At 67.4% G+C, this 47,644-nt stretch carries 40 protein-coding genes; 30 read left to right on the forward strand and 10 right to left on the reverse strand.

The window, feature by feature from the left end; all coding sequences use genetic code 11:
• The 4 genes from AC5JDC_RS16310 to AC5JDC_RS16325 all read left to right on the forward strand — a co-directional run.
• On the forward strand, nucleotides 1–1,113 hold a 1,113-nt coding region (locus tag AC5JDC_RS16310; protein ID WP_495842734.1), incomplete at its 5' end, for a hydantoinase/oxoprolinase family protein.
• 11 nt (nucleotides 1,114–1,124) lie between these two features.
• Nucleotides 1,125–2,801 (forward strand): hydantoinase B/oxoprolinase family protein, encoded by a 1,677-nt coding sequence (locus AC5JDC_RS16315; protein WP_495842736.1) that lies wholly within the window; start codon nucleotides 1,125–1,127, stop codon nucleotides 2,799–2,801.
• 277 nt (nucleotides 2,802–3,078) lie between these two features.
• The gene (locus AC5JDC_RS16320) at nucleotides 3,079–3,888 is read left to right on the forward strand and encodes an aspartate/glutamate racemase family protein (protein WP_495842739.1); all 810 of its coding nucleotides are present in this window, start codon (nucleotides 3,079–3,081) and stop codon (nucleotides 3,886–3,888) included.
• Nucleotides 3,889–3,924: 36 nt separating this feature from the next.
• Nucleotides 3,925–5,025 carry a M24 family metallopeptidase gene (locus tag AC5JDC_RS16325; RefSeq protein WP_495842742.1) on the forward strand — a complete coding sequence of 367 codons (1,101 nt, stop codon included), beginning with the start codon at nucleotides 3,925–3,927 and terminating at the stop codon, nucleotides 5,023–5,025.
• Nucleotides 5,026–5,105: 80 nt separating this feature from the next.
• On the opposite strand, the gene AC5JDC_RS16330 is transcribed toward AC5JDC_RS16325, so the two are convergent.
• The 4 genes from AC5JDC_RS16330 to AC5JDC_RS16345 form a co-directional block, all read right to left on the reverse strand.
• Nucleotides 5,106–5,768 (reverse strand): hypothetical protein, encoded by a 663-nt coding sequence (locus AC5JDC_RS16330; RefSeq protein WP_495842744.1) that lies wholly within the window; start codon nucleotides 5,766–5,768, stop codon nucleotides 5,106–5,108.
• A gap of 26 nt (nucleotides 5,769–5,794) precedes the next feature.
• A complete protein-coding gene (locus AC5JDC_RS16335) occupies nucleotides 5,795–6,535 on the reverse strand; it encodes a hypothetical protein (RefSeq protein WP_495842746.1) in 741 nt (246 codons plus the stop codon).
• A gap of 108 nt (nucleotides 6,536–6,643) precedes the next feature.
• Entirely contained in the window at nucleotides 6,644–8,368 is a 1,725-nt protein-coding gene (locus tag AC5JDC_RS16340; RefSeq protein WP_495842748.1) for a glycerol-3-phosphate dehydrogenase/oxidase, read from the reverse strand.
• 1 nt (nucleotide 8,369) lies between these two features.
• Entirely contained in the window at nucleotides 8,370–9,407 is a 1,038-nt protein-coding gene (locus AC5JDC_RS16345; protein WP_495842750.1) for an alcohol dehydrogenase catalytic domain-containing protein, read from the reverse strand.
• 270 nt (nucleotides 9,408–9,677) lie between these two features.
• Between AC5JDC_RS16345 and AC5JDC_RS16350 the strand changes: the two genes are divergently transcribed.
• The 5 genes from AC5JDC_RS16350 (at nucleotide 9,678) to AC5JDC_RS16370 (ending at nucleotide 15,354) form a co-directional block, all read left to right on the forward strand.
• Nucleotides 9,678–10,646 carry a carbohydrate kinase family protein gene (locus AC5JDC_RS16350; RefSeq protein ID WP_495842752.1) on the forward strand — a complete coding sequence of 323 codons (969 nt, stop codon included), beginning with the start codon at nucleotides 9,678–9,680 and terminating at the stop codon, nucleotides 10,644–10,646.
• A 126-nt stretch (nucleotides 10,647–10,772) separates the two neighbouring features.
• Nucleotides 10,773–11,720 (forward strand): substrate-binding domain-containing protein, encoded by a 948-nt coding sequence (locus AC5JDC_RS16355; protein WP_495842753.1) that lies wholly within the window; start codon nucleotides 10,773–10,775, stop codon nucleotides 11,718–11,720.
• A 63-nt stretch (nucleotides 11,721–11,783) separates the two neighbouring features.
• Complete coding sequence (locus tag AC5JDC_RS16360) at nucleotides 11,784–13,274, forward strand: sugar ABC transporter ATP-binding protein (RefSeq protein ID WP_495842756.1); 1,491 nt, start codon at nucleotides 11,784–11,786, stop codon at nucleotides 13,272–13,274.
• A 15-nt stretch (nucleotides 13,275–13,289) separates the two neighbouring features.
• Nucleotides 13,290–14,282, forward strand: coding sequence for an ABC transporter permease (locus AC5JDC_RS16365; protein ID WP_495842759.1), 993 nt, complete (start codon nucleotides 13,290–13,292; stop codon nucleotides 14,280–14,282).
• A gap of 70 nt (nucleotides 14,283–14,352) precedes the next feature.
• On the forward strand, nucleotides 14,353–15,354 hold the full coding sequence (locus AC5JDC_RS16370; RefSeq protein ID WP_495842761.1) for a sugar-binding transcriptional regulator: 1,002 nt from the start codon (nucleotides 14,353–14,355) through the stop codon (nucleotides 15,352–15,354).
• 24 nt (nucleotides 15,355–15,378) lie between these two features.
• Here AC5JDC_RS16370 and AC5JDC_RS16375 read toward each other — a convergent pair whose 3' ends face one another.
• The gene (locus AC5JDC_RS16375) at nucleotides 15,379–16,404 is read right to left on the reverse strand and encodes a sugar-binding transcriptional regulator (RefSeq protein ID WP_495842763.1); all 1,026 of its coding nucleotides are present in this window, start codon (nucleotides 16,402–16,404) and stop codon (nucleotides 15,379–15,381) included.
• A gap of 181 nt (nucleotides 16,405–16,585) precedes the next feature.
• Here AC5JDC_RS16375 and AC5JDC_RS16380 point away from each other — a divergent pair, with 181 nt between their 5' ends.
• The 4 genes from AC5JDC_RS16380 (at nucleotide 16,586) to AC5JDC_RS16395 (ending at nucleotide 21,421) form a co-directional block, all read left to right on the forward strand.
• A complete protein-coding gene (locus AC5JDC_RS16380) occupies nucleotides 16,586–17,917 on the forward strand; it encodes an NAD(P)H-dependent oxidoreductase (RefSeq protein WP_495842765.1) in 1,332 nt (443 codons plus the stop codon).
• Between the two features lie 63 nt (nucleotides 17,918–17,980).
• Nucleotides 17,981–19,009, forward strand: a complete 1,029-nt coding sequence (locus tag AC5JDC_RS16385) for a thiamine pyrophosphate-dependent dehydrogenase E1 component subunit alpha (RefSeq protein ID WP_495842767.1) — start codon at nucleotides 17,981–17,983, stop codon at nucleotides 19,007–19,009.
• 24 nt (nucleotides 19,010–19,033) lie between these two features.
• Nucleotides 19,034–20,032: an alpha-ketoacid dehydrogenase subunit beta gene (locus AC5JDC_RS16390; protein WP_495842769.1), complete on the forward strand. Its 999-nt coding sequence runs from the start codon at nucleotides 19,034–19,036 to the stop codon at nucleotides 20,030–20,032.
• A gap of 3 nt (nucleotides 20,033–20,035) precedes the next feature.
• Nucleotides 20,036–21,421, forward strand: a complete 1,386-nt coding sequence (locus AC5JDC_RS16395) for an acetoin dehydrogenase dihydrolipoyllysine-residue acetyltransferase subunit (protein WP_495842771.1) — start codon at nucleotides 20,036–20,038, stop codon at nucleotides 21,419–21,421.
• 86 nt (nucleotides 21,422–21,507) lie between these two features.
• Here the strand turns inward: AC5JDC_RS16395 and AC5JDC_RS16400 are convergent, their stop codons facing one another.
• Nucleotides 21,508–22,173 (reverse strand): HAD family hydrolase, encoded by a 666-nt coding sequence (locus AC5JDC_RS16400; protein WP_495842773.1) that lies wholly within the window; start codon nucleotides 22,171–22,173, stop codon nucleotides 21,508–21,510.
• A gap of 225 nt (nucleotides 22,174–22,398) precedes the next feature.
• On the opposite strand from AC5JDC_RS16400, the gene AC5JDC_RS16405 reads away from it, so the two are divergent.
• From AC5JDC_RS16405 to ptsP, 5 genes are all read left to right on the forward strand, one after another.
• Nucleotides 22,399–22,749 carry a transcriptional regulator GutM gene (locus tag AC5JDC_RS16405; RefSeq protein ID WP_425351340.1) on the forward strand — a complete coding sequence of 117 codons (351 nt, stop codon included), beginning with the start codon at nucleotides 22,399–22,401 and terminating at the stop codon, nucleotides 22,747–22,749.
• A gap of 42 nt (nucleotides 22,750–22,791) precedes the next feature.
• Nucleotides 22,792–23,526, forward strand: a complete 735-nt coding sequence (gene srlA / locus AC5JDC_RS16410) for a PTS glucitol/sorbitol transporter subunit IIC (RefSeq protein WP_106772719.1) — start codon at nucleotides 22,792–22,794, stop codon at nucleotides 23,524–23,526.
• A 25-nt stretch (nucleotides 23,527–23,551) separates the two neighbouring features.
• The gene (gene srlE / locus AC5JDC_RS16415; RefSeq protein ID WP_106772687.1) at nucleotides 23,552–24,553 is read left to right on the forward strand and encodes a PTS glucitol/sorbitol transporter subunit IIB; all 1,002 of its coding nucleotides are present in this window, start codon (nucleotides 23,552–23,554) and stop codon (nucleotides 24,551–24,553) included.
• Nucleotides 24,554–24,639: 86 nt separating this feature from the next.
• The gene (locus tag AC5JDC_RS16420; RefSeq protein WP_106772688.1) at nucleotides 24,640–25,020 is read left to right on the forward strand and encodes a PTS glucitol/sorbitol transporter subunit IIA; all 381 of its coding nucleotides are present in this window, start codon (nucleotides 24,640–24,642) and stop codon (nucleotides 25,018–25,020) included.
• A 26-nt stretch (nucleotides 25,021–25,046) separates the two neighbouring features.
• The gene (ptsP, locus tag AC5JDC_RS16425; RefSeq protein ID WP_495842777.1) at nucleotides 25,047–27,038 is read left to right on the forward strand and encodes a phosphoenolpyruvate--protein phosphotransferase; all 1,992 of its coding nucleotides are present in this window, start codon (nucleotides 25,047–25,049) and stop codon (nucleotides 27,036–27,038) included.
• A 46-nt stretch (nucleotides 27,039–27,084) separates the two neighbouring features.
• Here ptsP and AC5JDC_RS16430 read toward each other — a convergent pair whose 3' ends face one another.
• Together AC5JDC_RS16430 and AC5JDC_RS16435 are read right to left on the reverse strand one after the other, a co-directional pair.
• On the reverse strand, nucleotides 27,085–27,921 hold the full coding sequence (locus AC5JDC_RS16430) for a FadR/GntR family transcriptional regulator (RefSeq protein WP_495842779.1): 837 nt from the start codon (nucleotides 27,919–27,921) through the stop codon (nucleotides 27,085–27,087).
• 386 nt (nucleotides 27,922–28,307) lie between these two features.
• Entirely contained in the window at nucleotides 28,308–29,702 is a 1,395-nt protein-coding gene (locus AC5JDC_RS16435; RefSeq protein WP_495842781.1) for an amidase, read from the reverse strand.
• Nucleotides 29,703–29,984: 282 nt separating this feature from the next.
• On the opposite strand from AC5JDC_RS16435, the gene AC5JDC_RS16440 reads away from it, so the two are divergent.
• The 7 genes from AC5JDC_RS16440 to AC5JDC_RS16470 all read left to right on the forward strand — a co-directional run bounded on the left by AC5JDC_RS16440 (nucleotide 29,985) and on the right by AC5JDC_RS16470 (nucleotide 38,600).
• Nucleotides 29,985–31,478 carry an ABC transporter substrate-binding protein gene (locus AC5JDC_RS16440; protein ID WP_495842783.1) on the forward strand — a complete coding sequence of 498 codons (1,494 nt, stop codon included), beginning with the start codon at nucleotides 29,985–29,987 and terminating at the stop codon, nucleotides 31,476–31,478.
• A 115-nt stretch (nucleotides 31,479–31,593) separates the two neighbouring features.
• Entirely contained in the window at nucleotides 31,594–32,538 is a 945-nt protein-coding gene (locus tag AC5JDC_RS16445; protein ID WP_495842785.1) for an ABC transporter permease, read from the forward strand.
• Nucleotides 32,535–33,386 (forward strand): ABC transporter permease, encoded by an 852-nt coding sequence (locus AC5JDC_RS16450; RefSeq protein WP_495842787.1) that lies wholly within the window; start codon nucleotides 32,535–32,537, stop codon nucleotides 33,384–33,386. Before AC5JDC_RS16445 ends, AC5JDC_RS16450 begins: the two co-directional genes overlap by 4 nt.
• Nucleotides 33,383–35,035, forward strand: coding sequence for a dipeptide ABC transporter ATP-binding protein (locus tag AC5JDC_RS16455; protein ID WP_495842789.1), 1,653 nt, complete (start codon nucleotides 33,383–33,385; stop codon nucleotides 35,033–35,035). The genes AC5JDC_RS16450 and AC5JDC_RS16455 overlap by 4 nt, the downstream gene beginning before the upstream one ends.
• Nucleotides 35,032–36,273: a serine hydrolase domain-containing protein gene (locus AC5JDC_RS16460; protein ID WP_495842791.1), complete on the forward strand. Its 1,242-nt coding sequence runs from the start codon at nucleotides 35,032–35,034 to the stop codon at nucleotides 36,271–36,273. Before AC5JDC_RS16455 ends, AC5JDC_RS16460 begins: the two co-directional genes overlap by 4 nt.
• A 35-nt stretch (nucleotides 36,274–36,308) precedes the next feature.
• Nucleotides 36,309–37,799 carry an aldehyde dehydrogenase family protein gene (locus tag AC5JDC_RS16465; protein WP_495842793.1) on the forward strand — a complete coding sequence of 497 codons (1,491 nt, stop codon included), beginning with the start codon at nucleotides 36,309–36,311 and terminating at the stop codon, nucleotides 37,797–37,799.
• 54 nt (nucleotides 37,800–37,853) lie between these two features.
• Nucleotides 37,854–38,600: a glucose 1-dehydrogenase gene (locus AC5JDC_RS16470; RefSeq protein WP_495842795.1), complete on the forward strand. Its 747-nt coding sequence runs from the start codon at nucleotides 37,854–37,856 to the stop codon at nucleotides 38,598–38,600.
• A 186-nt stretch (nucleotides 38,601–38,786) separates the two neighbouring features.
• On the opposite strand, the gene AC5JDC_RS16475 is transcribed toward AC5JDC_RS16470, so the two are convergent.
• Nucleotides 38,787–39,587, reverse strand: a complete 801-nt coding sequence (locus AC5JDC_RS16475) for a hypothetical protein (RefSeq protein ID WP_495842797.1) — start codon at nucleotides 39,585–39,587, stop codon at nucleotides 38,787–38,789.
• A 110-nt stretch (nucleotides 39,588–39,697) separates the two neighbouring features.
• Nucleotides 39,698–41,425, reverse strand: coding sequence for a glycerol-3-phosphate dehydrogenase/oxidase (locus AC5JDC_RS16480; RefSeq protein ID WP_495842799.1), 1,728 nt, complete (start codon nucleotides 41,423–41,425; stop codon nucleotides 39,698–39,700).
• Nucleotides 41,426–41,698: 273 nt separating this feature from the next.
• Between AC5JDC_RS16480 and AC5JDC_RS16485 the strand changes: the two genes are divergently transcribed.
• From AC5JDC_RS16485 to AC5JDC_RS16505, 5 genes are all read left to right on the forward strand, one after another.
• Nucleotides 41,699–43,246: an FGGY-family carbohydrate kinase gene (locus AC5JDC_RS16485; protein WP_495842801.1), complete on the forward strand. Its 1,548-nt coding sequence runs from the start codon at nucleotides 41,699–41,701 to the stop codon at nucleotides 43,244–43,246.
• A gap of 41 nt (nucleotides 43,247–43,287) precedes the next feature.
• Nucleotides 43,288–44,361: an ABC transporter ATP-binding protein gene (locus AC5JDC_RS16490; RefSeq protein WP_495842803.1), complete on the forward strand. Its 1,074-nt coding sequence runs from the start codon at nucleotides 43,288–43,290 to the stop codon at nucleotides 44,359–44,361.
• Nucleotides 44,362–44,371: 10 nt separating this feature from the next.
• A complete protein-coding gene (locus tag AC5JDC_RS16495; protein WP_495842805.1) occupies nucleotides 44,372–45,442 on the forward strand; it encodes an ABC transporter ATP-binding protein in 1,071 nt (356 codons plus the stop codon).
• A 2-nt stretch (nucleotides 45,443–45,444) separates the two neighbouring features.
• Nucleotides 45,445–46,311, forward strand: coding sequence for a carbohydrate ABC transporter permease (locus tag AC5JDC_RS16500; RefSeq protein ID WP_495842807.1), 867 nt, complete (start codon nucleotides 45,445–45,447; stop codon nucleotides 46,309–46,311).
• 103 nt (nucleotides 46,312–46,414) lie between these two features.
• Entirely contained in the window at nucleotides 46,415–47,233 is an 819-nt protein-coding gene (locus AC5JDC_RS16505; protein WP_495842809.1) for a carbohydrate ABC transporter permease, read from the forward strand.
• The last annotated feature ends 411 nt before the right edge of the window (nucleotides 47,234–47,644 follow it).

Below are 47,644 nucleotides of genomic sequence, written 5' to 3' on the forward strand. Positions count from 1 at the left end.
GGCTATCCGATCATGGTGCCGGTGGTCGACCTGGTCGAGATCGGCAATGGCGGCGGCTCGATCGCCTGGGTCGACGATTTCGGCAAGCTGCATGTCGGTCCGCAATCGGCCGGCGCCATGCCGGGGCCGGCCGCCTATGGCCGCGGCGGCGTCCACGCGACCACGACCGACGCAAACCTCTGGCTCGGCCGCATCAACCGGGACTATTTCTGCGGCGGCGAGGTGGTGGCCGACATGGCCGCGACGAAAGCCGCGATCGAGAAGGTCGGCGAAAGACTCGGCGTCTCAGCCGACGAAGCGGCGCGCGGCATCGTCCGCATTGCCAACAACAACATGGTCAACGCGCTGAAGCTGGTGTCGCTCAACCGCGGCCACGATCCGCGCGAGTTCACGCTGGTCGTATTCGGCGGCGGCGGCGCCATGCATGGCGTGGCGCTCGGCATGGAGCTTGGCGTGCAAAAGGTCGTGGTGCCGGCCGGCGCGGCCGTCTTCTCCGCCTGGGGCATGATGATGTCGGATCTGCGCCGCGACTATTTCGTCACGCGGCTGGCCGATCTGAAGAAGGGTGCGGCCGAGGGCATCGAAAAGCTGTTCGCCGAGAGCGAGGCGCAGGCACGTAGCCAGTTCGCGGCGGAGGGCGTCGACGCGACCAAGGTGCGCTTCCTGCGTTACGGAAAATTCCGCTACCAGAACCAGGAGCACACGACCGAGGTGCTGATCGCTTCCGGCGAGGTCACCGACGGGCGCCTCGCCGAGATCGAAGCCGCGTTCCACGAGACCTACGAGCGCGAATATACCTACCGGCTCGAGGCGCCGGTCGAGATGGTCGGCATCCATCTCGTCGCCTCGGCGGAGGTCGGCAAGCTGACGATGCGCAAGCGCGAGACCACCGGCGCGCCGGCCGAGGCCGCGCTGAAGGGGCATCGCGACGTGGACTATGCGCTGGAGGGTGTCCACAAGGCGGCGATCTATGACGGGACCAAGCTTGAACCCGGCATGAGCTTTGCCGGCCCGGCGATCGTCGAGGATCCCGGCACGACGGTGGTGGTGCATCCCGGCAATCGCGTCGAGATCGACGGCTACGGCAACATCCACATCCATCTGGCGGCCTGAGGGAGACGACGATGCCGACTACGGCAAAAAACGATCCGATCACGCTGGAGATCATCCAGAACTCGCTGCAGGCCACCGCCGACGAGATGTTCGCCGTGATGAGGAAGACGGCGATGAGCTCGATCATCTACGAGGTGCTCGACATGGGCACCGGCATCACCGACGCGCAGGGCGCACTGGCCTCGTCCGGCGCCGGCATTCCCGGCTTCATCGGCGTGCTCGACAAATCGGTGAAGGTGCTGCTGCAGAAATTCGACAAGCCGGGCGACATCGGACCCGGCGACGTCTTCATCACCAACGACCCCTATTACGGCGGCGTCACCCATCTCAACGACCTCGTCGTCTGCATGCCGGTCTTCGCCGACGGCCGCATCATCGCCTGGACGGCGAACATCGCCCACAATTCGGACGTCGGCGGCAAGTCGCCCGGCTCGCTCTCCGCCGACGCCACGGAGATATTCCAGGAGGGCCTGCGCCTGCCGGCGATCAAGATGATCTCCAAGGGCGAGCCGATCCCCGGCATTTTCGACATCATCACCGTCAACTCGCGCATGCCGGATTTTCTGGAGGGCGACCTGTGGGCGGCGATCGCCTCGGTGCGCATCGGCGCCAAGCGCCTAGCGGAGCTAGCCGACAAATACTCGGTCGCCACCTTCGAGGCGGCGATGAAAAGTTTTATGGACCATGGCGAGAAGATCGCGCTGGCAGAACTCGCCAAATTGCCCAAGGGCACATTCGAGCTGACCGAGGAGCAGGACGATGGCCGCTTCTTCAACGTCAAGGTGACGATCTCGGACACCGAGTTCGTCATCGACCTCAGGGACAATCCCGAACAGGATGCCGGACCCTCGAATGCCGGCCGCGACGACACGCTGGTCAGCATGCAGGTCATCTTCAAGGCGCTGACCGACCCGACCTCGCCGGCCAACGAGGGCTCGTTCCGGCCGCTCAAGGTGCTGACGAAGGAGGGGACCACCTTCCACGCCAGGGAGCCGGCGGCCGTCGGCTTCTATTACGAGATCGGCATTCGCGGCTATGACCTGGTCTGGCGCTGCCTGGCGCCGCATATGCCGGACAAGCTGCCGGCCGGGCATTTCTCCTCGATCGCCGGAACCTTCATCGGCGGCATCCATCCCGACACCGGCCGGCAGTACACCATCATCGAGCCGCAGATCGGCGGCTGGGGCGCCTCGCCCGGGCGCGACGGCAATAGCGCCATCTTCTCCGGCGTGCATGGCGAAACCTACAACTGCCCGGCCGAGATCTCCGAGGCCCGGAACGGTCTGTTCGTCGACCGCATGGAGCTCAATACGGATCCCGGCGGCGAGGGCCAATGGCGTGGCGGCCAGGGCATCCGCATGGACTACCGCATCCGCCGCGACAATTCCTTCCTGACGCTGGGCTACACGCGCTCGCGCATCCTGCCCTGGTCACTCGACGGCGGCAACGAGGGCTCGGCCAACTACGCGCTGGTGCTGCGCACCGACGGCTCGAGCGAACGCTACGCCTTCGGCTCCGGCATCCGCGTCGACACCGACGACGTCATCCGCATCGTCACCGGCGCGGGCGGCGGCATCGGCGATCCGAAGCAGCGCGACCGCGCTCTGGTCGAGGAGGATATCCGCAACGGCCTCGTCACGCCCGAGCGAGCGCGGGAGGTGTACGGGATCGAGTTAGCGAAGGCATAGCGGCAGTCGTTCTTCTCCCGCGAACGGAAGGGCAATCGCATATGAATGCACCCCCACCCCTAACCCCTCCCCACAAGGGGGAGGGGGACTGGCTGGCATCTCCGCCAGGCGCCAATCGTCAACGGTTCGCCCGGGCATGGCGGCAGCAAAGTCCCCCTCCCCCTTGTAGGGAGGGGTTAGGGGTGGGGGTGCGAGGCCACCCAATTCCTTGCCGGTTGCCATATGCGATAGCCCTGCCATGAACGGGGAGAAGGGAACGCCGAACGAGGAGAACAGCATGCCCGGACATAAACCGCTCAAGATCATGTTCCTGAGCCCGGTCGGCTATGCCGACAGCGATCCGATCTTCGCCGCCATGGCCGCGGAGCACAAGCTTCCGGGAACGGAGGTGCATGTCACCTCGCTGCCGGCGAGCGAGGGCGGCTTCACCCATATCGAATACCGCTCCTACGAGGCGATGGTGACGCGCGGCATCATCCGCGCCACGCGGGCCGCCGCACGCGAAGGTTTTGACGCGCTGGCGATCGGCTGTTTTTACGACACGGCGCTGCACGACGCGCGCGAAGTCTCGGAAGGCATGGTCGTCACCGCGCCCTGCGTCGCCTCCTGCGAGATCGCCGCCAGCCTGTCCAACCGCTTCGGCATCATCGTCGGGCGCAGGAAGTGGGTGCACCAGATGCAGTCGACGGTGCGCGAGCATGGCCATGAGCACCGGCTTTCGGGCTTCTACCACGTCGAGCTCGGCGTGAACGATTTCCAGAAGGATCATGCCGAGACCGAGCGGCGGCTGATCGGGGCCGGCCGCAAGGCGGTCGAGGAGGATTTCGCCGAAGCGCTGATCCTCGGCTGCACCATGGAGGTCGGCTTCTACCGCGACCTCGAAAAAAGGCTCGGCGTGCCGGTCATCGACCCGTCGATCGCAGCGCTGAAGCGCGCCGAATATGCCGCGATCCTCAAGCGTCAATGCGGCTGGGTACCGTCGCGCAAATGGTCGAGCGAGGCGCCGCCCGAGGACGAGCTCGCCCGCATCGGCCAGTTCGACACCGGCGAGCCGTTCGGCAACAGGATCGTCGTCGAGGCGGCATGAGAGGGGGTGGAGGTTGGATAACATGAGAGGAAGACAATGAAGGTCGACACCCGAAAGAGGCTGGAAGCTCTCCGCGACAAGATGAAGAAAGCCGAGGTCGACCTCGTCGCGCTGGGGCCGGGATCGCACATGCAGTGGGTGACGGGCTTCCACCCGCATGCCGACGAGCGGCCGTGTCTGCTGCTGGTCGGCCCGGAGAAAGAAACCTTCCTGATGCCGGGGCTCAATGCCGAAGGCTCGCGCGAGGAGACGGATATCGAATTCCACACCTGGGCCGACGAAACCGGCCCGGACGCCGCGCTTGCCGACGCGCTCGCGGCGATCAAGGCGACGGAAGCGAAGCACGTCGCGCTCGACGAGACGATGCGCGCCGATTTCGCGCTGCTGCTGCTCGGCGCGCTGCCCGGCGCGAAATACAGCTTCACCGATGCCACCGTCGGCGCGCTGCGGATGCGCAAGGATGCCGCCGAGTTCAGGAAGCTGAAGATGAATGCCGGCATCGCCGACCGCGCCATGCAGAAGGCGTTCGCCTCGATCAGGCCCGGCATGACCGAACTGGAGCTTGCCGCAGCGATCAAGGATCACTTCTCGTCCGAGGGTGCGACGCCGCAGTTCTGGATTGTCGGCGCTGGCAGCAACGGCGCCTTCCCGCATCATCAGACCGGGTCCCGCAAGCTGGCGGAAGGCGACGCCATCGTCATCGACATCGGCGGCCGCAAGGACGGTTTTCCCAGCGACATCACCCGCATGGCGGTCGTCGGCAACCCGCCGGAAGGTTATGGGCAGATCCACGGCATCGTCGAAAAAGCCGTGCAGGCGGCGCTGAAGGCGGCGAAGCCGGGCGTGCTCGCCAGGGAAGTCGACGCCGCGGCGCGGCGCGTCATTGCCGATGCCGGCTATGGCGAATATTTCGTCCACCGTACCGGCCACGGCATGGGCATTGACGGCCACGAACCGCCCTACATCACCGCTACCTCGGAGACGGTGCTGGAGGAGGGCATGGTGTTTTCCATCGAGCCCGGCATCTACATCCCCGGCCGCTTCGGCATCAGGCTGGAGGAGATCGTCATCCTGCGCGAGGACGGACCGGAGATTCTTTCCGCCCTGCCGCGCGACCTGCATGTGGCGAGGACCTGAGCGGCGGGACTGTGCCGTCGCCATCATTCGGCAGTCGTCGTCCCGCCGACGGGATGGCCCGATCGCCGGCAGACCGGCGTCTACGAACCCGGGGTGTGGCGGAGGGGGTCTGCACCGTCTTCCACGTTGCCGGGTTTCTCCTGAGCCGCCATGCTCTCGATTCCGGTTTGCGCCCGCGACATCGGGAACATCCAGTTCGGCGTGATGCCGAGGAATTGATCCAGGAAGGCGATGGAGATGTCCGGATCCTCGGAGGCGTTCTCGCGATACGACCACCAGGTCCGCAGGTCGTAGGCCGCCTGGTCGAGCGGCCGGGGCTCGCCGAACTCCTGCTCATGCACCGCGACGATCGAGCAGATGCAGAAGTTGGTGTAGATGAAACCCTCCGGCCATGCATGGGCGATCCGCGCTGTCGGATCGGCGTCATCCGCCGTCGTGCCGTCGTCCGTTGCGAGAACCTCCACCGGCCGGGTGCGCAGCAGCTCGCGCAAGGCCAGTCCGCCCATAAAGACGATGCGGTCGGCCTTGTCGAGGGTGTGGTCGTGCTCGATCGCGCCGATGGCCGCCACCCAGTCGAAGAAGGTCTTGTGCAGACGGCGGTCGTCGACACGGGCGGCGATGTTCAGATGCGCCGCCACGAACGCGCTGTTCTGCTTGAAGGCGCGGTCGAACCATCGCAACTGGCGCAGCCGCTTGCGCAACTGCGGCGTCTCGATCAGCTTTTCCTTCAGTGCCAGTTCCACGCCGGGCGCTCCACTATCGCGGCATTTCAGGGAAGGTGCGGGGCGATCTCTGCAAGAAGCCCGGCAAGGGCCGTCAGGTCGTCCGACCCTCGCATGGCCTCGGCGAAATCGTCATAGCGGATGTCCACCGCGATCGCCGCGGCCTCATAGATGCCCTCGTCGGCGGTCAGGTCGTCGTTGATGCTGACGACCAGCATGGAGAGCGCCAGGATCGCGGCGACGACCAGATTCGCGTCCTGCTGCGTGCTGCCCTCCGAACCCGACAGCGCTGCGGGGGAGGCGACGGGCTGAGCCCCCGCAATCGCCACGGCAACCTGCGCGGCGTGGCGGCTTGGCGCGGAAGCGTCTGCTTCCCTATCGTCATCCCCGATCGCCGCCGCCGCCAGCTCGTAAGCCTTGGCGAAGGCGAGCTCGCTGACGCTCGGATTGTGTACGCCTCTTGCGATCAGAAGCGCCTTGGCGGCGGCATAATGGGTTCGCGCGACGAGCTCGGCGTTTTCGGCGGTCGGCTTGGCAAGCAGGGCCAGAGGCAGCGCGATGACATGGCCCGCATGGGCCCGCGGGTCGGCTGAGGCGATGCTCAAGGCAAGGCTCTCCAGGCGGCTGAGTGCCTTGTCGGAGAGTTCGGCAAGCGCCCGCGCGGTTTGCGGCAGACCTTCCCCGTCGCGTCCCAGCCTGTCCAGCGAACCCTTGACCTCGCGCGCCAGGAAGCGCGCGTTGCGCATGTTCTCCTTGATCACCGTCCGCAGCGAGGCATGGTTGGACATCGTCGGCTTCCTCGATCGCATTGTGCTCTGGCGGCACACGCTACCCGAATTTAGGGGGTACGGACGCTTCCGCCAATAGCCTTGTCTCGGGCCGGGTGCGATACACTGCTAGCCTGTCGGTCGCATGACATCGGCCTCCTCGAAGCCGACGCCATGCCGCCGGGCCTCCCGGATTACCGCGGCGATCTGCGCGTCGCGCGTCGCATCGTCCCAGCCCAGCGCAGCGGCGGCGATGCCGCCCACGGCTTCGATGGCCGCGCGCGACAATCTGCCGGAAAGCGCGATGTCGGTGCGGCGGAAAAGAAGATCGGCCAACCTTGCGACCGCCTCGGTGCGGCAGAGAAAGGCGATCTCGCCGGTGGAGTAGTCCGGCAATGCCGGCAGCGGTTCATCTGTCCCCTCGAGAGCGGCCGCCAGAACCTTCGCATAAGTGCCGTACCGCTCGAACAGCGTTGCGGCGCGCGCGTGGTCGCTGCGCCCGGCGAGGTCGGCGATGAAGGTCTGCCGCGCCGAGGCGCTTTGCGGAAAATCCCTGCCGCCGCCGATCGGCATCTCGCGGGTATGCCGCCGGCGTGCGCGCCCCAGCCTGCCGAGGATGCGGTCGGCCGCCTGTTCGGAAAAGCCGCGGAACGTCGTCCACTTGCCGCCGATCAGCGACAGGATCGGCGTATCGCTGCCGGGCAGACGGTCCTCGGCGATGTGGTGGTCACGGCTGACCGCACCGGGATCGAGGCCGTCGGCGCGCGGCAGCGGCCGCACGCCCCAATAGGTGAAGACGACATCGGATCGGCCAAGCGGTATGTCCGGAAAGATCTCCGACACGACGCCGAGGAGATAACGGATTTCGATCTCGTCGCAGCCTGCTTCGTCCGGGTCGGCGACCGGGATGTCGGTGGAGCCGATCAGCACGTTGCCCATCAGCGGATAGAGCAGGTTCACGCGCCCGTCGCGGGTGCCGAAGTAGATCATCCGGCCTTTCAGCGCATCGAGAAGGCGCTGGTTGCGGACGATCACATGCGCGCCCTTGTTGCCGCCCATGTGGCTGCTGTCCACGCCGAGCGCTGCGTTGACCTTGTCGATCCAGGCGCCGCCCGCATTGACGACGATGTCGGCGCGCACGGCATGGGTGCGGCCGGTCGCTTCCTCCGCAAGCAGGAGCGTGTTGCCTTCGCCGCGTCCCGTGGCCGGCATGTAGTTGCGGGCGACGCTGCGCTCGTTTAGCGCGAGACCGTCGCGCACCAGTTCGAGGCCCAGCCGCTCGGCGTGGGTGACGCGGCCTTCATAGTAGATGCCGATCGAACCGATGCCCTTGTCGAGGTCCGGCATCTCACGCCTGAGCGCGTCGCCACGCAGGAAGCCGTGGGAGGGCATGGTCTGAAAATGGCGGCCATAGAGATCGTAGAGCGTCAGCCCGATCTTGGTGATGATCTGGCCGCGATCGTTGAGCTTGGAGGGCCGGCGGAAAAAGCGCAGCGCCGAAGCCCAGATGCCGCCGAACACCGACCGGACGGGCAGCACCGTCTCCAGCGGTTTTACATAATGGGGCGCGTTGCGCAGCAGCAGGTTGCGCTCCAGCGCGGATTCCCTGACCAGGCGGAACTCGCCGGTCTCCAGATACTTGATGCCGCCGTGGATGAGCCGCGAAGGTGCCGCGCTGGCACCCGAGCAGAAATCGCCGCGGTCGACCAGCAGGCAGTCCACTCCCTGGGCGGAGAGGTCGCGGAACAGGCCGCAGCCGTTGATCCCGGCGCCGAGGATGACCACCGGATAGTGGGAGCGGATCGGCCGCGCGAACGGGCCTGCCGCCGGATCGGCCATGCCGGAAGTCGCCATCTCAAGCGTCCAGGATCGCCACCTTGATCGCCGAACCCTGCTCGGCGGTCGCCAGCGCCGCCGAAATCTCGGCAAGCCCGAAGCGGTGCGTCAGCATGGAATCGACCTCGAAGCGGCCACTGGCGATCAGCTTCAGCGCCTGCTCGAACTGCAGCCGCGTCAGGCCGAAGGCGCCTGTGACCATCACCTCGTTGTAGTGGATCGCGTTGACGTCGAGCTGCGCCTTCTCGCCGGCCGAAAAGCCCGCGAACAGGCTCACGCGGCCGCGGTGGCGGGCAAGCGCCAGCGCGTCGTCGGCAAGCGCCGGGACGCCGATCGCGACGATCACCACATCGGCGCCGAGCCCATCCGTCTGATCGCGCACGATGGCCGGCAGATCCTCGGCGGTCGGGTCGACGGCGAGGTCGGCCCCGGCTGCAAGCGCGGCCTCGCGCCGCAACGGATTGGGCTCGCTGACGATCACCTTGTGGGCGCCGGAATGGCGCGCCAGCTTGACGTGCAGGATGCCGATCGGCCCCGATCCCAGCACGACGACCGTATCGCCGCGATTGACGCCGACACGCTCCTGGCCGTTGATGACGCAGGCGAGCGGCTCGGCCAGCGCCGCCTTGTCATAGGTCAGGCCCTCGGGAAGGGCGAACACATTGCCGCGGGCCAGACCCGCCGCTGGGATGCGGATATATTCGGCGAAGGCGCCGTCGATCTCGTAGCCGATGGCCTGCAGGTTCTGGCAGAGGTTTTCGTAGCCGCGGACGCAGTGCTGGCAATGGCCGCAGGCGATTGCCGGGCAGACGCAGACCGCCTGGCCGGGGGTCCATCCGCCGGCTTCACCCCCGGCCACCACTTCGCCGGCGAACTCATGCCCGAGGATGGAGGGATAACGCACGCCCATGGTCTTGCGGCCGCGGAATATGCGGATGTCGGTGCCGCAGACCGTCGCCGCCTTCACCCGGACGAGGAGGTCCCCCGGTGCAAGCTCCGGGTCGGGCACGGTGTCGAACGACAGCACGTTAGGTGCCGTGAGAACGCCAGCCTTCATGGCGAGTCCCTCCTGTTTTTCCCCCAACTTTGAACATTTGTGATTTTGTATGTCAATACGTGCGAACTGGTGATCGCAGGTTTAGGGGCGACGGGCTCCGGAAGGCCGCAGGCCCGTCGAACTATTAGTCTCCTGCATTCACATGACGGGCCCAACTTATGATCATTCATCGGAACGAATGTGCAGAAAAGTGCTTGACGGCCTGCGGGTCGTATTGCACACTTCATCTGCATAGGGCACAAAAGTGCAAACGCTGTGGGAGGCAGTATGGTGGCCGACTGGCAATATGACTACGCCTCGATGGGCTTCTACACCTTCGACTGTCTGGGCTGGCCGTTCCAGACCGTGCCTCCTGGCGGCGGCACGGTGCTTCTCCAGGAGATCGCGATGGCCGTGTCGGGCGCGGCCGGCGTGGCGGTGATCGCAGCGGCCAAGATGGGCCTGAAGAGCCTCGCCGTCGGCGGTGTCGGCGACGACCTGATGGGCGATTGGGTTCTGGAGCGCATCGCGCATTTCGGCGCCGACATAAGCGCCCTGCAACGCATTCCGGGCTCAAAAACCTCCTCCTCGATCGTGCTGACCCGCCAGGACGGCTCGCGCCCGGCGCTGCACATGAAGGGCGCGACAGGCGACTTCGTCATCAGGCCGGAGGCGTTTGATACCGTCACCGACGCGCGGGTCTTTCACCTCGGCGGTGTCGGGCTGATGGATGCGATGGACGGCGAGGCCAACGCGGCGCTGATGAAGCACGCGCAGGCGCGCGGCTGCGTCACCACGGTCGACATCTTCGCCGGCTCGGCGGCAGATCTCCCCGACGTTGACGCGGTGCTGCCCCACACCGACTATTTCATGCCCTCGATCGACGAGGCGCGGGCGCTGAGCGGCCTCGAGTCGATCGAGGACTGCGTCAAATTCTTCCTCGACCGCGGCACCAGGGCCTGCGTCTTCACGCTCGGCGAAGACGGCGCCCATTACGGCGATGCCGAGGGCGTCTCCTTCCGGGTGCCTGCCTTCGACATCGAGGTCAAGGACACCTGCGGCTGCGGCGATGCCTTCGACGCGGGCTATGCGGTCGCGCTCTGCCGCGGTCTGGATGCGGAGACGGCGGTGCGTTTTGCCCAGGCGACCTCGGCGCTCAATGCGACCGGACTGGGCTCCCAGGCCGGTGTTCAGTCCTTCGACCATACGTGGGAATTCATGGAGAAAACGCCTGTGAAGCGGATTCTCCGGGCGGCCTGACGGCTCGTTCTTACGCCTGTTTTCGCGAATGCCGGCGGCGCCATGCGCCGCCGGGCTGGAGGATGGTGCGCGCGGTGGCGCGCGCAAATCTGGTCGACAACAATCTGTTAGTGTGAGGAGAAAACCATGATCCTGAAATCCTTCGCCGCGCTCTGCGGCCTGGCGACCGCCTGTCTCGCCACCGGCGCGCTCGCGCAGAACCAGGCGGACCTGATCAAGCCGGTCGACAAGGAACTGACCTTCGTGTTCATCCCGAAGGTTATCCACCCCTGGTACGACGTGGTTGCCGAAGGCAGCAAGTTCGCGGCCGAGGAGATCGCCAAGGAAGGCATCAAGATCAACGTGATCTGGGATCAACCGCCGCAGGCCGACGTCGCCGACCAGAACCAGCGCATCGAGGCCAATATCGGCAAGAAGCCCGACGGCCTGGCGGTTGCCTGCCTCGACCAGGCGACCAACGTGCAACTGCTGACCGAGGCGAAGGACGCGGGCCTCAACGTCTACACGTTCAACTCCTTCTGCGACGAGAAATTCCCCTTCGTCGGCCAGAAGAACAGCTATCAGGACGGCTACGACCTCGGCGAATTTTTGGCCAAGCACCTCGACGGCAAGGGCAAGGTCGGCATCCTGGCCGGCAGCCTGACGGCGACCGACCATGTCGAGCGAATCCAGGGCTTCAAGAAGGCGCTGGAAGCGCATCCCGACATGCAGATCGTGTTCGAGCAGCCGGACAACGACGTTCTCGAGGAGGCGGTGACGCTCACCGAGAACGCCTTGCAGGCGCATCCCGACATCGCCGGCTTCTTCGGCTCGAATGCCTCCAATCCGATCGGCGCGGCGCGCGCCGTCAAGAATGCCGGGCTCAACGGCAAGGTGGCGGTCGTCGGCATGGACGATCTGCCGGAAGCGGTGGACTTCGTCTGCGACGGCACGATCACCGCGCTCAAGGCGCAGCGCCAGTGGGACATCGGCTATTGGGCCGTTCGCTATATGCTGGCGATGAACCAGAACCACACCTATCCCTGGGACCACAACACCGGGTCGCGTTTCATCACCAAGACTGACTGCGAGTAATCCGGTCGGACCGCAGAGCGGGACGCGCGCGGAAGCGTGCGTCCCAGGCCGCGGAGCGAGTTCATGAACCACTTTGCCTTCGAAGCCCGCAGCGTCTCGCGTTCCTTCGGCGTCGTCCAGGCGCTGAAGGACGTGTCGATCGGCATTCGCCCCGGCGAGATCCACGCGCTGATCGGCGAGAACGGCGCCGGCAAGTCGACGCTGATGAACATCTTCTGCGGCAAGCTGCAGCCCTCCAAAGGCGAGCTTTTCCGCAACGGCGCGAGGGCCTCCTTCCATTCGCCGATCGATGCTCAGCGGGCAGGGGTGGCGATCGCCCCGCAGGAAGTCAATCTGGTGCCGAACCTCTCGGTCGCCGAGAACATCATGCTCGGCGCGCATCTCACTAGGGGCATCGCCATCGACTGGCGTGCGACGCGCAAGGCGGCGATCGACCATCTTCACACCGTCGACGACACGATCGATCCGCGCGTGCCGGTGTCGACGCTGTCCAAGGCACATCAGCAGCTCGTGCAGATCGCCCGCGCGGCGGCGACCGACGCCAAAATTCTGATCTTCGACGAGCCGACGGCCGCGCTCACCTATCGTGAGACGGAAAAGCTCTACGCCTATCTCAATGCTTTCCGAGCGGCCGGCGGTTCCGCATTCTACATTTCGCACCGGCTCGACGAGATCCTCGATCTCTCCGATCGGATTTCTGTGCTGCGCGACGGCCGCTTCGTCGGCGAGCTCGATCCCAGCCAGGCTTCCAAGGACGACATGGTGCGCATGATGGCCGGCCGGCTCGTCGGTAAGGGCAACGCGGCGCCGCGCCTGATGCCGGACGGCGCCGAAACGGTGCTGAAGGTGTCGGGGCTCACCCGTCGCGGCGAGTTCGAGAATGTCAGCTTCGAACTGAGGAAAGGCGAGATTCTCGGCGTTTCCGGACTTGTCGGCTCAGGCCGCACCGAGGTGGCGAAATGCATCTTCGGGCTGACCCGCAGCGACGCCGGCGACATCGAGCTCTATGGCCGGCCGAGCGGCATCGGCGCCCCGGCCGACGCCATCCACCAGGGCCTCGTCTACCTGCCCGAGGAGCGCAAGCAGGAAGGCATCTTCCCGTTGCTCAGCATCGCCGAGAACATGGCGCTGCCCAATCTCGGCCGCTTCCGCGGCATCGCGCGCATGCGCAGCGGCGAAATGTTCGCCGAGGTGCAGCGTCTGGTCTCCGACCTGAAGATCAAGATCGGTCACCCGAGGGACCGCATCACCTCGCTGTCGGGCGGCAACCAGCAGAAGGTCATCATCGGCCGCTGGCTGATGAAGAACTCCAGGATCCTGATCATGGACGAGCCGACCCGCGGCATCGACGTCGCGGCGAAGTTCGAGATCCAGCGCCAGCTGCGCATGCTGACCGAGAGCACCGGCCTGTCGATCATCTTCATCTCGTCGGAGCTGGAGGAGGTGCTCGACGTGTCGGACCGCATCCTGGTGATGCATGAGGGCAAGGTGAAGGGAATCTTTCCGGCCGGCGAGGCGACGCAGGAATCGCTGCTTCAGGCGGCGATGAGTTGAAGAAGGAAAAGAGCCATGACTGCCGAGAGCCACAGCGCCGCACCGGCCACGACGTTCCGCCCGCGGCCCGGCCTTGTCGCCCGCTTCTGGCGCTGGGAAGCGAGCGGCATTCTCGTCGCGCTGATCGCGCTGGTGGTGGTGCTGTCGCTCTCCACCGACAACTTCCTGTCCTCCTACAACATGTCCGTGGTGGCGCGGCAGGCGGCCTTTGTCGGGCTGGTGGCGCTCGGCCAGACGCTGGTGCTCCTCGTCGGCGGCATCGATCTGTCGGTGGGGGCGGCGGCCGGACTGTCGGCGATCGTCGGGTCATTGCTCCTGACGATGTTCGGGGTCCATCCCTATCTGGTCATTCCGCTGACCATGGCGTTCGGGCTGATGCTCGGCCTCATCAACGGCGCCTTTATCGCCGGCTTGCAGCTCAATCCCTTCATCGTCACGCTGGCGACCTGGGAAATCTTCGCCGGCATGACGCTCGTCATCACCAAGGGCTATCCGATCCGGCCGCTCGGCGAGACGTTCGCGGTCTTCGGCAAGGGCGAGATCCTCGGCGTGCCGGTGCCGGTCGTCATCTTTCTCGCCGCCGGGATCATCCTGATCTGGATGCTCACCCAGACGCGGCTCGGCCGCAACATCTTCGCCGTCGGCGGCAACCGCGACGCGGCGGTGCTGGCCGGCATCCGCGTCAAATATGTCGAGCTCACCGCCTTCGCGCTCGCCGGCATGTTCGCCGCGCTCGCCGGCATCCTGTTCGCCAGCCGCATGGATGCCGGCCAGCCGTCGGTCGGCGAGGGCTGGCTGATGGGGGCGATCACCGCCGCCATCCTCGGCGGCACCAGCCTGCGCGGCGGGCAGGGCTCGATCGTCGGCACCATGCTCGGCGCACTGCTGCTGGCGGTACTCGCCAACGGCACGGTGCTGCTCAACGTGTCCGGCTTCTGGCAGCGCGTCATCGTCGGCTGCGTGGTTCTGATCGCGGTTCTCGTCGATCTCTTCCGGCGGCGCGACTGACGCTGTGGGAAAAAGCGGTTCCTGACAAGTTTAGCTTTATCGGTTCCGTGGAAGCGCTATGAAAAACGGCGTGAAACGGAGCCGATCGACGCCGGTGCAGGACAATCCGGGAAAGTCGTCAAGGCCGGGCGAGGCGGAGCTGGGTGCCGACATCAAGGCGCGCGTCGCCTGGCTCTACTACATGGAAGGCATGACCCAGGACCAGATCGCCCAGGAGGTCGGGCTGCACCGCACCCGCGTCCTGCGCATGCTGTCGGCCTCGCGCCAGGACGGCACCGTGCAGATCCGGGTCACCGCCAATCTGAGCCGCTGCGTTGAACTGGAGCGGCGCCTCGAAGCCACATACGGCATCGAGCGCGCCATCGTCATTCCCGAGCCGCGCGAGGCGGCGCAGGTCTCGCAGACGATCGGGGCGGTGCTCGGCGCCTATATCGCCGACAACCTGACCGACCGCATGACGATCGGCCTCGGCTGGGGCCGCACGCTCAGCTGCGCCCTGCCGGCGATCGTCAACAACGGCCATTCCGATATGACCGTGGTGTCGCTGCTCGGCGGTCTGACCAAGGTCAGCACCGTCAATCCGAGCGAGTTCGCCTGGCGCATGGCTGACCGGCTTTCGGCGAGCTGCTACATGCTGGCAGCACCCGTCTTCGCGCCGGATGCGCGCACGCGCGAGGCGCTGATGACGCATCCCGGCATCCGCGAGATCTTCCACCGCGCCACCCAGCTCGACATGGCGATTCTCAGTGTCGGCGACCTGTCGCCGCAATCGACCTTCGCCGAATACGGCCTGCTGGAGCGCGACGAGCTGGCCTCGCTGCATCGCGCCGGCGCCGTCGGCGACATCCTGTGCCGGTTCATCAATGCCGAAGGCGAGGTGATCGACCATCCCGTCAACGAGCGGGTGGTCGCGGTCGATCCGCGCAACCTCACCGGCGCGCGCAGGCTCGTCCTCGCCTCCGGCGGATGGCACAAATATCAGGTGATCCTGGCGTCGATCCGCCTGTTGCGGCCGCATGTGCTGGTCACGGACGAGGTCGTCGCGGAGCGCCTTGTCGAGACGACGGGCTGATCCCCGTTTCCGGGGACCGCCGGGTCAGTCCGCCTGGGCCAGCAGGGCGCGGGCGCTCGCCTCGTCGGTGATGAATACCGTCGGGCGCACGAGGGCGATGCCGCCGCGCAGCGAGTCGATCTTTTCGGGGCCGCCCGACGCCAGGATGCGCTCCTTGGCCCTGCACACCCGGTCGATGCCGACGGACATGACGAGGTCGTTGAACGGATGGTCGACCATGCGCCCGTCGCGGTCGAAATAATGGAACAGCAGGTCGCCGACGGCGCCGGCCTCGATCAGGGACTTGCGAAGCTCCTCCGACAGGTAGCCGACGCGGAACGTGGTGCCGGCGCCCTGGATCGCGCCGACGCTGAGCACGGCGAGGTCGAGTTCGCTCGCCATGTCCATGACCGTGCCGAGCCCGCACTTCTCGATCAGGGTCCTCTTGGTCTCGACGCTGTCGACTACCGCTGGCGCGGCGAGCAGATAGGCGTCGCCGCCGAATATCTGGGCGAATCGCCAGACGAATTCGGTCGGGTTGAAGCGGCGGACCTGGGCGACGCCGCCGAGCAGCGAGATCACCCTCAGATTGTCCAGCGAGCGTTCGCTCATGAAGGGCAGGGACTGCAGCAGGGTGCGGCCCCAGCCCAGCCCGACCACCGTGTCCGGGCGCACGATCTCCGACAGATAGGCTCCGACCGTGGCGCTGATCGCCGGGACCGGATCCCGCTCCGGCTGCGACAGCGGCGCCACGATCACCCGCTCGATGCCGAAGCGCTGCTCGAGGCCACGCTCCAGCGCCGTCAGCTCGGCGAGCTGGCCGACCACGGAGACGCGCACCTCGTGGCGCGCACGCGCATCCGCGAGCAGCCGCACCACCGTGACCCGGCCGATGCCGAGCGCGTCGGCGATCTCGTTCTGCGTCATCTCCTCGACATAATACATCCATGCGGCGCGCAGCCTGAGCCGCTCCGACTTGCCGGTTGAAATCGGTGTGTCGGACGCCGGCGAGGCCGTCGCACGATCGCCTTGCCGCCTGCCTTTCGCACTCTTGCCGTCGCGCTCGCTCAACCCCGGACTCCCGAACTCTTCCCCTTCCTGTCATCACCGAATCCGTTCGCCCATGCAACGAAAAATGGAGATCGAAATGAACAAATGTCTTGTTAGTAAGCGTAATGTTCTATATGACGAAAGGTAACGACATTGCAGTGCGCGCGGCGCCAGCGCCGTCGCGCAAGGAGGAAGGAAGCGCATGACAATCGCCAATGTGGGCTTTGCGGCCGAGCTGGTCGCGCGTGCCGAAAAGCATGGTCCGGTGACGATCGGCCTTGCCGGTGCCGGCCAGATGGGCACTGACATGGTGGTGCAGATGTCGCTCATTCCCGGCGTCCGGCTGGGCGCGCTCTCGGAAGTCAACATGCAGGCGGCACGCGACGCGCTGGCGCTGGCCGGCCACGCGACGTCGGACATCGTCGAGGCGAGCTCGGCCAATGGCATCGATGCGGCGATCGAGGCGGGCAAGGTGGCGCTCACCGGCGACTTCAAGGCGCTGTGCGCGGCCGGCCGCATCGACGTGGTGATCGACGCCACCGGCAACCCGAATGTCGGCACGCTGATCGCGCTCGAAGCCTTCCGCAACGGCAAGCATGTCGTCATGCTGAACGTCGAGGCCGACATCACCATCGGCCGCCATTTGAAGGCCGAGGCGCGCAAGGCCGGCGTCATCTACACCGGCGCTGCCGGCGACGAGCCGGCCGCCACGCTGGAGATCATGGGTTTCGCCCAGGCGCTCGGCTTCGAGATCGTCGCCGCCGGCAAGGGCAAGAACAACGCGCTGAAGTTCGACGCGACGCCCGACGCCTACGAGGAGGAAGCGCGCCGCCGCAACATGAACGCCCGCATGCTCGTCGAGTTCGTCGACGGCTCGAAGACGATGATCGAGATGGTCGCCGTCGCCAACGCCACCGGCCTGGTGCCGGACGTGCCCGGCATGCATGGTCCGGCCGCGACGCGCGACGAGCTTGCCCAGGTCCTGTGCACCAAGGCGGACGGCGGCATCCTGTCGAAGAGCGGCGTCGTCGACTATTCGATCGGCAAGGGCGTGGCGCCCGGCGTCTTCTGCATCGTCAAGCCGCGCCATCCGCGCGTGCTGGAGCGCATGACCGACCTCAAGGTCGGCCCAGGCCCTTGCTACACGATCTTCCGCCCGTATCACCTGACCAGCCTCGAAGTGCCGCTTTCGGCTATCCGCGCCGTCACACACGGCGTTCCGGACATGGAGCCCGTCGACCACCCCGTTGCCGAATGCGTGGCGCTCGCCAAGCGCGACCTGAACCCCGGCGACACGCTCGGCAAGATCGGCGAATACGACTATCGCGGCTTCGCCATGACCTGGCAGGACGCCTCGAACGAGCGCGCGCTGCCGCTCGGGCTGGCGGAGCGCGCCACGGTGACGAAGCCGGTCAAGGCCGGCGAGCGGCTCACCTATGCGAACTGCACGCCCGACGACAGTCTGGTCATCACCCAGATCCGGCGCCGGCTCGACCAGACCGACGCGGTCTACGCCGGCGGCGCCGCCGCCTGAGGCGGCACCGGCCGGCCGGGCGCCGGCACACACATCGTCGTTTCTGAACTGGAGGTTTGACCCATGGCCAAGGCTCAGGCGCAAGCTGTTGCCGATTCCGTTCGCGGCGACAACCGCCCGTTCGCGCTCAGCCACTTCGAGCCGGCGGTGCTCGAGGATGCGCTGCGCCAGATGTACCTGATCCGCCGCTTCGAGGAGGGTGCGGAAGAAAGCTACATGCGCGGCCTGGTGCACGGCACCATGCACCTGTCGATCGGCCAGGAGGCTTCGGCGGTCGGCATCTGCCTGCCGCTCACCGATGCCGACATGATCACCTCGACCCACCGCGGCCACGGCCATTGCATCGCCAAGGGCGCCGAGGTGAAGCGCATGTTCGCCGAATTCTTCGGCAAGACCACCGGCTACTGCAAGGGGCGCGGCGGCTCGATGCACATCGCCGACGTGTCCAAAGGCAATCTCGGCGCCAACGGCATCGTCGGCGGCGGCATACCCATCGCGGTGGGTGCCGCGCTCTCCATCCGGATGCAGAAGCGCAACGACGTGGTCGTCTCCTTCTTCGGCGACGGCGCCAACAACGAGGGCGCCTTCCACGAGGCGCTCAACATCGCGGCGGTCTGGAAGTTGCCGGTGATCTTCGTGTGCGAGAACAACGGCTACGGCATGTCGACCTCGACGGCGCGCTCGACCGCCGTGCCTAACGTCGCCGACCGCGCCGCCGCCTATGCCATGCCCGGCGTCATCGTCGACGGCAACGACCTGTCGGCGGTGGCGGAAGCTTCGGTCGCGGCTGTCGAGCGGGCCAGGGCCGGCGAAGGCCCTTCGCTGATCGAATGCAAGACCTATCGCCATCGCGGCCACTCCAAGAGCGACCGCAACCGCTACCGCACCAAGGAAGAGATCGAGGCCTGGGTCGCCAGGGATCCGATCGGCCGGTTCGAGAGCCAGCTCGTCGAATACGGCATCATGACCCGGGATGCGGTGGAGGCGCTGCGCGAGAACGTCGAGCGCGAGATTGCCGACGGCATCGAGTTCGCCAAGGCGAGCCCGATGCCGCTGACGCAGGACGTCGCGATGTACGTCTACACCGACTGACCGACGGCAAGGCAAGAAGAGCGCATGACGATGACCGCCCGTGAACTGTCCTATGCCCAGGCCATCCAGGAGGCGATGGCGATCGCCATGGAGGCGGACGAGCGAGTCTTCCTGATGGGCGAGGACATCGGCGTCTATGGCGGAGCCTTCCAGGTCACCGGCGATTTGGTCGAGCGCTTCGGCCCGGAGCGTGTGCGCGACACGCCGATCTCCGAGCTCGGCGGCGCCGGCGTCGCGGTGGGCGCGGCCGTCACCGGCATGCGGCCGATCTTCGAATTCCAGTTTTCCGATTTCGCCACGCTCGCCATGGAGCAGATCGTCAACCAGGCGGCCAAGATGCGCTACATGCTCGGCGGCGAGGTGTCGGTGCCGGTGGTGATGCGCTTTCCCGCCGGCTCGGGCACCGGCGCCGCCGCCCAGCACAGCCAGAGCCTCGAGGCGTGGTTCGGCCATGTGCCCGGCCTGAAAGTCATCCAGCCGGCGACGCCGCATGATGCCAAGGGCATGCTGCTCGCCGCGATCGCCGATCCCGACCCGGTGATGATCTTCGAGCACAAGCTGCTCTACAAGATGAAGGGCCCGGTGCCGGAGGGCCACTACACCGTGCCGATCGGCAAGGCCGAGGTGCGCCGCCAGGGCTCGCAGCTGACCATCGTGGCGACCGCGATCATGGTGCACAAGGCGCTGGAAGCGGCCGAGACGCTGGCAGCCGAGGGCATCGACGCCGAGGTGGTCGACCTCAGGACGATCCGCCCCATGGACAAGGACACCGTCATTGCCAGCGTCAAGAAGACGTCGCGGCTGCTGTGCGTCTACGAGGGCGTCAAGACGCTCGGCGTCGGCGCCGAAGTCAGCGCCATGATCGCCGAGAGCGAGGCCTTCGACTATCTCGACGGCCCGATCGTGCGGCTCGGCGGCGCCGAGACCCCTATCCCCTACAATCCGGAGCTCGAAAAGGCGGTCGTGCCGCAGGTGCCGGACATCGTCACGGCGGCGCGCGAACTGGTGAACGGGAGGCGCTGACCGATGCCGACCGAAGTCATCCTGCCCAAGGTCGACATGGACATGGCGACCGGGCGCATCTCGCGCTGGTTCGTCGAGGAAGGCGCGGCGGTGAAGAAGGGCGACTTGCTCTTCGAGATCGAGACCGACAAGGCGGCCATGGAGATCGACGCGCCCGCCAGCGGCACGCTCGCCAACGTCACCGGCCGGGAAGGCGTCGACATTCCCGTCGGCGAGGCGGTCGCCTGGATCTATGCCGAAGGCGAGACGCCGGCGAAGGCGGACGCGGCGCCGATACCTGCGGTGCCCTCCGTCCCTGGGCCGGCCGCGCCGCCCGCGCCTGCAGCCAATGGAGCCGCGCCGGCAGTGTCAGCTTCTCAGATTGAGCCGGGTTCGGAATCCGTGGCCGGCATACGTGCCACGCCGCTGGCGCGGCGACTGGCACGTCAGCGCAACGTCGATCTCGCCGCCCTCGACGGCACCGGCCCCAAGGGCCGCGTGCAGGCGAAGGATGTGGAGCGGGCGGCGACGGTTGCCGCCGAAGCGAGAGAAAAGGCTCCTGCGGTCGTGCCGGCCGCCGGGCACACTCCAGCTCGTGGTGACGTGGAAGTCCGCGCAAGGGCGGTCGGACAGGCTACAGCCCCCATCACCCGCCAATCGTCGGCCGCATCGACATGGCTGCGCCAGGGCGAGGGGACGCCACTCGTGCTGATCCACGGTTTCGGCTCGGAGACCGCCAGCTGGCGGCCGCTGCTCACGGCGTTCGACCGGCGGATACCGATCCTGTCGATCGATCTGCCCGGCCACGGCGCGGCCGTCGATCTGCCGGCCGGGGGCTTCGACGACCTGGTCGCGCATGTCGAGAGCGAGCTTGCCGCCCAAAACATCGGCGTGGCGCATCTCGCCGGTCATTCGCTGGGCGGCGCGGCCGCCGCCGCGGTGGCGGCCGGCGTCGCGGTCGAGGCGCGTTCGCTGTTGCTGATCGCGCCGGCCGGCCTCGGCCCGGAGATCAACACCGGCTTCACCGAGGGGTTTGCCGCCGCGCATGACGAGACCGCGCTGCGGACATGGATGCGCGAACTGGTCGCCGATCCGGCGGTTCTTTCGGACGGCTTCGTCAAGGCGACGCTGCGCGCGCGCGCCGACGGCCGCCTGCCGGCGGCGCAGACGCGGCTCGGCCCGCTGCTGTTTTCGCAGGCGACGCAGCGCTTTTCGGTGCGCGGGCTGTTCGAGCGCCTTGCCATGCCGGTCAAGGTCATTGCCGGCGGCGCCGACCGGATCATCCCGTCGCGGCAGGTGCAGGGCCTGCCTGGCCATGTCGGCGTGCATCTCTTCGCCGGGCTCGGTCACATGCCGCACCTCGAGGCCCGCGAGGCGGTCGCGAGACTGCTTGCGGAGATCGTCCGGTAGGGCATGATCTCGAAAGGTTGCGGACGTTTCGGGCGAGATCGTCAAACAAGCAAAGACGCAGATGGATCGGCGGCACCGGCTGCCGGTCAGAGCTCGTTGGCGCGCTGCCAGGCGGCGATGGCCGGCCAGCCGTCGAAGACGAGCTCGGCGCCGGCGGCCTTGAGCTGGGCGGCAAGGGCGGGGCCCGAATGACCGCCTCCGGTGAAGCCGAGCACGGTCATGCCCGCCGCCACGGCCGCCTGCACGCCAAAGGGCGAATCCTCGATCACCACGCAATTCTGGGGCGCATAGCCGAGGCGCTCGGCCGCGAACAGGAACAGGTCGGGCGCCGGTTTGCCGCGCTTCACCATCGATGAACTGAAGATCGCGCCGTCGAAATGGTGCAGGAGCTTCGTCAGGGTGAGGCTGTGCAGGATGCGCTCGACCGAGGAGGACGACGCCACGCAGCGCGGCCGGTCCCGCGTTTCGAGGAACTCGGTTATGCCCGGGGTCGGCTGCAGCTCCTCGGTGAAGATCTCCCGGGTCACCTTCCAGATGTCGTCCGCATGGGCGGCCGGAAACACCACCCCGGTCAGCTGCTCGATGCGGGCGAAGATATCGGCCTGCTTCATGCCGATGCATTCGGCGATCACCTCCGGCCCGATCGTCAGCCCGCGCCCTGCATAGGCATGAACATAGGCCTTGGCGGCGAGCGGCTCGCTGTCCACGAGCACGCCGTCGCAGTCGAAGATGAAGAGGCGTTCAGCCGCCATCAGGGTTCCTCCGGAGGTCCAGGTTCATGCGCGCCGCGGGGCGGCCAACACGACGACACTGTTGTGGGTGCGCACTTATACATATTGACATTCTGGAAGACAAATGTTCATTAGCCGCGATATCGGAGGAGACTAGGGAGGTACGCAGAGATGGCAATTTGGCAGTGGGCACTGCTTGCGCTCGGCCTGGTGTGGTTGATGCAGTCTATCGGCGTCTGGTTTCAGATGCGGCACTACGCCGACGTCTTCAAGGGAATTACCGGTCGCTTCCAGGACGGCTATGTCGGCGCGGGCCATGCGCGCGGCCGCTTGCGCAAGGGCACGATCGCGCTGCTCGTGGTGAGCCCGGATCTGGTCGTGCAGCGGCTGCTCCTCATGACCGGCCGGTCGGTTTTCACGAAATTCCGTCGCGAGCGCGAGGTCGAGGGCATGACGCTGGCGGAATTCCGAGCCGGCCGCAACCCGGATGCCGCCGACAGCGAGGAAAAGGCAATCGCACTGGCCATCGAACAGGTCGACAAGATCCGCTCGAAGGCTGCTGCACCAGGCATCAATCAGGAATTCGCCGCCGCATGAGCGGGGGGAAGAGGGGAACGGAGGACTCGAATGCTGGCATCCATGTTAGCCGATTACGGCCATCTGAATTTACCCGATCTGGGCAGCGTCGCCACCGATGCGGCGCTGCACGGCAAGCTGGCGCTGCAGGGCGCGAGCGAAAAGCTCGTCGTTCTGGCACAGGCGGGCGGTGACATCACCGTCGACGAGTTCAAGCAGCGGCTCGATACGGTCGCCCAGGAAGAGCAGCTCGGCTGGCTCGCCAATATCGGCCGCTACTTCATCGGCATCTTCCAGAAGGGCGGCGAGGTCTTCGCCGGCTTCGTCACCGGCATCATCCCGACCCTGGTCGTGCTGATGACGGCGTTCTACGCGCTGACCGAGCTGGTCGGCGAGGAACGCGTCCACGGCATCGCCCGCGGCGCCGGGCGCATCGCGCTCACCCGCTACACGCTGCTGCCGGTGCTTTCTGTGTTCTTCCTGACCAACCCGATGGCCTATACCTTCGGCGCGTTCCTCGAGGAGAAGCACAAGCCCGCCTTCTACGACGCGGCGGTGTCCTACGTGCACCCGCCGCTCGGCCTGTTCCCCCACATCAATCCGGGCGAGTACTTCGTCTGGGGCGGCGTGCTGGTGGCGCTGCAGGAACTCGAGCGCAACGGCACCGTGCCCAACGGCTATCATATCCAGATGGCGATCTGGTACGCGATCGTCGGCCTGGTGGTGATCCTGCTCAAGGGGATGCTGACCGAACGCATCACCATGATCATGGCGCGCCGCCAGGGCGTGGAACTCTGACGTCGGGACCGGAGGAGGATCCACCATGGCAAAGACATACAAGTCCGTAAAAATCTCGCGCGGCAAGTCGGGCTGGGGTGGTCCGCTGGTCATCCAGCCGACCGAGCAGCGCAACAAGATCGTCTCCGTCACCGGCGGCGGCATTGACCCGGTCGCGCAGCGCATCGCCGACCTGACCGGCGCCGAGGCGGTCGACGGCTTCCGCGCGCCGCCCATCGAGAGCGAGATGGCGGTCGTCGTCGTCGACTGCGGCGGCACCGCCCGCTGCGGCGTCTATCCGCGCAAACGCATCCCGACCGTCAACCTGACGCCGGTCGGCCAGGCCGGGCCGCTGGCGCAGTTCATCACCGAGGACATCTACGTGTCGGGCGTGAGCGCGGCGAACATCGAGATGGCCGACGGCTCGGAAACACCGACGCAGGCTGCCGCCCCGGCGGCGGCTGCGGCAGCGACCGCATCGGCCAGGCCGGCGCCGGAGCCGGTGCAGGGTGGCGGTTTCGTCAACCTGATCGCCAGCATCGGCCGCGTCATGGGGCGCGTCGTCGGCATCTTCTTCAATGCCGGCCGCCGCACCATCGACCAGGTGGTCCGCAACGTGCTGCCGTTCATGGCGTTCGTGACCATGCTGATCGGCCTGATCCTCTATACCGGCATCGGCGACGTGCTGGCGCAGCCGATGGGACCGCTCGCCAACAACATCGTCGGCCTGCTGATCATCTCGGCGATCTGCGGCCTGCCGTTCCTGTCGCCGGTGCTCGGGCCCGGCGCCGTCATCGCGCAGGTGATCGGCGTCGCCATCATCGGTCCGCAGATCGCCAACGGCACGATCGCGCCGGCCATGGCGCTGCCGGCGCTGTTTGCCTACAACACGCAGGTCGGCTGCGACTTCGTGCCGGTCGGCCTGGCACTCGGCGAGGCCAAGCCGAAGACCATCGAGATCGGCGTCCCGGCGGTGCTGATTAGCCGCCAGATCATGGGTCCGGTGTCGGTGCTGATCGCCTGGCTGGTCAGCCTGGTCGTGTTCTGATCGTCGGGGCCGGCGGCGGTGTACGTCGCCGGCCCCAGTCTGCAATGCTGTAGTACCGGCGCAAGTGTGCCGGCAGGAGAATGCCGATGACCATGCACCTCAAGACGCGGATCACCGCGGTCGGACCGGAAGTGGCCGACCTTGCCGAAGGCGGGGTGCTGATCCTGTTCGCCGACGGCGCGCCGCCGGAGCTCGCGGAGGTGTCCGTGCTGCACAAGCCCGACGTCGACGCCGGCGAGGCTCCCGCGATCGGTGCTCCGATCGCCATCGGCTCGCTGGAGGCGACCATCACGGCGCTCGGTCCCACGGCCTGGAAGAAGGTCGCCGAGATCGGTCACGTCGTCGTCAACTTCAACGACGCCGTCGAAGCCGAGCGGCCGGGAGAGATCTGCGCCTCCGCCGTCGACGGCGCGGCGTTGAAAGCGGCGCTCACGGTCGGCGCCGTCATCACCATCGGCCGGCCGTAGCCGGGACGAAGGACGAGATTGCTACCATGGAACGCTCGACGATCGTGCGCGTGCACGAAGGCCTGCACGCGCGCCCGGCCACGCGCTTCGTGAAGCTCGCCAAGAGCTTCGACTGCGATGTCGAGATCGTGAGGGGTGCCAAGGCCGCGAGCGCCAAGAGCCCGGTCAAGCTGATGCTGCTCGCCGTCAAGGAGAACGACGAGGTGACGCTGCGCGCCGAAGGCGCCGATGCCGGACGGGCGCTCGACGCGCTGGTCGACTTCCTGGAAAACCCACAGGCCGGGTTGGACGCAGAGGGCGAGCCGACGACCGCCGCTGAGCCCGCGCCGGCCGCACCTGCTGCCGGAGCTGCCTCACCTCAGGCCGAGGCATCGCCATCTCCGGCCGGCGCCGCCGGCTCCGTGAAGGGCATCGCCGCCAGCGAAGGCCTCGCGCTCGCGCGGGCGTTCCACTATTTCCCCAGGACGTTCGCCCCGACGCATCGCCGCGTCGCGGCCGACGCTATCGACCAGGAGATCTCGCGTTTCCGCGCCGCGGTCGCCGCCGTGCAGGAGCAGATGCGTGCCGAGCTGGCGCGCGCCGACCTGTCGCAGACCGACCGGGCCATCGTCACGGCGCTCAGCGAGATCGCCGCCGACGCAGCGATCGTCGACGATGTGGAGGCGGCGATCCGTCAGGGCATGGATGCCACCGATGCGGTGCTGGCGGCGACCGAGGCGACTGCGGCCGCCTTCACGCGCGTGCCCGACGCCTACCTCAACGCGCGCGCCGACGACGTGCGGGCGACGGCACGGCAGCTCTGCCTGGCGCTGGCCGGCGAGCGCGACGTCGGTCTCGACGCGATCAGCGAACCGTCCATCATCGTCGCCGAGGACGTCGGCGCCTGGGATCTGGCGCGCGCGCCGCTGAAGCTGGTCAGGGGCGTCGTGTGCGCCCATGGCGGCGCCACCTCGCATGTCGCCATCATCGCACGCGCCCACGGCATTCCCGCCGTGCTCGGGCTGGGCGGCTCGATCGAGGCCTTGCGCAAGGCCGGCGAAGTTGCCATCGACGGCAACACCGGCGCGGTCCATCCGGATCCAGATGCGACGATCCGCGAACGCTTCGAGGCGGGCATCCACGCCGCCGCGCGCGAGGAGGAAGCACTACGCGCCTTCCGCGACCTGCGGCCACGCCGCGCCGACGGCACGCAGATCGAGGTCGCCGCCAATATCGGCTCCATCGAGGAGATCGATGCCGCGCGCGAAGCCGGGGCCATGGGGGTGGGACTGTTCCGCACCGAACTGCTGTTCATGAAGCATGGCGGCTTGCCCACCGAAGATATGCAGTACGAGGTCTATGCGGAGGCCGCGCGCGCCTTTGCCCCCGACCCGGTCATCATCCGCACGCTCGATATCGGCGGCGACAAGCCCGTCGCCGGCGTCGTCTTCCCGCAGGAAGCCAATCCCTTCCTGGGCTGGCGCGGCGTGCGCATGTGCCTCGACCGACCCGACGTGTTCAAGCCGCAGCTGCGGGCATTGCTGCGCGCGGCGACGTTGGGCAACGTCAAGGTGATGCTGCCGATGGTCTCGACGCTGGACGAGGTGACGCGCAGCCGTGCGCTGATCGACGACTGCAAGGCCGAGCTCGCCGCCGAGGGCAAGCCGTTCGCCGACTTCGCGCTCGGCGTCATGATCGAGACGCCGGCGGCGGTGTTCGTGGCGCGCGATCTCGCCCGCCAGGTCGACTTCTTCTCGATAGGCACCAACGATCTCACCCAGTACGTGATGGCCGCCGACCGCCTGAACCCGCAGATCGCGGCGCTGAACGACGTCGCTAATCCCGCCGTACTGGCGGCGATCGAGATGACGGCCAAGGCTGGCACGGAAGCAGGCATCATGGTTGGCATGTGCGGGGAGGCGGCGGCTCGCACCGACCTCATCCCGAAATTCCTGGCCATGGGACTCACCGAGCTGAGCATGAGCCCGGCGGCGATCCCACGCGCCAAGAAGTGCATCGCCGCCGAGCTCGGCGGGTAGCGTCCAGGTCCGTTTCACGGTCGGCCCGGGCGGATAGGGCAGCCGTCTACGGACGACTGGCGATCAGCGTTTCCAGATATTTCGTCAGTCTCCGGCGGGCCGATTCGATGTGGGCGCGCATCGCCTCGCGGGCGGCCTCGCCGTCCCTCCGCTTAATCAGGTTCAGCACCTCGGCGTGCTCGGCGATCACGGCGGTGCCACGGGCGGACGGCTGAAAATGCACGAGATGGCGCAACAGCAGGCGCTCGTCGTCCGGCTGGTATTCCAGCGCGTGGATTGCCTCGACGAAGCGCGGGTTCGTCGCCGCCACGGCGATCGCCTCGTGGAAGAGGTAGTCGAAATGATGGGTGATGGCGCCGCTGGCATGCGCCTCCTCGAAACGTCTCAGCGCGGCCTCGATGCGCTGCATGTCGGCAGGGCTGCGCCGCAGCGCCGCCAGGCAGGCGGCTTCCGGCTCGATCACCAGGCGGAACTCCAGGTCGTCGAGAAGATGCTGGAGCTGCTGCGGCGAACTCGACCTGGAAAGTTTTTCCGCCAGCAGGTCGTCGACGCCGATCACGTAGTTCCCGGAGCCGCGCAGCGACTGGATTACGCCTTCCTCGCGCAGGCGGACCAGCGCCTGCCGGACGACGGGACGGGACACCGAGAAGGTGGCGGCCAGCTCGGGTTCGGAGGGCAGGCGCGAGCCCCTCCCGAATTTTCCCGAGACGATCGCATGGACCAGGCTGCGGTAGACCCGCTCGTGCAGCCCGCCGGGACGGCCGGTCTCGAACAGGCCTCTCGTCGATTCCGGCGCGCCGGCCTGCTTGGGCTTCCTCCCGCGCCGGGGCGGCGTGGCGGCGGCCGAGCCGGCGGCGTTCTCGGTCAGGTCACGGCTCGGCATGGTTGGGTTTCCGGGCTGCAACGAGGCGAAAAGCCGACCGATCGCCGTGTCTGGCGCCCTCGTGGTTCGACAAGCTCACCATGAGGGCTACTGGAATCGTCGTGCCTATCGCTGTGGGTGATTGGCGCAAACGACAGTCGTGACGAACGGGCCTACCAGTAGCCCTCATGGTGAGCTTGTCGAACCACGAGGGCGCTGGACACCAGCGGGCACCGGCTCTCGGAACAGATGTATGCATATCGTAGCCAAAACGGGGAGGGGGTCTTTGCGGCCGCAATGCCGCGTGAAACAGTCGACGATTTGCGCCGGGCGGAGTTGCAAGCCAGTCCCCCTCCCCCTTGTGGGGAGGGGCTAGGGGTGGGGGTAAATTCATAGGCGATTGCCCACTAGTCTATCGGGCGGCGCAGATGCCAGTCGGTTGCCTGCTGGAAGGCGTGGCCGGCCGCGCACAGCACGTCCTCGGCGGCGTGCTTGCCGACGAGCTGCATCGAGATCGGCACGCCGCTGCGCGCAAAACCGGCCGGCAGCACGATGGTCGGGTTGCCGGCGAGGTCGAAGGGCGCGGTGTAGCGGATCATCTGCAACAGGACGTCTTCGTCGGCGCCGAACGCTTCCAGTTCCGGCAATGTCGGCGTCGGCGTGGTCATGGTCGGGATCAGCATCAGGTCGACATCGGCGAAGGCGGCGGCGAGCCGGCCGGAGAATTCGAGCCGCTTCACCCAGGCGTCGGCGACCTTGACCGGGCTGACCGTGCGGCCGTGCTCGATCAGGCCGGCCATGCCGGAATGGTAGTCGGCGGCGCGCGACGGATAGGTGGCCGCGTGGACCTGCGCGGTCTCCGCGCCGCATATGTCGAACCAGCCGCGCAGCGCGTCATAGGGCGAGGGGAAGCTGACCGGCAGGATGCGCGCGCCGAGCCCTTGCAGGACCTTGCGCGCCGCCTCCACCGCGGCGACGACCTCCGGATGGGTGCGCGTGCCGATAAAACTCTCGTCGACGCCGATGCGCAGGCCGCGCACGCCGCGCGCGGTTGCCGCGAGATAATCCGGCACCGGCGCCTGGATCGCGGTCGGGTCGTTGGCGTCGGGACCGGCGATCGCAGTCAGCATCGCTGCCGCGTCCTCGGCGCTGCGCGCGAACGGCCCGACATGGTCGAGAGAATGCGACAGGGTGAAGACGCCGTGGCGGCTGACGCGCCCCCAGGTCGGCTTGATGCCGGTGATGCTGTTGCAGGCCGAAGGGAAACGGATCGAGCCGCCGGTGTCGGTGGAAAGCGCGCCATAGGCGAGGCCGGCTGCGGTCGCCACGCCCGAGCCGTTGGACGAGGTGCCGGCCCAGTAATCGGCGTTCCACGGATTGATCGGCACGGGGAAGATCGGGTGGTTGTTGGTGTAGGCGCCTTCGGTGAGCGTCAGCTTGCCGAGGATGATCGCGCCGGCGCCGTAGAGCCGCTCGATCACGGTCGCGTCGTAGTCTGGCACGAAGTCCTTGTGGATGCTCATGCCGGCCGAGGTCGGCGCATCCTTGGTGTAGAACAGATCCTTGGCCGCCAGCGGCACGCCGTGCAGCGGGCCGCGCCACTGTCCACGCAGCAGCTCGGCCTCCGCGACCTGGGCGCGGGCGAGCGCCTGCTCGCGCATGACGGTGATGTAGGAATGGAGCGTCCCGTCCAGCTTCTCGATGCGGTCGAGCAGCGCCCGCACCACCTCGACGGGGGAGATCTCGGTGCGCCGCAGCTTCTGCGACAGCTCGCCGATCGACCAGTAGTGCAATTCGCCCATGCTGCCCTCCTTCCGCCTCGCGCCTATTCGCGGGGGAACGCCCGTGCCTTGCCGTCCCTGGCAAAATCCCCGACGCTTCGAGAAAAAGCAATAAAATAATTTGACAACTTATTGCTCGCCCCCATAGGCTTTCGCATGCGCTGGTCACAGGGCCGGTTCGGACAAGGCGCACCAAGAGGCGCCGCCGAATTTCGCGCAGCCCGGATTCGTCCGATCGGGAACACGGAACAAATTGGTTGGTCCGCCGGCACGATCGGCGGCGCTGTCTGGAGAATGGGAGACATGATCACGCAACGGACTGGCCTGCGCCTGGCGTTCGCCGCACTGGCGCTTTTCTCGAGCGTGTCCTTCGCCGCGGCCAAGGATACGCTGACCCTCGGGCTGCCGGTCGAGCCGACTGGGCTGGACCCCACCATTTCGGCGCCCGTCGCCATCCGCGAGGTCACCTGGGGCAACATCTACGAAGGGCTGGTGACGCTCGACAAGGACGGCAAGGTCAAGCCGCTGCTCGCCACCGAATGGACGACCTCGCCCGACGGGCTGACCTACACCTTCAAGCTGCGCCCCGGCGTGACCTTCCACAACGGCACGCCGTTCGATTCCGCGATCGTCAAGTTCTCGCTCGACCGCGCCCGCGCGCCGGATTCGACCAACGCGCAAAAGCAGTTCTTCGAGCCGATCGAGGTGATCGAGACGCCGGACCCGATGACGGCGATCATCAAGCTCAAGCAGCCCTCCGGCCTGTTCGTCTACCACCTCGCCTGGGGCGACGCGGTGATGATCGACCCAAAGACCGTCGATGCCAACAAGACCGACCCCGTCGGCACCGGCCCGTTCAAGTTCAAGAGCTGGCAGCGCGGCAACCAGGTCGAGATGGTGCGCAACGACGGCTATTGGGACAAGGGCGTGCCGAAGCTGTCGGCGGTCACCTTCCGCTTCATCGCCGATGCGCAGGCGCAGGCCGCGGCGCTTCGGGCCGGCGACATCGACGGCTTTCCCAACTTCACCGCGCCCGAGCTGTTCGGCGAATTCCAGAACGACGCGCGCTTCAAGACCGTGGTCGGCGCCACGCCGCGCAAGCTGGTGGCCGCGCTCAACAGCGAGAAGCCGCCGCTCGACAACGTCAAGGTGCGGCAGGCGATGATGAGTGCCATCGACCGCCAGGCGATCATCGACGGCGCCTATTCCGGCTACGGCAAGGCGATAGGCAGCCACTTCGCCCCGACCGACCGCGGCTATGTCGACATGACCGGCGAGATTCCCTACGATCCCGAGAAGGCCAAAAGCCTTTTGACCGAGGCCGGATACGCGGACGGCTTCACGCTGACCATCAAGGCGCCGCAGATGAGCTACACGACGCGGGCGTCGGAAGTCATGCAGGCATTGCTGGCCGAGGTCGGTATCACGCTCAACATCGTGCCGAGCGAATTCCCGGCCAAATGGATCGACGAGGTGTTCATCAAGCGCGACTACGAGATGTCGATCATCGACCATGCCGAGCCGATGGACATCGATATCTATTCGCGCCCCGGCTACTACTTCAACTACAAGAACCCGAAGTTCGACGGGCTGATCGCCGCCGCCGACAAGACCGCCGACGACGGCGAGCGTGACAAGTTCTACGGCGAGGCGCAGAAGATACTCGCCGACGAGGTTCCGGCCCTCTATCTCTTCGACCTGCCGCGCCTCAACGTCTGGAGCGCCAGGCTCGAGGGCCTGTGGGAGAACGAGCCGATCTCGCAGGTCTATGTGCGGGACGCCTATTGGGCCGAATGAGCAATCTCGTCCTGCCGCGCCATGCCGGCGCGGCAGGACCAGCGGACTTTGTGGTGCCGGACATGTGCAACCTGCCTGACCCCGGAGCCCTCGCGGGCGGAGATCGGCCGCGCTGATGCTTCGGATCGCTTTCAGCCGGCTGGGCTCCTTCGTGCTGACGCTGTTCATCGTGTCGCTGCTGATCTTCGCAACCATGGACCTTCTGCCCGGCAACGCCGCCGCCATCCTGCTCGGGACGGCGGCGCGGCCCGACACGATCGCCGCGCTGGAGCAGCAGCTCGGCCTCGATCAGCCGGGCTATGTCCGCTACCTCACCTGGATAGCCGGCGCCTTCACGGGCGATCTCGGCAGCTCGGCGTCCTACGGCGTGCCGGTGGCCGGGCTGATCGCCGAGCGGCTGCAGGTGACCCTGCCGCTGGCGCTGATCGCGCTGGTCATCGCGGTCGCCATCGGCGTCGGGCTCGGCGTCATGGCCGCCGCCCGGCCGCGCCAGGCTCCGGACCGGGCGGCTTCCGTCTTCGCCCAGGTCGGCATCGCCGTGCCGGACTTCTGGTTCGGCATCCTGCTCATCCTGCTGTTCTCGGTCACCCTGCACTGGTTCTCGGCCGGCGGCTTTCCCGGCTGGAGCGATCCGCTCGCGGCGGTCAAGGCGTTGCTCCTGCCGGCGGTCGCGCTCGCCTTGCCGCAGGCTGCGGTGCTGACGCGCGTCACGCGCTCGGCCGTTCTCGACGTCGCCGACGAGGATTTCATCCGCACCGCCAAGGCCAAGGGGCTGACCGAGCGGCGCGTGCTGTGGCGTCATGCCGTGCGCAACGCGCTGGTGCCCATCGTCACCATCATCGGCCTGCAGTTCTCGTTCCTGATCGCCGGCGCCGTGCTCGTCGAGAACGTGTTCAACCTGCCGGGCATCGGCCGGCTCGCCTATCAGTCGCTGGCGCAGCGCGATCTCGTCGTCATCCGCAGCGTCGCCATGTTCTTCGCCGGCCTGGTGATCCTGGTCAATTTCGCCGTCGACCTCGCCTATCTCTGGCTCGACCCGAGACTGAGGGCGGCGCGATGACGAACGCCACCGCCACCGCGCCGCGCTTCGCCCTCGGGCCGCGCTTCGGCCTGCATCTCGGCATCGCCATCACGGCGCTGGTCATCGGCATGGCGGTGCTGTCGCGGTTCTGGACGCCGCAGGTCCCGACCCGCCTGCAGATCGCCAACAAGCTGAAGCCGCCGCTGACCTCCGGCCTGGCCGGTACCGACGCGCTCGGCCGCGACATCTTCTCGATGATCATGGCGGGTGCCTGGAACTCGCTGTCGATCGCCTTCCTCTCTGTCCTGCTCGGCCTGGTGGTCGGCGTCGGCTTCGGGGCTCTGGCGGCGGCGCGGCGCGGTTGGATCGAAGAGGTGATCATGCGCTTCGCCGACGTGGTCTTCGCCTTCCCCGCGCTGATCTCCGCCATCATGATCGCGGCCCTCATCGGCCCCGGCGGCGGCACCGCCGTGCTCGCCATCGGCCTGTTCAACATCCCGGTGTTCATCCGCGTGTCGCGCGGGGCGGCGCTGCGCATCTGGGCGTTAGACTTCTGCCTGGCCGCGCAGGCGGCAGGCAAGGGCAGGTTCCGCATCACCGTCGACCACGTGCTGCCCAACATCGCCGGTGCGGTCGCCGTGCAGGCGACGATCCAGATCGGCCTGGCGATCCTGGTCGAGGCCGGCCTGTCCTTTCTCGGGCTGAGCCTTGCCCCGCCGGCGCCGAGCTGGGGCCGCATGCTGAGCGACGCGCAGACCTATCTCGCCCAGGCACCATGGATGGCGATCGCCCCCGGCGTCACCATCGCCGTTGCCGTGCTCGGCCTGAACCTCGTCGGCGACGGCCTGCGCGACGTCCTTGACCCCCGTTCGCGGGGGCGCGCATGACGCTCGACGTGCGCATCGATGCGATCAATCTGTCGCGCTGGCGCCTGCCGGCGAAGACGCTGGTGGAGGATGTCGCCTTCACCATTCCGGACGGAGGCACGCTCGGTATCGTCGGCGAGTCGGGATCAGGCAAGTCGCTGACCTCGCTCGCCATCATGGGCCTGCTGCCGCGCGGCATGAAGGCGCATGGCGGCATCGTGCTCGACGGCACCGATCTCCTGAAGCTCGGCGAGCGGCAGATGCAGCAGGTGCGCGGCGCCCGCATCGGCATGATCTTCCAGGAGCCAATGACCGCCCTCAATCCGGCCATGCGCATCGGCGACCAGATCGCCGAGGGCATCCTCGCCCACAAAGGGATGTCGCGCGCGGCGGCGCGCGCCGAGGCGCTGCGGCTGCTGGAGCGCGTCCGCATTCCCGAGGCGGCTCGGCGCATCGATGCCTATCCGCACGAATTGTCGGGCGGCCAGCGCCAGCGCGTCGGCATCGCCATCGCGCTGGCGCCGGGGCCGCGCCTGCTGATCGCCGACGAGCCGACGACGGCGCTCGACGTCACCGTGCAGGCGGAAGTGCTGGAGCTGCTGGGCGAACTGATCGCCGAGCTCGGCATGTCGCTGCTGCTGATCAGCCACGATCTCGGCGTCGTTGCCAGCATCGCCGAGCGCACGCTGGTCATGCGTGGCGGCCGGCCCGTGGAGAGCGGCGAGACCGAGCAGGTCCTGCGCCGGCCGTCGCAACCCTACACGCAGCGCGTGATCGGCGCGCTGCCGCGGGCCCAGAAGTTTGCACCGCCGGCCACAGGTGTCCGGCCGGGCGGCTCCACGCTACTGCTCGAAGTCAGGAACCTCGAGCGCGCGTACCACAGCGCGTCCGGGCACGCGCTGAAGGCCGTCGACGGCGTCAGCTTCTCGATCGAGCCGGGCACCATCCATGGCATCGTCGGCGAGAGCGGCTGCGGGAAGTCGACGCTGGCGCGCATCGTCATGGGCCTGGACCGGCCGACCGGCGGGCAGGTGCTGTTCGAGGGCGAGGACATTTTCGCCAAGTCGCGCGCCGAGCTTCTGCGGCTGCGGCGGGGCTTCCAGATGGTCTTCCAGGACCCGCAGGGATCGCTCGATCCCAGGCAGAGCGTGTCGCGCATCGTCGCCGAGCCGCTGTTCCTCGATCCCGCCGCGCCGCGCGGCAAGGCGCGCGAGGAACTGGTCGGCGAGACGCTAGCCAGCGTCGGCCTGTCGCCGCCCGATGCCGCGCGCTATCCGCACGAATTCTCCGGCGGCCAGCGCCAGCGCATCGCCATCGCGCGCGCCATCATCGGCAGGCCCAAGCTGGTGGTGGCGGACGAGCCGGTGTCGGCGCTCGACCTGTCGGTGCAGGCGCAGGTGCTCGCGCTGATCCGCGACCTGCGCGACCGCTACGGCCTGGCCTTCCTGTTCATCAGCCACAGCCTCGCCGTGGTCGAGACCATCTCCGACCGCGTCGGCGTCATGTACCGCGGCAATTTCGTCGAGACCGGCACGGCGGCGGAAGTCTTCAGGAACCCGCGGCATGCCTACACCAGGAAGCTGATCGACGCCGAACCGGGCATCGACCAGCCGCGACGCTACGGCGTCGCCCGCACCGTTGTGGAAGAAACGAAAGCGAGGCTCGCATGAACAATCACGTCAGACTGGGCACGACCGTGGACGGAGAGCCGGTCGAGCCGTTCTTCCGCCGCCATCTCGCCGGCGATTTCCTGCTGTGGTCGCCCAACATCCAGGCCGAGGCGTTTTTGAACTGGGACCGCATCTGGGCGACCCGCACGATCAGAAGAGGCACGCCGAAGCCACTGCCGCAGGCAGCGCGGCCTCTGGATATCACTTTCGAGAGCCACGGGGCGACCCGCACCATCGACGACCTGATGCGCCGGGAGTTCGTCAGCGGCCTGCTCGTCGTCAAGGACGGCGAGATCAAGCTGGAGCGTTACGCCAAGGGCCTGAACCCGGAGCGCTGCTGGCAGTCGTCGTCGATGGTGAAGTCGCTCGCCGCCATACTGGTCGGCGCCGCCGTCCAGGACGGCGCGATCAAAAGCATCGACCAGTCGGTCGTCGACTACCTGCCGGAGCTCGAAGGCTCGGCCTATCGGGACGTGACGATCCGCCACCTGCTCAACATGGCCTCGGGCGTGTCCTGGGTCGAGAACACCGACGACCTCACCACCGATGTCGCCGAGCACTACATCAAGGTCATCGCGGCGCGCACGCCGGACTACATCGTCAACTATCTGAAGACCCGTCCGAAGGCCAATCCGGCCGGCACGCAGTTCTACTACAATACCGGCGACACCTTCCTGCTCAGCCATGTGCTGAGCCGCGCCACCGGCATGACCGTCGCCGACTACTGCTCCGAGCGGCTGTGGAAGCCGTTCGGGTTCGAGCAGGACGGCTTCTTCATCCTCGATTCCGACGACGGGCACGAGGTGGTCGGAAGCTGCTGCGGCGCCTCCCTGCGCGACTATACGCGCTGGGGGCTGTTCATGTTGGCCGACGGCGTGATCGACGGCAAGCGCGTGGTGCCGGACGGCTGGGTGAAGGACTCGACCACGCCGAGTGCTCCGAACTTCGCCTTCGATTTCGGCGGCGAGCGCGGTGTCGCCGGCGGCGCGGACTCCGCCTACAAGGGCTACGGCTACCTGTGGTGGGTGCGCGAGGGCGGCGACTACATGGCGCTCGGCAGCTACGGCCAGTGGATCTATGTCAGCCCGGCCAACAACACCGTCGCCGTCATCCTCGGCGCGGTGCCCAGACATGTCTACATGACCCCGGAAGAGGTCGAACTCCACAGGAACTCCTCGCATTGCGGCTCCGAGATGCGGCTCGACTTCATCAAGGCAGCCATGAAGGCGCTGGCCTGAATGTCGCGGGAGGGTGACCAGGAGGAGGGATTGTCATGAGCGCAGGGTGCAACGCGGCGCAGCGACAGCCGATCGACGGACGCCATCGAAAGATGTTCATCGGCGGCGACTGGGTCGATGCGGTCTCGGGCGAGACGTTCGAGACGCGCAATCCGGCGACCGGCTCGGTGCTCGCCACCGTGCCGCGCGGCGGCAAGCAGGACATCGACGCCGCCGTCCGGGCGGCGCGTGCCGCCTTCGACGGAGAGTGGAGCCGGTTCAAGCCATACGAGCGGCAGGTCCTGCTGCTCAGGATCGCCGACCTGTTCGAGAAGCACTGGGAAGAAATCTGCCGCTCCGACACGCTCGACATGGGGCTGCCGATCAGCCGCACCCGCGCCAACAGGAACCGCGTCGTCGGCATGCTGCGCTTCTACGGCGGCATGGCGACGGCGCTGCATGGCGAGACGATCGACAACTCGCTGCCGGGCGAGGTCGTCTCGTTCACCCACCGCGAGCCGGTCGGCGTGGTCGGCGCCATCATCCCGTGGAACGCGCCGACGGCCGCCTCGATCTGGAAGATCGGCCCGGCGCTCGCCACCGGCTGCACCATCGTGCTCAAGCCGTCGGAGGAGGCGCCGCTGACGCCGCTGCTGATCGCCGACATCATGGCGGAAGCCGGCGTGCCGGCGGGCGTGGTCAACATCGTCACCGGCACCGGCCGCGAGGCCGGCGCGCCGCTCGCCGAGCACATGGGCGTGGACAAGATCGTCTTCACCGGCTCGACCGCGACCGGCCAGAGCATCATCCGCGCCTCGGCCGGCAATCTCAAGCGCGTGTCGCTGGAGCTCGGCGGCAAGTCGCCGGTCATCGTCTGCGCCGACGCCGACCTGGAGAAGGCGGTGCCCGTCGCCGCCATGTCGGTCTTCGCCAATTCGGGACAGATCTGCATCGCCGGCTCGCGGCTGTTCGTCGAGCGATCGATCCATGACGAGTTCATCGCGCGGCTCGCCGCCTACGCCGAGGGCCTTCGGATCGGCGACGGCATCGATCCGGCGACCGAGATCGGCCCGCTCGTCTCGCCGCGGCAGCTGGAGCGCGTGACCGGCTACCTCGCATCCGGCCGGGAGGAAGGGGCCCGCCTGGTCACCGGCGGAACCCGCCTCACCGAAGGCACCTTTGCCGCCGGCAACTTCATCGCCCCCACCGTCTTCGCCGGCGTCAGGGACGACATGCGGATCGCCCGCGAGGAGATTTTCGGGCCGGTCATCTCGGCGCTGCCCTTCGACACGCTGGACGAGGCGGTAGAGCGGGCCAACGACACGCCCTATGGCCTGGCCGCCGGCGTGTTCACCCGCGACGTCGCCAAGGCCCACCGGCTGTCGCGAAGAATCCGGGCAGGCTCGGTATGGGTCAACACCTATCACGCCATCGATCCGGCGGTGCCGTTCGGCGGCTACAAGATGAGCGGCTACGGCCGCGAGGGCGGCGTCGAGCACCTGCACGAATATCTCAACACCAAGGGCGTCTTCATCAGGATCGACTGAGGACGGCATCGCCGGTACGGCGGGATGGCCGCACCAAAATTTGGGAAGGACGGCATGAAACTCAAGGACAAGGTCGCCATCGTCACCGGGGGAGGGTCCGGCTTCGGCGAAGGCATCGTGAGGAAATTCGTGGAGGAAGGCGCCCGCGTAGTCGTCGTCGACCGGGACGGCCCGGCGGCCGAGCGCGTCGCCAAGGCGTTCCCCGAAGCGGCGGTCGCGGCTACCGCCGACATCGCCACGCAAGCCGGCTTTGCCGCGGCGGTCGAGAAGGCGCAGTCGGCCTTCGGGGGGCTGCACATCCTGGTCAACAATGCGGGCGTCGGCCACGAGCCGCAGCCGCTGGAGACGGTCGAGGAGGCGATGTTCGACCGCGTCGCGGCGGTCAACATGAAGTCGATCTATTTCGGCGCGCGCCTGGTCGTGCCCTTGTTCAAACAGCAGAAAGGCGGCGCCATCCTCAACATCGCCTCGACCGGCGGCGTCAGCCCGCGCCCGAACCTGACCTGGTACAACGCCTCTAAGGGGTGGGTGATCACGGCGACACGCGCCATGGCGGTGGAACTGGCGCCGTTCGGCATCCGGGTCAACGCGCTCAACCCGGTGGCCGGGGAAACGCCGCTGCTGAAAACCTTCATGGGCGAGGACACGCCGGAGATACGCGCGAAATTCTTGGCGACGATCCCGCTGGGTCGCTTCTCCACCCCGCAGGACATGGGCAACGCCGCCGCCTTCCTGTGCTCGGAGGAAGCCGGCATGATCACCGGCGTCGCGCTGGAGGTCGACGGCGGCCGCTGCATCTGACGTCGCCTGCGTCGGACGGCGTCTGTGCCTGATCCGGGGTCTGTCGAGGTTCGGGGTTAGAGTGGCCCGATATCAGCTTTCGCCCGACGGCGCATGGTACTTGCCGGCAGCGCGTATCGTCGCCCGGCCGCGAAAAAAATCGCGCTGGCCGTCCATGTTTCGCTCTTTGTTCCGGCAGGCCGGCCGTCATGACGTGTCGGGCGGCTCCAGTGCCCACTGGGCAAGCCCGTGCAGGACGTCGAGAACCTCGTGCACCTCATGAACGGGCTTTTTTCGCCGCCAGCCCGGCGGCCGGCCGGGTTTCAGCGGCGAGAAGCGGCCGAACCGGCGCAGACCGCCGGATTCCCGCTCGCGCGCGAGGGCGGCGTCGCGGCGTGCCCGCCAGCGGGCGAAGCGCCTTGCCTGGCCGGGCAGGTCGTCCAGCGCCAAAACCAGCGCCAGCAGCCGCGAGTCCAGCCGTGACGCGTCGATCGGGTCGTTGGGCGACCAGGCGGGGATGCGGAACGGCTCGCTGTAGCCGGGAACGGAGATGCGCGGCACGCCTTTCGGCGCCCGCCGCAGGCGGCGGCTCCAGGGTTTTAGCGGATCGAGCAGCGGCAGGGTCGCGCGACAGGCGCGGGTTTTCGGCCGCGCCGGCATGCGGACGGGGCCGGCTCCGGGCCGGAATTTCGGCTGCGGTTTCTGCCGGGGCGCCGGCAAGGCGACGACGAGGCCACGTGCGGCCACGACGATGAGGCGCCGCACCGCGGCTTCGGCAGGGCGCAAGAGCCGGAGTATGGCACGGTGGAGGCGGCGTTGAAGGGTAAGTTCTGGGGACAGTTTACTTTTTTCGGCCCGCGACAACCTTGAAGCGGCTGTGCCCTTCTGCCGAAACAAAGTAAACTGTCCCCTGAGTTCCCCGAGATCCAGCCCGGCCATGGCGACGAGCATGGCGACGATGCGCTTCAGCGCTTCCCGGTTCTTGTCGATCGCCGCATTCCAGTCCATCGCCACCCCTTCGGCACAGGCGGCGCAATTATCGCTCCGGTCGAGAAGGAAGGGGATAGATTATAAGAAAATAATCCTGACGGATGGTGACAAGCCGCCTGCGACAGACCCTATCCCGCCGCCGGTTCGGCCGCGCGGGCCGTCTTCACCCTGTAGCGGCTCTCCAGTAGCTCCGCCGTCTCGGCGACCTCAAGGGCGCGGCGGGCATCACTCCACCCGAGCACGTCGCCGGCGATCCGGGCGATGCGATCGAGCGCGTCCGGGGTCACGGCGTTCTCGAACGGCATGAGGGTGCGCCGCAGCACGATATCGGCCAGACGGGTCACCCGCTCGTTGGCGACGATCCAGCGGATCTCGCCGGCGTGATAGAGGCCGCGCGTGTCGATGCGGTCGGCGCCATCGGCGACGACCGCTTCGGCGACCGCGCGGGCCTGGCTGCCGTAGCGGCGGAAGAATTTCGCCACGACGGCCGCATCGAGACCCGTGGCGCGGACGACGTCGGCGATCGCCTGCCGCAATTCCTTGCCTTCCGCCGGCAGGCCGGCGCCGCCGCCGATCGGCTCAGCCAGCGTATCGCGGCGACGCGCGGCGCCGAGGCGCGCAAGCACGGCGTCGGCAATCTGCTCGGCGCAGGCGCGGTAGGTCGTCCACTTGCCGCCGACCAGCGTCATCACCGGGAAGGCGCGCGGCCCCCGCGGCTCGAAGTCCCTGAGCGCGTGGTCGCGGCTGATGGCGCCGGTTGCCCCGTCGCCGCTGTAGGGCAGGGGCCGGATACCGGCATAGGCGAAGACGATCTCCTCGCGCCGCGCCCTGCTGCCGGGCAGGACCTGGTCGAGCACGTCGAAAAGGTAGTCGATCTCCTCTTCCGAGCAGGCGGCGTGGTCGGGATCCCCGGCGCGGATGTCGGTGGTGCCGAGCAGGACGAGCTCGGCATCGAGGGCGTAGACCAGGCAGGCGCGGAAGTCGCGCGTCTCGAAATACAGCATGCCGTCGCCGAGCTGGGCGGCGATGTCCGGCCGCCGCATGACCAGATGCGAGCCGCGGGTGCCGCCGATCAGGCGCCTGTCGATGCCGAGCCGGCGGTTCGCCTCGTCGGCCCAGGCGCCGGCGCAGTTGACCACCAGGCGCGGCCGCAGCCTGATCTCCCCGCCGCCGATCTCGTCGCGCAGGATCACCTCGCCGCCCGTCATGCCGACAAGCGAGACATAGGGCGCGGCTACCGAGCGCGGGCAGTCGCGCTCCGCATCCTTGACCAGCTCGAGCGCCAGGCGCTCCGGATGCAGGAGCCGCGCGTCATAGTATTCCGCCACCGCGCGGACGCGGTCGGACAGCCCCGGCATCTTCCGCCGGCTTTCCGCCCGCGAAAGAATCCGGTGGCGCGGCATGGTCCGGCTGCCCCGCCCGAACCGGTCGAAGAAGACGAGGCCGAGCTTGATCGCCAGCATGCCCTTGGCGCCCGGCGTCTTCTTGAGCTTGAGGAAACGCAAACCGGCCGAGAACAGGCCGCCGAACCAGTTGAAGGCCGGCACCCAGACCGGCAGGGGTTTTACGAGGTGGGGAGCGTTCCTGAGGAGGTGGTTGCGCTCCACCACCGATTCCCGCACCAGCTCGAACTCGCCGGTTTCGAGATAGCGCAACCCGCCATGGATCAGCCGCGACGGCGCAGCGCTGGTGCCGGAGGCGAAATCCCCCTTGTCGACCAGGATCGCGGGCACGTCCTGCAGCGCCAGGTCACGGTAGAGGCCGATGCCGTTGATGCCGCCGCCGACGATGAGGAGCGGCGCCTCGTCCGCCGCGGCGCGCTTCAGGGCCGCAATCGCCTCGTCCCGATTGCGCATCGTCTCCTCCGCTGCGTTTGGCGCCCATTCCGTCCCGCCGCCTATAATGGCAGTTTATTACTTTTGGAAGCGAAAAAGCGGAAGGCGGGAGATTTAAACTTCAAAAGTTCTTTTATATTCAATCAGTTAAAAGTGTAAAAAATTTTCTTACGATTGCGATTGACAATTCGAGAGGGTCAAATAGCCTAGCTGCCGAGGAAAGATGCCGATGGGGCCTGCATGGCCCGCCCCGCCGCGAGGAGACGGCGCCCGTCGGCCCCCGGAGGAGCAAGTATGCGGGAACGCCTGATCGGCATCGATGCCGGCGGCACGATGACGAAAGTCGTGCTGTTCGACGGACGCGGCAACGAGCTCGCCTGCGAGCGCCGGCCGAACGTCATGCTGCTGCCGCAGGAGGGCTGGACCGAGCGCGACGCCGAGGGAATGTGGCGCGCCACCTGCGAATCGCTGCGCGCGCTCATGGAAAAGACCGGCACCGACCCGGCCGACATCGTCGCCGTAACGCCGTCCGGCTATGGCGGCGGCGTCTATCTGGTCGACGCCGACGGCGTGCCGGTGCGCAATGCGCTGGTGTCGACCGACACGCGCTCCATTCCGCTCATCGACGCCTGGAAACGCTCGGGCCGCGCCGCGGCGGTGTCGCGCTGCATCGAGCAGCAGATGTGGCCCGGCCAGACGCTGTCGATCCTCGCCTGGATGCAGCAGAACGAGCCGGAGACGCTGCGGCGCACCGCGCATGTGCTGTCCTGCAAGGATTTCCTGCGCATGCGCCTGTGCGGCGACATCTCCACCGATCCGACCGACGCCGGCTGCGCCGGCATCATCAGTGTCAGCCGCGCGGCGATTTCGCGGGAGGCCTTCGAGGTCGCCGGCCTGCAGGCATGGCTCGACCGCCTGCCGCCGATCGGATCGCCGCTGGAAGTCGTCGGCGGCGTCGGCGCCGAGGCGGCGGCGGCCACCGGCCTGCGGGCGGGGACGCCGGTGGTGCGCGGCGTCTACGACGTGGTCGGCTGCTCGCTCGCTTCGGGGGTGGAGCGTCCCGACCAGCTCGCCGCAGTCGCCGGCACCTTCAGCATCCATTCGACCTTGCATGCCCGGCCGGCGCTCGACCCGCTGCCGACGATCCAGACGCCCTATCCGGTCGGCGGCCAGGTGCTGGCCACCACCGCGACGCCGACCTCGGCGAGCAACCTGGAATGGCTGTGCAAGACCATGCTGTCGGCGGAGGCAGAGCGCGCTTTTCTCGAAGGGCGCAGCGTCTACGAAGTCTGCAACGACCTGGTCGCCGGCGCGCTCGACCGCCAGAACAACATCCTGTTCTTCCCGTTCCTCTATGACGGGCCGCGCGGCGCGCCGGGAGGCTTCCTCGGGCTGAGGGCAGGGGCGCAGCTGGCCGATATCGTGCGTGCCGTCTACGAGGGCGTGGTCTTCGCCCACCGCTACGACATGTCCTACCTGCTGACCGGCCCGGACGCGGCCGATCCGAAGGTCATCCGGCTGGCCGGCGGCCCCTCGCGCAGCGCCGTGTGGGCGCAGATGTTCGCCGACGGCCTCGGCCTGCCGGTCGAGATCGCGTCCGGCAGCGAATTCGGCGCCAAGGGCGGCGCCATCTGCGCGGCGGTGGCGGCCGGCCTCTATGCCGACGTGCCGGACGCGATCCGCAACATGGTCAAGGTCGAGCAGCGCTACGAGCCGGATGCCGAGCGCGCGGCGGTGCTGAGCGCGAAATACGGCACCTATCTCACCGCCATCGACGTCGTGGCCGACCTGTGGTCCGGCGACCGTGCGGAGGCGCCGCCGCTGCGCGCCCGCGCGGTCTGACGTTGCCGGTGGCTGAATGATCGCGGTTTAGGGGGCGGGCGATGCTGGAGTTGCGTGCGGTCGAGAGGGTCGTCGGAGGCGAGGTGCACATCGAGGCGACGTCGCTCGTCCTGGAGCACGGCTCGCTCAACGTGCTGCTCGGGCCGACGCTGTCGGGCAAGACCAGCCTGATGCGGCTGATGGCCGGCCTCGACCGGCCGAGCGCCGGCTCGATCTGGTTCGACGGCAAGGACGTGACCGGCGTCCGCGTGCAGGACCGCAGCGTCGCCATGGTCTACCAGCAGTTCATCAACTATCCGGCGATGACGGTCTACGAGAACATCGCCTCGCCGTTGCGCGTCAGGGGCGAGGACCCTGCTGCGATCGACCGCGAGGTGAAGCGCGCCGCCGAGCTGCTCAGGCTGACGCCCTACCTGCGGCGCACGCCGCTCAATCTCTCCGGCGGGCAGCAGCAGCGCACGGCGCTGGCGCGCGCCATCGTCAAGAACGCCAGCCTGGTGCTGCTCGACGAGCCGCTTGCCAATCTCGACTACAAGCTGCGCGAGGAGTTGCGCGCCGAGCTGCCGAAGCTGTTCGCCGAGGCCGGCACCATCTTCGTCTACGCCACCACCGAGCCGCACGAGGCGCTGCTGCTCGGCGGCAACACGGCGACCCTGTCGCAGGGACGCGTGACGCAGTTCGGACCGACCATCGACGTCTATCGCCGGCCGGCGGATATCGTCACGGCAAAGACCTTCGCGGACCCGCCGCTCAACACGGTGCCGGTGGTCAAGAGCGGCTCGCACTTCCGGATCGGCGACAGGACGGCGCTGCCGGTGCCGGCGCATCTGTCGGGGATGGCCGACGGTCCCTGCACGATCGCCTTCCATCCGCACAATCTGGCCTTGCAGGGCCAGCATCCGGCTTCGGCGAGCCTGTCGGTGCGCACCGCGACCTCCGAGATCACCGGCTCGGAAAGCTTCGTCCATGTCGAGTTCGAGGGCAACCGCTGGGTGATGCTGGCTCCGGGCATCCACGACATCGAAGCCGACACGACGATCGCCGTGCATGTCGACACGCGCCGGATCATCGCCTTCGGCGCGGATGGCCGCTCCATCGCCGGCGCGGCGGCCTGAGGAGGCGACGATGGCACGCATCACCCTGGAGCATATCCGCCATGCCTACGGGCTGCGCCCGTCGCGGCCGAACGACTATGCGCTGAAGGAAGTGCATCACGAATGGAAGGACGGCGGCGCCTATGCGCTGCTCGGGCCGTCGGGCTGCGGCAAGACCACGCTGCTCAACATCATCTCCGGCCTGCAGCATCCGTCCGAAGGGCGCATCCTGTTCAACGGCCGCGACGTCACCGAGCTGTCGACGCAGGAGCGCAACATCGCCCAGGTGTTCCAGTTCCCGGTCATCTACGACACCATGACCGTCTACGACAATCTCGCCTTCCCGCTGCGCAACCGCGGCGTGCCGGAGGCCGAGGTCGACCGGCGCGTGCGCGACATCATCGAGATGACCGGCCTCGGCGACTGGGCGAAGAAGAAGGCGAGGGGGCTGACGGCCGACCAGAAGCAGAAGATATCGCTGGGCCGAGGCCTTGTGCGCAACGACGTCAACGCCATCCTGTTCGACGAGCCGCTCACCGTTATCGACCCGCACATGAAATGGGTGCTGCGCTCGCAGCTGAAGCAACTGCACCGCCAGTTCGGCTACACCATGGTCTATGTCACCCACGACCAGACCGAGGCGCTGACCTTCGCCGACAAGGTCGTGGTCATGTATGAGGGCGAGATCGTGCAGATCGGCACGCCGGCGGAGCTGTTCGAGCGGCCGAAGCACACTTTTGTCGGCTATTTCATCGGCTCGCCCGGCATGAACGTGCTGCCGGCCGATGTCGACGGCAGCACCGTGAAGGTCGGGAACGAGACGATCGCCCTCGATCACAAGCCGCGGGTCGCGCTCGGCGCCAGCATCGAGCTCGGCATCCGCCCGGAGTTCATCGCGCTCGGCCGCCAAGGCATGTCCGTTTCAATCCGCAAGGTCGAAGACATCGGCCGCCAGAAGATCGTGCGCGCCGAGTTCGCGGGAAAACCGATCGCCATCGTCGTCCCGGAGGACGGCGAGATCCCGGCCGAGGCGAAGGTGCGCTTCGATCCGGCCGGCATCAACCTCTATGCCGATTCCTGGCGCGTCGAACTGGGAGCCTGACCGTGGAAAAGACCTGGAACAACAAGGCCTGGTTCATGGTGCTGCCGGTGCTGGTGCTGGTGGCCTTCTCGGCGGTGATCCCGCTGATGACGGTGGTCAACTATTCGGTGCAGGACACGTTCGGCAACAACGAGTTCTTCTGGGCCGGCACCGAATGGTTCGCGCAGGTGCTGGAATCCGGCCGCTTCTGGGATTCGCTGGCGCGCAATCTCGCCTTCTCGGCGGTCATCCTGGCGATCGAGATTCCGCTCGGCATCTTCATCGCGCTCAACATGCCGAAATCGGGCTGGGGCGTGCCGGTCTGCCTGGTGCTGATGGCGCTGCCGCTGCTCATCCCGTGGAACGTCGTTGGCACCATCTGGCAGCTTCTGTGCCGCGCCGATATTGGCCTCATCGGCTATGGTCTCGCCCGATTGGGCATCCCGTTCAACTATGCCGCCGATCCGGTGCATGCGTGGATCACCGTCGTGGTCATGGACGTGTGGCACTGGACCAGTCTTGTCGTGCTGCTCTGTTATGCCGGCCTGGTGTCGATCCCCGACGCCTATTACCAGGCGGCCAAGATCGACGGTGCCTCGCGCTGGGCGATTTTTCGCTACATCCAGCTCCCCAAGATGAACCGCGTGCTTTTGATCGCGGTGCTGCTGCGCTTCATGGACAGTTTCATGATCTACACGGAACCGTTCGTGGTCACCGGCGGCGGTCCCGGGTCCTCGACCACCTTCCTGTCGATCGACCTGGTCAAGATGGCGGTGGGTCAGTTCGACCTCGGCCCGGCGGCCGCGATGTCGATCATCTATTTCCTGATCATCCTCCTGCTGTCCTGGGTCTTCTACACCGTCATGACCAATTACGGGTCGGAGAAATAGCATGGCGTGGGACGACCGCACGATGAGCGCGCGCGGCGAGGCGGTTTCGGCTGCGATGCCTGTCTCCGCCCGGGAAACTGCGAACAGGGAGATTGCCCGGCGGATGCGCCGGCGCGGCGACGAATCGCGCTTCCGCTGGCTCATCCCGGCGCTCTACATCGTCTTCCTGATGCTGCCGATCTACTGGCTCGTGAACATGAGCTTCAAGAGCAATACCGAGATCATGAACTCGGTGTCGCTCATCCCGGCGGACCCGACGCTGCGCAACTACATGGTGATCTTCAGTGATCCGTCATGGTACAACGGCTACATCAACTCGATCATCTACGTGGTGCTGAACACGGCGATCTCGGTGTCGGTGGCGCTGCCGGCGGCCTATGCGTTCTCGCGCTACCGGTTTCTCGGCGACAAGCATCTGTTCTTCTGGCTCTTGACCAACCGCATGGCGCCGCCGGCGGTGTTCGCGCTGCCGTTCTTCCAGCTCTATTCGGCCTTCGGGCTAATCGACACCCATATCGCCGTGGCGCTGGCGCACTGCCTGTTCAACGTGCCGCTGGCGGTGTGGATCCTCGAGGGTTTCATGTCGGGCGTGCCCAAGGAGATCGACGAGACCGCCTATATCGACGGCTATTCCTTCCCGCGCTTCTTCTTCAAGATCTTCATGCCGCTGATCGCCTCGGGCATCGGCGTCGCCGCCTTCTTCTGTTTCATGTTCTCCTGGGTGGAACTGCTGCTCGCCCGCACGCTGACGACCACGGCGGCCAAGCCGATCGCCGCCACCATGACGCGCACGGTGTCGGCCTCGGGTCTGGACTGGGGCGTGCTGGCGGCGGCCGGCGTGCTCACCATCATTCCGGGCGCGCTGGTGATCTGGTTCGTGCGCAACTACATCGCCAAGGGTTTTGCCCTGGGGAGGGTGTGATGAAGGACGGAAGCTTCTCTCTCCCCTTGCGGGGGAGATGGCCCGAAGGGCCAGAGGGGGTAGCCCCGGCAGCGCGCGGCGCCTGGCCGCGCCGGCCCGCCTCCATTTGCCCCGTACCCCCACCCCTGAGCCCTCCCCACAAGGGGGAGGGGGACCTTGCGGCCGCCATGCCGCGCAAAGCCGTCGCCGATCGGCGTCTGGCGCAGGCGCGGCAAGATTCCCCTCCCCCTTGTGGGCAGGGCTCAGGGGTGGGGGTAGCCTCCTATGCGATTGCCTTCGCCACAGGCGGGAGCGCAGGGCGCCGGCGCGCTGCCGGGGCGATCCCGAGGCGGTCGAGTCCGGTCGGACCTACCCCACCCCCGGCCTGCGGCCGGACCCTCCCCGCGAGGGCAGGGCAATCGCATATGCCGA

Source organism: Kumtagia sp. (assembly GCF_059502445.1).

Coding starts and splice junctions, on each gene's coding strand:
- srlA (WP_106772719.1), top strand. CDS start 22,792: ATGTTAGCCGATTACGGCCATCTGAATTTACCCGATCTGGGCAGCGTC.
- ptsP (WP_495842777.1), top strand. CDS start 25,047: ATGGAACGCTCGACGATCGTGCGCGTGCACGAAGGCCTGCACGCGCGC.
- srlE (WP_106772687.1), top strand. CDS start 23,552: ATGGCAAAGACATACAAGTCCGTAAAAATCTCGCGCGGCAAGTCGGGC.
- AC5JDC_RS16395 (WP_495842771.1), top strand. CDS start 20,036: ATGCCGACCGAAGTCATCCTGCCCAAGGTCGACATGGACATGGCGACC.
- AC5JDC_RS16360 (WP_495842756.1), top strand. CDS start 11,784: ATGAACCACTTTGCCTTCGAAGCCCGCAGCGTCTCGCGTTCCTTCGGC.
- AC5JDC_RS16400 (WP_495842773.1), bottom strand. CDS start 22,173: ATGGCGGCTGAACGCCTCTTCATCTTCGACTGCGACGGCGTGCTCGTG.
- AC5JDC_RS16465 (WP_495842793.1), top strand. CDS start 36,309: ATGAGCGCAGGGTGCAACGCGGCGCAGCGACAGCCGATCGACGGACGC.
- AC5JDC_RS16320 (WP_495842739.1), top strand. CDS start 3,079: ATGCCCGGACATAAACCGCTCAAGATCATGTTCCTGAGCCCGGTCGGC.
- AC5JDC_RS16475 (WP_495842797.1), bottom strand. CDS start 39,587: ATGGACTGGAATGCGGCGATCGACAAGAACCGGGAAGCGCTGAAGCGC.
- AC5JDC_RS16385 (WP_495842767.1), top strand. CDS start 17,981: ATGGCCAAGGCTCAGGCGCAAGCTGTTGCCGATTCCGTTCGCGGCGAC.
- AC5JDC_RS16405 (WP_425351340.1), top strand. CDS start 22,399: ATGCGGCACTACGCCGACGTCTTCAAGGGAATTACCGGTCGCTTCCAG.
- AC5JDC_RS16380 (WP_495842765.1), top strand. CDS start 16,586: ATGACAATCGCCAATGTGGGCTTTGCGGCCGAGCTGGTCGCGCGTGCC.
- AC5JDC_RS16430 (WP_495842779.1), bottom strand. CDS start 27,921: ATGCCGAGCCGTGACCTGACCGAGAACGCCGCCGGCTCGGCCGCCGCC.
- AC5JDC_RS16315 (WP_495842736.1), top strand. CDS start 1,125: ATGCCGACTACGGCAAAAAACGATCCGATCACGCTGGAGATCATCCAG.
- AC5JDC_RS16390 (WP_495842769.1), top strand. CDS start 19,034: ATGACGATGACCGCCCGTGAACTGTCCTATGCCCAGGCCATCCAGGAG.
- AC5JDC_RS16435 (WP_495842781.1), bottom strand. CDS start 29,702: ATGGGCGAATTGCACTACTGGTCGATCGGCGAGCTGTCGCAGAAGCTG.
- AC5JDC_RS16340 (WP_495842748.1), bottom strand. CDS start 8,368: ATGGCGACTTCCGGCATGGCCGATCCGGCGGCAGGCCCGTTCGCGCGG.
- AC5JDC_RS16355 (WP_495842753.1), top strand. CDS start 10,773: ATGATCCTGAAATCCTTCGCCGCGCTCTGCGGCCTGGCGACCGCCTGT.
- AC5JDC_RS16345 (WP_495842750.1), bottom strand. CDS start 9,407: ATGAAGGCTGGCGTTCTCACGGCACCTAACGTGCTGTCGTTCGACACC.
- AC5JDC_RS16490 (WP_495842803.1), top strand. CDS start 43,288: ATGCTGGAGTTGCGTGCGGTCGAGAGGGTCGTCGGAGGCGAGGTGCAC.
- AC5JDC_RS16440 (WP_495842783.1), top strand. CDS start 29,985: ATGATCACGCAACGGACTGGCCTGCGCCTGGCGTTCGCCGCACTGGCG.
- AC5JDC_RS16460 (WP_495842791.1), top strand. CDS start 35,032: ATGAACAATCACGTCAGACTGGGCACGACCGTGGACGGAGAGCCGGTC.
- AC5JDC_RS16495 (WP_495842805.1), top strand. CDS start 44,372: ATGGCACGCATCACCCTGGAGCATATCCGCCATGCCTACGGGCTGCGC.
- AC5JDC_RS16470 (WP_495842795.1), top strand. CDS start 37,854: ATGAAACTCAAGGACAAGGTCGCCATCGTCACCGGGGGAGGGTCCGGC.
- AC5JDC_RS16485 (WP_495842801.1), top strand. CDS start 41,699: ATGCGGGAACGCCTGATCGGCATCGATGCCGGCGGCACGATGACGAAA.
- AC5JDC_RS16365 (WP_495842759.1), top strand. CDS start 13,290: ATGACTGCCGAGAGCCACAGCGCCGCACCGGCCACGACGTTCCGCCCG.
- AC5JDC_RS16450 (WP_495842787.1), top strand. CDS start 32,535: ATGACGAACGCCACCGCCACCGCGCCGCGCTTCGCCCTCGGGCCGCGC.
- AC5JDC_RS16480 (WP_495842799.1), bottom strand. CDS start 41,425: ATGCGCAATCGGGACGAGGCGATTGCGGCCCTGAAGCGCGCCGCGGCG.
- AC5JDC_RS16455 (WP_495842789.1), top strand. CDS start 33,383: ATGACGCTCGACGTGCGCATCGATGCGATCAATCTGTCGCGCTGGCGC.
- AC5JDC_RS16420 (WP_106772688.1), top strand. CDS start 24,640: ATGACCATGCACCTCAAGACGCGGATCACCGCGGTCGGACCGGAAGTG.
- AC5JDC_RS16505 (WP_495842809.1), top strand. CDS start 46,415: ATGCGCCGGCGCGGCGACGAATCGCGCTTCCGCTGGCTCATCCCGGCG.
- AC5JDC_RS16335 (WP_495842746.1), bottom strand. CDS start 6,535: ATGTCCAACCATGCCTCGCTGCGGACGGTGATCAAGGAGAACATGCGC.
- AC5JDC_RS16325 (WP_495842742.1), top strand. CDS start 3,925: ATGAAGGTCGACACCCGAAAGAGGCTGGAAGCTCTCCGCGACAAGATG.
- AC5JDC_RS16445 (WP_495842785.1), top strand. CDS start 31,594: ATGCTTCGGATCGCTTTCAGCCGGCTGGGCTCCTTCGTGCTGACGCTG.